The sequence below is a fragment of the Alteromonas sp. RKMC-009 genome, assembly GCF_003584565.2.
In the GTDB taxonomy this organism is placed as follows: domain Bacteria; phylum Pseudomonadota; class Gammaproteobacteria; order Enterobacterales; family Alteromonadaceae; genus Alteromonas.
Map to the genome: position 1 here is coordinate 3113122 of NZ_CP031010.1, position 57671 is coordinate 3170792.

Consider the following 57671-nt stretch of genomic DNA (forward strand, 5'->3'; position numbering starts at 1 on the left):
GCATCATGCAAAAGATGGCGGCCTTTCCGGCTCAAGCGATGAATTACACCGTCTGCTGGGAAGAGCGACGCCTTCTCTTATTGAAGTAATAAAGCAGTCACTATAACGTGTCACCAGCCGTCAGCACTATGCCAGATAGCGCTGACGGTGCGGTTGTCACGGGTAACGTGGTAGCGCCGGTACTGACCCGCGGTCGCGCAGGCATGGTTTGGCAGGATCCGGAGTTGACGGCCGAATCCGAAACCTTGATCCGGTACCGGTAAACCATCTTTATGCTCAATGATACCGTGTTCCTGGTTTGTCTGACTGACATACCAGCCATCCAGTATATTGCCCCCGGCATCAGCGACCAGACCATATCCGTGGGAGTCAGAGCCTTTATCTCTCGACAGTCCCATCCAGCCTGCGTCCACCAGTACCTGATTCTTCTTCATCTGATGACCAATGACTGTCGTCAACACACTCATTGCAATGTCAGATACTGAACAAACCCCCAGACCGGCCATCACCAGATCAAACGTTGCGTACACACCGGCGCGGATCTCGGTAACGCCTCCGGGCTTATAATCAGATAACGCGGTTGGCGTGGATCCCACAGAAATGATATCAGCAGGTAATCCCGCTGCTTTGAGTCTGTTCGCCGCCAGTACCGTACGATTGCATTCCTGTTCTGCCATGGCATATTGCGTTTCGGGCGTCTTACACCCGTAAGATGCACCTGCATGGGCCATCACGCCGGAAAAACGGATATGCGCAGTGTTGTGCAACTGCTCAGCCATAGAGATCAATTGCATGCTCTCAGGCCCGGCACCGGCACGGTGATCATCAACATCCAGTTCTATCATTACCCGCAGCGGCACAATGAAAGTTCGACGGGCTTTTACCAGCGCATCCACTGCCGCTTCATTATCAACGACAACAATCAGATCAACACCACGTTCCAGAAGCTCATTAACAGCAGAGAATTTATTCGGCGTTATACCCACCGCATACAGAATATCTTTGTAACCGGCCTGCGCAAAGTAACGGGCTTCTTCCAGTGTGGAAACAGTGACAGGCCCGGGCCGCGGTGCATAAATTTCCGCAGCTTCACGGCTCTTCAGTGTTTTAACATGAGGCCGCAGTGTCACGCCGTCCCGGCGACATTTCTCCTGCATGCGTTCGCTGTTCGCCCGCAACTTATTCTCGTCAATGAGGCAGACCGGGGTCACCAGAGCAGAAAAATCAGATAATAACTCAGACATAAACTAAATCAGGTAGTGGATCATAAACAGGTTCGAGCAGGCAAGAAACAGCATAGACAAAAACGTCAGGAGCATCCCTGATAAACGTTGCCAGCTTGTTCCTTCACTGTGACGCAAGCCGTAAGCATGGAGAATGCGGCCAAATAATATAGCGCAGCCACCCGCGTGCAATACCCAGTGCTGGGGATGTAAGCTCTCCAGGCACGCCAGCAGAATAAGAGTGATTGGCACATATTCGCTGAAATTGCCGTGTACACGAATGGCACGGGTAAGTTCATCATTGCCTCCGTCACCCACACCGATCCGGGCGCTGCGGCGAACATTAATAACGGCGAATGACAGGTAGATATAACACAAGGCTAACAGACTTGCGTAAAACGCAGTAATCGGGAAACTCATAATCGTCAGGTTTAATAATGGGTTATTGGTGTCTATTCTGGCAATTAAGCGGCACGCTGGCAAAGCCTTTTACCCGCTTTGACAGTGAAGGATAAAAAAAGGCCGCTTGATGCGGCCTTTAGTAAGAATTTTTAACCGAGAAGCTCAGCCAGCTCATTGCTGACCTGCTCTACCGGTTTGGTACCATCCAGCTTGTGGTACTGGCAGTTTCCGGCTTCAGCTTCTGCAGAGTAGTAGTTGACCAGAGGCTTAGTTTGCTCGTGGTACACGCCTAAACGCTTACGTACTGTCTCTTCTTTGTCGTCATCACGGATGATCAGTTCTTCACCGGTTTCATCATCTTTACCTTCCACTTTTGGTGGATTGTAAACAACGTGATAAACACGACCTGAGGCAGGGTGTACACGACGGCCGCCCATACGCTCAACGATAACATCATCAGGTACGTCAAACTCAATGCAATGATCTACAGATACGCCTGCTTCTTTCATTGCATCAGCCTGAGGAATGGTACGGGGAAAACCGTCAAGCAGGAAGCCTTGCTTGCAGTCGTCCTGGGCAATACGCTCTTTAACCAGACCAATAATGATGTCATCAGACACCAGTTTACCTTCGTCCATTACACGCTTGGCCGCAAGACCAAGTTCAGTGCCGGCCTTGATGGCCGAACGCAACATGTCACCAGTAGAGATTTGAGGAATACCGTATTTCCCCATCAGAAATTGTGCCTGAGTTCCCTTACCGGCGCCCGGTGCGCCCAGAAGAATGATTCGCATTTTGCGCTCTCCGCTTTATTTTCTCAACTGTTGGGCACTTTACACACTAAGCATCAGCGAAACAAGCCCATAGCAAGTACAGAGTCAGATTATACGACCTATGTCGCATGGTTTATGAACAATAGTCGTAAGGGCATTCGAAGGCGTGAAGACATACATTTCTTTAACAGCCTGTCATTAAAGGTTAAGCAGCAGGAACAGTGTATTGATTTGTAAAGAAATATCTCACCTAAATAAATTTAAGTGATAGTTAAAATAAAAACGGGCCATAAAGACCCGTTTTCATATGTTTACAGTCGGTGAACCGGCTTTATTTTGCCATACTCATTAACAGACTGTTTAAATTGCGTACAAAGCTGGACGGGTCTTTCAGACTGCCCTGCTCAGACAATGCTGCCTGATCGTACAATACGCCCACCCACTGATTAAACAGAGCTTCATCCTGTACATCAGCCAGCTTTTTCACTAACTGATGCTCAGGGTTCAGTTCGAAGTGGTATTTCACATCCGGTACTGTCTGACCGGCAGCCTGCATCAGCTTCATCATCTGCGTGGTCATGCCGTTTTCATCAGCCGTGATCACCGCAGGAGATTCTGTCAGACGGTGAGTAAATTTCACGTCGACAACTTTGTCACCTAATGCAGTTTTCGCACGCTCAAGCACACCTTCCACTTCTTTTTCTGCTTCTTCCTGCGCCTTTTTGGTTTCCTCGTCGTCAAGGTCACCTAAATCCAAATCACCTTTAGCAATAGACTGGAAAGACTTCTCATTGTACTCAGTCAGGTGAGACATTAACCATTCGTCAATGCGCTCGCCCATCAGCAACACTTCGATGCCTTTCTTGCGGAAAAACTCCAGGTGCGGGCTGGTTTTCGCAGCTTGCAGACTGTCAGCGGTGACAAAGTAAATTTTGTCCTGACCTTCCTTCATGCGACCAATGTAATCATCCAGAGACACAGTTTGCGCATCGGAATCACCATGTGTTGACGAGAAGCGAAGCAGACCGGCAATTTTATCTTTGTTGCTGAAGTCTTCGGCAGGACCTTCTTTCAGCACGTTACCAAATTCACCCCAGAATGAGTGATACTTTTCGCTGTCGTTCTTCGCCATTTTCTCCAGCATCTGCAATACGCGCTTAGTACAACCCTGACGCAACGTCTGGGTGACTTTGTTGTCCTGCAGAATTTCACGGGATACGTTCAGCGGCAGGTCGTTGGAATCAAGCAGACCTTTTACGAAACGCAGGTACGTTGGCATAAACTGTTCAGCGTCATCCATAATGAATACACGCTGGACATAAAGCTTCAGACCATGATTCTGATCACGGTTCCACATATCAAACGGCGCTTTAGAAGGAATGTAAAGTAAGCTGGTGTACTCACTCTTACCTTCTACTTTGTTGTGCGCCCATGCCAATGGATCAGCAAAGTCATGAGAAATGTGCTTATAGAATTCTTTATATTCTTCTTCAGAGATATCTGACTTATCCCGTGTCCACAATGCCGTCGCTTTGTTTACACTCTCCCATTCGCCGGGAACAGCCGGTGTTTTTTCACCGTCAGGACCTTCACTTTCAGGGATCTCATCTTTCCACATTTGCACCGGAATGCTGATGTGGTCGGAATATTTGCTGATGATTGAGCGCAGACGCCAGTTATCAACAAACTCTTTTTCTTCTTCACGGATGTGCAGAACAATTTCAGTGCCGCGGGCAGGTTTGCTAATTTCTGCTACAGTGAATTCACCTTCACCGTCAGAAATCCACTCAACGCCCTGACTGGCGTCGGTGCCGGCAGCACGGGTTCTTACTGTCACTTTATCAGCCACAATGAACGCTGAGTAAAAGCCCACACCAAACTGACCTATCAGTTGTGAGTCTTTTGCCGCATCACCGGAAAGCTTACTGAAGAAATCTTTGGTACCGGACTTTGCAATGGTACCCAGATTCGCAATAACTTCTTCTTTCGTCATACCAATGCCGTTATCAGCAATGGTAATGGTACCTGCATCAGCATCGGTACTGATCTTCACGTTCAGTTCGCCGTCGCCTTCGTACAGACTGTTATTTTCCAGTGCACGGAAGCGTAACTTATCGGCGGCATCTGCTGCGTTCGATACCAGTTCACGAAGGAAGATTTCTTTGTTGGAATACAAAGAATGAATCATCAGTTGCAGAAGCTGTTTTACTTCAGTCTGAAAACCATGTTTTTCTTGTTGGGCTGCTTCAGCCATAAACCAGAGTCTCCTAGCTATTTGAATCAATTTCAGTCTAGGAAGTAGGGTCGGGCCAGAATAATTTCAACCTGAAAAGTGGGGTTTTTATCAGATTTGATAAAATTGAGTGAAATGATGCTCTGCCAACGGTAATGACAGAGCAGAAAAATGCTGAAGCTTAAAGCGTGCGGCGACCGGAGAACGCGTGGGTCAGCGTGCTGCCGTCGATATATTCTAATTCGCCACCTACCGGCACACCATGCGCTATCCGGCTTGCCGTGATATCAAGCCCGTTACACATTTGCGCAATATAATGTGCCGTGGCTTCGCCCTCTACCGTAGGGTTAGTTGCCAGAATGACTTCAGATACCGGAGAGGCTTTAAGTCGCGTTTCCAGTTCGGTCAGCCCGATATCAGCCGGCCCGATGCCGTCGATGGGCGACAAATGTCCCATCAAGACAAAGTATGTGCCGGTAAATGTCATAGTTTGCTCGATGGCCAGCACATCCTGCGGACTTTCGACAATGCACAATACACCCGCTTCCTGACGTTTCGGCGAACGGCAGATTTCGCACACATCATCTTCGGTAAACGTGCGGCATTGCTGGCAATGCTGAATGTGCTCCATGGCATTATGCAGCACGGTGCCCAACTTCATGGCACCATCCCTGTTTCGTTCGAGCAGGTGAAACGCCATACGCTGGGCACTTTTATTGCCCACACCGGGCAAACAGGTGAGCGCTTCGATAAGCTCACCCAGAAGCGGACTGAATTTCATTGTTCAAAAATGATTATTGTATCTAGCTAACGTAATGACGTTCATATTAACGCGAATTTTAAGATGCCTCCATGACAAATTTTCTCAGCCGATAACTAAAAGGGATTTGTGACATAAAACACCTTAAAAATCATGAATCTTCGAGCAATATAAGTGGGTGAACAGTGCTATTTTTTATTCATAGCAAACTCAAAATTAAACTATCCGCCTATCAGATAGTAGGAAATTTTGTATAAATCAAGTGATGATTAGCGGTCAAGTTAATAATCTTTTACCTAAACCAAACTGAAAAACATCACTATACAAACTCCATTCCCCATTCACGTTCAAGTCAGGCTTGATGAACCAAATCTATTTTTTCACTTATCCTAATATATTATTCGTCGAATTTTATCTTTCTATCCCAGCGGACTTGTAATCGGACTTACCGTGTTATTTATATTTCTACAGCCACTCCAAGACTCAAAAAGATTATCCTTTTCAAGCCAAATAGTATCTGAAAAGCCTTTTAATGGAGAGCTTAATGCAATCCGAAACATTGGATAATTTGCTTCGATTACTCTACCGCAGAAAGTATCGTCGCCCACGCTAAGGCCTTTCCGCCACTTATTTAAACTAGAAAGAGCGATTCTACGTTTCTCGTTTTCTTCATTTCTGATACGTAGTTCAGCTTGCGCCACTAAGTCGCGTGCTTTCGGTACTAATTTGGCCTCATCGATATCCTTGTATCGTGAAATAAAATTATTGGCATCCCGAATAGTCACAATTTTACCGAACGCAATCTTTTCTTCTTTTTTGACAAGTGAGCGCCAACTGAGCCAGGCTTTTTCAACTAGGTCAGCTTCATCCAACCCTTCGTACTTCCGAATAAAATCCATCATCGAATTAGAGTTTTTTGCTAATGAATAAGATTTTTTTTGTTCCTGCACATAGATTTCTTTAGCCTGAGCTAATTTCCGGCTGTAATCAGCCAACAAGTTCTTTTCTGATTCGGAATAAAAGTAATCCATATTTGATTTAATTTCAGCTTCTACGATTTCGATATTTCCAAATGAAGGAATCTGAAAAGTAAATTTATCTACATTAATTAATTCGAAATGATGATATGTACTTATGATTGTAGACTTCTCATTTTTCAGTGTATTCCAGTCTTTATATAGTCTTTCGTTTTGTTGGCTTAAATTTTTATGTATCACACTAGCCTGAGATATGTAATCAATATAGTTGTCTAAAGATCCATGCTTTGCCTGAATTGCCACAACAGCTTGCTCGTAAAATAAATCATGATCGAATTCTACCCAATTATTACTCCACACTGATCCATGCCTAACCAAGTTTACTGATCCACCCAATATAGCCAGCGGAGTACCAACCAGAACTGCTGCCGGCCCTGCAATGACAGCAGTAGCGCCACCCAATGCAACATCAATGGCAGTAATTCCAGGCTTTTTGCCATCGGCTACCCTTTTTTCATAAGTATCACCATAATCGCTGTCGGTGCCATTAACCTTTAGAAATGGTGAATCGACCTCTTCATACTGCTCACACTCATTTTTTGAAAGACTACATTCAAAACGTGAAGACTTAAATGCTGGAAACAATGTTTTGCCATTAAAGCGCCAGCTTTCAGTATCGAACATACCATCTTGCTCAATTCTATCAGCCCTGAAGTTTGGGGCCAGGATAAAAGTATCTTGCTGCTTCAACAAAGTTCCGTCTAGCGAAATTAAATTCAACTTAGCTTGTAATTCTGCTGAAGCTTCTTCATTTATGGGAGGAGTTGCGCTGCAACCAGCAAGTACAGATAGCGCAAGAGCATTTACTAACAGTTGACGTTTCAAATTTAACATTCTCCATGTTTAAAACTTTTTCGTTAATATTGATGATACTGACTGTTTAGCGAGAGGAATTTGTAATTATCAAAAACGCGAAGCATTTATTTTAATAAATTCAAGAGATATAGAAAAATATCTTTAGAAAATTCTCAGACAAGACAAAAGGAGGCTTATATAAAAAATTTTTAGTTATTTATCAATTAATATCTAGTTACACACTCTCTTCGAGTAAAATCGATTAGTAAGTTAACATTACAACCAATATTAATCAATAACTTATATGGCATTATCTCATCTCAAGCTATCGCCATCTAACACTGGACAAAAAACACACTGACTCAAAGAAATTAATTTATGAAAAGGAAAAAAAGATGGGGGATAAACCAATAATATTTGTATCAGAAGCATCAACAATTGACAACAATTGATTCTTAATAATTGGCATGACCCATTGCTAAGAGAAAGTTAGTCACAGCCCTACTTAGCCTATTGAATTGGGAATCACGAAAACACAGATGCTACTTTCGATGCGAATCGGCTTTTACAGTAGGTTTTTTCGGTATTAACCTACTGAATGCATCTGGCTCAGGAAATAGAAGATATTAGCAATAATTAATGTATAAGCCGTTTCTGTTCAGCAGTAGTATTGTTTGAGCATTTATGTCATGCTCAGAATGCCTATACTGCTGGAGCAAACATTCAACCTAGTAATAGTTTGACAGCAACAGTGAGTAAAAGAGTCGAGAAGGGAAAACTATGACTTATTAGATCGACCACCTCATTTTTCCATTCAAAGCCGGACTATCAGATATGCACCTGCATAATGATATATTTAAATGTTATGAATTTCAGTGAGTTGACTTTAAAGGAGATTAAAATGTCAGAAATTCAAGAAGCAACCGTAGCACCACAATCTTTATCCGCAAAAGACGATGCTGCAAAAATAAATGCTCTTGTAGCTTACGGCCTTATGGTCGTAGGAATGTTTACAGGTATCTTTTGGATTGTAGGTGCGATGTGGGCAATTGTAAAAAAGGCTGAAGCTCAAGGCTCATTATTTGAGGATCATTATTCCAATATAATAAAAACTTTCTGGTGGGGACTTGGCCTTTCAATATTGGGTTTTATATTAGCATTTGTAGTAATAGGCTATTTCATATTGTTAGCTGTTTGGATTTGGTCGATTTATAGAATCATAAAAGGTTTAGCGAAGATCACTTCTAACAAAGCATACACCTCGTAACAGGACCAGTTAGCAAATGTGGATAGCTGCTGTTCCTCTGCTGGCAGCAAAAAACCACTTTTTCACTCACAGCCACAAAGTAAGCCTGTGTGCCACTACAGAAATAGTGATTTCAGCAACGTAAAAAAAGAAAATATTAACCTTTTCACATAAAAAAGCTCGGACAAATGCCGAGCTTTAATCGTTAATTTAAGTGTCCCCTATTTGGCCCCTAACTTTTAGCAAAGCTGGAGGCCAGTAAATATGGGGCTTTCAGCCTAAAACGGCATTTTGAAGCCGGGAGGTAATGGCATACCACCGGTTACGTCGCCCATTTTCTCTTTACTGGTTTCCTGTACACGACGCACAGCGTCGTTGCAGGCTGCAGCCACCAGATCTTCTATCATGTCTTTGTCGTCGTCCATCAGTGACTCATCAATGTCGACGCGGCGCACATTGTGATTACACGTCATGGTAACTTTCACCATGCCGGCACCGGCTTCACCGGTCACTTCAATTTTCGCCAGGTCTTCCTGTGCTTTTTGCATGCGCTCCTGCATCTGTTGCGCCTGCTTCATGATATTTCCCATTCCACCTTTAAACATGGTCGACTCTCTCACTATTTATTGATTGTGTGTCATTACCGGGGCTGAACAGTGTCTTCGAGCACTGTTGCAGCAAAAAGATCCCGTAATGTCGTAAATTTTTCATCGTTGCTAACCACCTGATGTGCATAAGCACGACGCATTTCATCGATACGTGCCTGCAACGTCAGCGGTGTTTGTGCTGGCTGTCCGTAAACAATGTTCACATTGACCGGATGCTCCAGCGCCTTAGATAACGCCTCATTCAGTTGTGCAACAGCATTGTCATTTATGAGATGGCTCTGACTCTCATCTAATTCAAGCGTCACATCCTGATCTTTTATCGAAAAAGCAGCATTTAATACGATTTGTTTAGTTAAACCGGCCAGTCCCAGTTCTGCAACCCGTTCGCTCCAGCTATCTATCTGACGGCCGAGTAATAATTTTGAGCCATCAGGTAAATAAGCTGGTAAAGCATCGCTATCGACACTTTGAACACGATTTATAGGTGCAGTGGCAACGGCATTATCAGAAGGCACGTCAGTTTGTTGATAGCCTTGAGCCTCATTTTCATTCTGTTGCGGGGTAACATTGCCGGTATAGTCATCTTCCTCAACAAAAGAAGCCACTCCGGCATCAGCCTGTACTTCAATTTCCTGAGCAAATGCCTCCTGCCCGGATGAAGGTTGTGAAGCCGCAGCATCACCAACTTCAGACTGACCATTATCAGCAAAGTCGTCAGTTTCAGGGGCCATCGTAGTTGAATGGTTTTCCCAGGGCGGCGACGAGGCATCATCCTCTGACGGTGCAGATGCCGCCGTTTCAGCAGGTTCATTGTCTGCCACAGGCGGGGCTGACGTTATACCCCGTTGACTCAGCTTGCGGACACGCTCACTGGTGTCACTCTGGTTCTCAGACTTTTTTGCGGGTGCTTCTGCAGCCTCCTTACGTCCAGTTTTTAATTGCTGGCGCAGGGCTAACATTTCTTCGATAGACGTCAATGAATCGGTACTACCGGCCTGAGTCACATTGTTTGACTGATGCCCGGGCGCGGCGTGTTCTGCCGGTACTTCATAATGCTCATCTTCGTAAGCAGCAGGCGGCATATCATCATAGTCCGCAGGAGGAATATCATCCCACTGAGGCGGACCATTCTGTGCTGAAGGCTCAGCCTGTTGCCCGGATTCAAGCAGTCGCGAAGATTCCGGCAGTACAGGTTCATCTTTTACAGGCTCCGGCTCAACAACAGGCGGTTCAGCGGGCACACGCTCAGAAGCAGGCTGGCGATATTCCGCCGCTGCTTTTTCAATTTCAGCCTGTTCAGCATTGAGCGCATGTAAATCTTCTGAAGTATCTGTATCTGCCGGCCCGGTAGTTGTTCCGGTACCTTCAGTAACAATTTTGTGCACCGCCGGTTGAGGGGCATGAGCGGCTTCGGGTTCCGCCGTTTCTTTTTCTTGCGCCGGCTGAAGAACCGGTGCAGCTTGCGTATCTGGCGCTGAGGCTACAGACGGAGCAGAAGAAACAGGTTGTGCAGACGCTTGCGACACCGGCGTTTCTGTACTGCCCTGCGCATCCACGATCAACTCAAGGTTGTCGTCACCGGACGGAACCGGTGCAAAAGACATCATTCGTAACAGTGTCATTTCCAGCGCTGAGCGACCATCTGCAGCATGGGGCAAATCTTTTCTGCCTTGCAAAGCAATCTGATAAAACAGCTGCACCTGCTCTGCCGGTAATGCTTTTGCCAATTGATATATCGCTTTGGCAGATGTCGTTTCCAGTTTGCAGGTTTCAGGCACCCACTGGGTTAAAGCTATCTGGTGTAACAAACTGGACAGTTCAGCCAGTACCTGACCGAAATCCGGCGCTTGCTCAGCCATTGATGCCACAATATCAAGCAGACCCGGAGCGTCCTTTTTCACCAGTGCGAAAAGCAGCTTCAGAATTTGATGTCTGTCCATCAAACCGAGCATGTCGGTGACGATGGCAGCCGCTACCTGATTATCGCCCTGTGCAATAGCCTGATCAGTCAGACTGAGCGCATCCCGCATACTGCCCTGGGCTGCACGGGCCAGTAACGCCAGTGCCGGTGCCTCAAAAGGAATGGATTCCTGCTGCAGTATGTGTGTCAGTTGCCCTGAAATTTGCTCACGGGACAGCGCTTTTAAATTAAATTGCAGGCAGCGCGACAGAATTGTAATGGGCAGCTTCTGCGGATCAGTGGTTGCCAGCAGAAACTTCACATGAGGTGGTGGCTCTTCAAGGGTTTTTAACAGCGCATTAAAACTGTGCTTAGACAGCATGTGTACTTCATCGATGAGGTACACTTTGTAGCGGCCACGGGTGGGCTTGTACTGCACGTTATCCAGCAGTTCGCGGGTATCTTCCACTTTGGTACGTGACGCCGCATCGATTTCGAGCAGGTCGACGTAATTGCCCTGCTCGATTTCACGACAGGTATCACAAACACCACATGGATTAGCGCCCTGACCTTCTTCGCAGTTTAAACTCTTTGAAAAGATACGTGCGATTGTGGTTTTACCGACCCCACGGGTACCGGTAAATAAATAAGCGTGATGTAAGCGGTCGTTATCTAATGCATTGGCGATGGCGGTAACAACATGTTCCTGACCAACGAGTTCACTAAACTTTCGTGGTCGCCACTTCCTTGCCAGAACCTGATAACTCATAAAACCGCTTGTTCCTTATTCACCATCAAAATCACAAATTGAATAGCATTCAATGTTCAGCGCCGCTAATTTCTCATAGCCGCCAAGGTCCGGCAGGCCGATAACAAAACCGGCATGTTCAACAATGCCACCTAATGAACGGATCAATTTTGCTGATGCGCCGATGGTACCGCCGGTTGCCAGCAGATCGTCAATCAACAGCACCCGCTCACCTTCTTTGATGGCATCTTTGTGGATCTCAAGTGTATCCATACCATACTCAAGTTCGTAGGATTCACTTACCACTTCTCTGGGTAATTTATTGGGTTTTCTCACCGGTACGAAACCCACACCCATTTCAAGGGCCAGCGGTGCACCAAACAAGAAACCACGGGCTTCAGTGCCGGCTACTTTATCAAACTGCATGCCCTGAAATTTCTCAAGCAACAACGTGATGCACGCAGTAAATGCTTTGTGATCTTCCAGCACGCTGGTGACATCACGGAACATGATGCCGGGTTTAGGGTAGTCGGGTACGGTTTTTATTACGGATTTTATATATTCAGCAGTCACTTCTTTGCCTTTTGATTACAGCCAGAAAGTGAACCAGCCAGCTATGATATGCAACAGAGGAAAAGCTACCAACGTGGCAACGATTGCCAGAAAGTACCACCAGTTAAACACTTCTTTAAACTCGCCGTTATCAGCCATAATCAATACCTGAAAGTTCTAAGTCAAAATGGTCGTAAATGTTAATCGAAACACAGTCTGAATGACAGTGCTATTCTCCATTATAGCGAATATTGTTAATAAGGTGAGGCAAGCGGTCAGGCTTTGACCACTATCCCCTTTTCTATAAGTGCGGAGAGTGCTTGCGGCAGATAATGTTCAACCGCTGCAACTTGTGTAGGAGGAATGACAGCTTTAAGCTGACTGATGATACCGGGAACGGGCAAAGCCTCTTCACTGATAATCGTCAGCAATAAAGCCGTTAAAGGCTCAGTAATCATGAACTGAACGTTATCACTTTTGTCACGGTACACCACGTAGTTATGTCGCTGCTCTGATACTTTTTCTGGCTGACATTCAACGCTGATTTGATGTACCGGATAATGGTAACTGGCAAGTGTTGCCAGGCCGGACAATGTATAACGCTCTGGTAAATCGCCTGAGCAGGCTTTAAGTGGCAGGTCTTCGTCGCGTACGCTGACATCAATTTCCAGCCATTCATAATGCGCGAGCTCATATAAAAAAGCCGGATAACCACGGGCTGAACAATCAAAGTGACTCAGAAAACGGACAAACTCACGGCTGATTTCAACAAAGTAAGGGGTCTCACAAACATGCTCACGCATGAATTCCCGTACGAGAATAAGCCACTGTTCTTCGCCCAGGACTTCTTTGACCACAGGAAACCCGCCGGCGATAAAATTTTTTATATTATTAAAAAATAGTGAGCGGTAGACAGACAACCTTTCTTCGCCGTCCTCTTCAAGGGTAACAAAGCCGGATTGAGGATCCCGCATGGCTTGTGCAAGTTCAGCCTGCCTTGCGCGGAAATCTGTCATCCCGCACATCCGGCTAGCTGGTTATCCTTAATTTCCTGCTCATTACATACCCGTTGCTGAATGGATTTAATCCGGCCAACCTCTTCCAGCAATTCACCTAACGGAGGAATATTAAAATCCCGTTCAAGCAACGTAGGGAAAACGCCGTGCTTCCGGTAGGCTTTTTCCAGCAACCCCCACACAGGTTCAATGACACTACTGCCATGGGTATCGACTTTAAGGTTATCACTCTCGTCGTAATGACCGGCGATATGACCATAAACAATACGCTTTGATGGCAGTGCATTGAGGAAATCAACGGCATCATACTTATGATTGATACTGTTTACGTAGAGGTTGTTTACATCAAGCAGCATCTGACAGTCAGACTCTTCCAGTATATAAAGAAGGAATTCCAGCTCTGTCATGTCCTGATCTGGTGCGAGGTAATAAGATACATTCTCCAGCACCAGCGGACGCTCTAAAATGTCCTGTACAATTTTGATTCTTTCCACAACATGTTTTGCAGCCTGCTCACAAAAAGGCATTGGCAGCAAATCATAGAGGTGTCCGTTACCGGAACAAAAACTCAGATGTTCACTGTACAAGCTGATGCTATATTCCTGCAGGAACGATTTGATTTGTTTAATAAACGGGATATCAAGAGGATCCGTACTGCCTACAGACAATGACAGTCCGTGAGTCGAAAAGGGGGCCTGCGATGTACAGGCCTGCAATTGCTTTTTGAACTTCCCGCCCATTGGGATCCAGTTCTCCGGCGCAACTTCCCAGAAATCGACACTGTCAGGAAGCTGTGGCAGTAAGTCAGGCAACATTTCACGCCGCAGACCCAACCCGGCACCGGATACAGACATCAGAACTCCAAATGACTAGTGACTTTGAACAAAGGTGTTACTTCAAAAACGAGTCAAGCACATGCCGGTTTACATACTCCCGCATTTGCCCTCACCACATTTACCTTCTTCAGCCGCTTTCTCTTTAACCTTGTCCTTCATTTTGTCAGCGCCGCACTTTCCTTCACCACACTTACCTTCTGTCGCAGCTTTGGCTTTATCCTTCATTTTATCGGCACCACACTTACCTTCACCGCATTTGCCTTCTGCTGCAGCTTTCGCTTTGTCTTTCATCTTGTCGGCGCCACACTTGCCCTCACCGCATTTACCCTCTGCTGCCGCTTTGGCTTTATCTTTCATTTTATCGGCACCACATTTGCCTTCACCGCATTTTCCTTCTGCCGCGATTTGCTTATATCCGGATTCCAGTGCATCCATTCCGAACGGATTTGCCATTGCAGACGATGTAAATGCGCCGGCACTTAACACTGCAGCACCGATGGTACCCGCAACCAGATTACGTTTAGCTTCTTTCATAAATACACTCCAGCACGATAACTTTTTAATTTACGTTCAAACGACCTCAGTGCATAAAGACCTGACGATGAGATGAAAAATTTCTTCTTAAAGCATTTTTTCATTATGCTTCATACATCTTCTGCTTTGTACCCTATACGAAAACCGCCCCAGTGTTTGCCGTTAACGTAAATCGGTGCAGACAGATCGTGCATCACTTCTCCGGTATCACGCTTGTAGGTTTGCAGAAGAAAACTCTCTGTATTCTTTCCGCAACGGGAACCGGTAGGATCATCGAAAATGCGTTTCGTCCGGCTCTTAGCCAGGTCAGTGTCGTAATCTCCGGTCATAGGTTTGCTGAATTTTTTATTGTGGGTCGGGAAGTATCCGTTAATATCCACCGCCCCGGCATAAATAATAAAGTTATTTTCCTCAAGGACAGGTTCCTGTACCGGAGGAAGCAAAACATCAGTAAATGAATCAAACCGTGTAGTGAATTTTTGCGGATTGGTCCCTTTCACCGGTTCATAGTGAAAGTTGAACAAATCTGATTCAGAGATTTTTCCACTGGTAATAGCCTCTTCGAACATTTGACCAATCTTTTGGGCGGACCTGGTGGCGATCCGTTGGACTTTTCCGTTACGGTCATTCACCCGCAATGCCTGTAATTGCCGGAAAATACCCTCAGTGTGATAACTAAGTGCCAGTACCTTCTCTGAAACATCTGTCAGATCGCCTTCAAGATGCTTGGTATTCTGATGTAACCTTTCAGCATTTACACTTATTCCTCTGTTGGTATTGCCGTGCACTTCTACCGTACTGGCGACCTGCCCCATTGAATTTGCCGCTTCTGTAGAAATAATGCTGGTTTCTTCAATCAGGGACGACATATAGTTCACTACGTCCGACATGGCGCCGTTGGCTGCTGAAACTTTTTCAATGGCGTCTACAGAAGTTTGACTGTAGCGATTGATTTCATTGAGTACATCGTCAATGCCCTGGGTAGCATTTGTTGTCTTTTGAGCGAGGTCGCGCACTTCATCGGCAACAACGGCAAATCCCCGTCCCTGCTCTCCGGCCCTTGCAGCTTCAATAGCAGCATTTAAAGCGAGCATATTAGTCTGATCGGCCAGTTGATTAATGGTAGTGGTGATGCCGCTGATGGAATCGGCCTTGCTCTTTAATGTGGCGAGCATATCTGCTGAGGCTTCAATTTCACTACGAAGCTGACTTTGTTGTTCAACCAACTGGCTCAGAGCCTGCTTACAATCCTGAGTTTTATCGTCTGCTGCCTGAATTTTTTGCTGAGCATCTGTAGAGAATCCCACAAGTTGAAGATTACCTTCTTCAAGGTGCTTAATACTGCCGGCGATTTCCTGAACACTATCGGCCTGCTCTTTAAATACTGCGGCAAGCTTATCCAGAAAGTGGGAAACCGTTGCTCCACCTATAGCGATCCGGCTGGCAGACTGGCTGATAGACTCACCTAATTTCGAGTCAGCATCGTCTTGCCCGTCGGTTCCGGCAACAACCGTGCTCTGCTGAGGAAATATCAGAGCAGGTATGAGTGTTACAAAGAACACGGCGACAGCCACCCACCAGAAGGCTATATCAAACAGACCACACACCGACACGGTTACCAGGGCCAGTAACCCGGAGATAATTGAATTTTTCACGCCTGCTTACTTCCTCATTGTTGTTATGGTTAAACTATAGCCCATTAAAACAATTTGTTAACATCAATATGGATAAGACAATAGTCGATTTGGATTCACGAAATGGGACTAATCAGAGATCTGTATTCCGCCAGCCGGATTTAATTACATTTGCTGAATATAAGAGATTTAAATGAAAACTATACTGGTGTATAAAAGTTTATGCTGAACCGGGCCGACCCGATTAGATAGTGTTTACGTAGTCACACCTTAAGGTCATTAACCTCTTACCTCCGGCGCAAATAGACGCCACAACTATGGAATACTTATAAGGAAGTTTATGAAAATTAAATCTCTTGTTGCTGCTTCTGTGTTTTCTGCCTTATGCCTTTCGACACCTGTACTGGCTAAACATGATAAAGACAGCTCTGACAACCGTGTAGTAAAAGGAACTTACACAATTACCAAGGGGACTGTTGAGACTTTTGATGTTTCTACAGACCTGGTAAAACTTGAACAACTTGGACAATTTGAGATAGTGCTGAAAAGCACTGACTGGAAATCCTTTTCAAAAGATGAACGCAAATCTATTAAGAAACGGGAAAAAGTTAAAGGTGTGCTGAAAGGCACTATCGATCTGACAAACTTCTTTACTGCCGGACCTGTAATTTCTCATGTCATGATTGACGATGACAGAACATTCTCACTTCATTCTGCATACGATGTGTTTATCCCGCTTCAGGGGGATTTATTCTGCTCGGGTGGTGAACCGATGTTCATAAAAGAATATGTGAATCTGGTGGGTGCAACCGGTGTATATGAGAACCTTCAGTCAGGAACGATTGTACTTGAGGGTACCGTAAATAATTGCCCTGGTTTTGCTGATTACGGAAAATATGATTTCGATATCGTGCCTGATGAAAGCGTACTCATATTTGAATAGTCATACATTCAATGAGACAAGCCCGCATCTGCGGGCTTTTTACTCCCCGCTTTACAGTGAATACAGGCATCTATTAAGGAATATTCTATGTTTGAAGCGAGCACTTTAATAAAAAGAAGCATAGTGGGATTCTGAACAGAGAACAGAAACGAAAAAAGCCCGCTCAGATGAGCGGGCTTCTTCGTAATTGGGAGCCTGACGGTGTGCTACTCTCACATGGGGAGACCCCACACTACCATCGCCGCTAACGCGTTTCACTTCTGAGTTCGGAATGGATTCAGGTGGTACCACGTCGCTATTGCCGTCAGGCATAAACTTTTGTCTTAATGATGTTTACACATCACTAAGATAACAATTCTGGAAAGCTTGATATCTTCATCAATCAGAGTAACGCTACTCTAACTCATTAATTAGTCAGTCTTTAACTCACAACTTCTAAGTAAAAGCTACTTAGGCGTTGTATGGTTAAGCCTCACGGGCAATTAGTACAGGTTAGCTTAATGCCTTGCAACACTTCCACATCCTGCCTATCAACGTTGTAGTCTTCAACAACCCTTCAGAGAGGTTAAACCTCAGGGATGACTCATCTCGGGGCTCGCTTCCCGCTTAGATGCTTTCAGCGGTTATCGATTCCGAACGTAGCTACCGGGCAATGCCTTTGGCAAAACAACCCGAACACCAGCGGTTCGTCCACTCCGGTCCTCTCGTACTAGGAGCAGCTCCCCTCAATCATCCAACGCCCACACCAGATAGGGACCGAACTGTCTCACGACGTTCTAAACCCAGCTCGCGTACCACTTTAAATGGCGAACAGCCATACCCTTGGGACCGACTTCAGCCCCAGGATGTGATGAGCCGACATCGAGGTGCCAAACACCGCCGTCGATATGAACTCTTGGGCGGTATCAGCCTGTTATCCCCGGAGTACCTTTTATCCGTTGAGCGATGGCCCTTCCATACAGAACCACCGGATCACTATGACCTACTTTCGTACCTGCTCGACGTGTCTGTCTCGCAGTTAAGCTAGCTTATGCCATTGCACTAACCTCACGATGTCCGACCGTGATTAGCTAACCTTCGTGCTCCTCCGTTACTATTTGGGAGGAGACCGCCCCAGTCAAACTACCCACCAGACACTGTCCGCATTCCCGATAAGGGAACAACGTTAGAACATCAAACATACCAGGGTGGTATTTCAAGGACGGCTCCGTATGAACTGGCGTCCATACTTCAAAGCCTCCCACCTATCCTACACAAGTAGGTTCAATGTTCAGTGCCAAGCTGTAGTAAAGGTTCACGGGGTCTTTCCGTCTAGGTGCGGGTACACAGCATCTTCACTGCGATTTCAATTTCACTGAGTCTCGGGTGGAGACAGCGTGGCCATGGTTACACCATTCGTGCAGGTCGGAACTTACCCGACAAGGAATTTCGCTACCTTAGGACCGTTATAGTTACGGCCGCCGTTTACCGGGGCTTCGATCAAGAGCTTCGCTTACGCTAACCCCATCAATTAACCTTCCGGCACCGGGCAGGTGTCACACCCTATACGTCATCTTACGATTTAGCAGAGTGCTGTGTTTTTAATAAACAGTCCCAGCCACCTGGTCACTGCGGCCCCCGTGTGCTCAGAGAGCAAGTCTCATCACACGCAGGGGCGTACCTTCTCCCGAAGTTACGGTACAATTTTGCCGAGTTCCTTCACCCGAGTTCTCTCAAGCGCCTTAGTGTTCTCTACCTGACCACCTGTGTCGGTTTGGGGTACGGTTCACATAATCATAAGTTTAGAAGCTTTTCCTGGAAGCAGGGCATCAACAACTTCACTCCCTTGGGAGCTCGTCTCGTGTCTCAGAATTATAAAACCGGATTTACCTAATCTTACTTCCTACACACTTTCACCTGGGCAACCAACGCCAGGATTGTCTAGCCTTCTCCGTCCCTCCGTCACTGATTATATAAGTACGGGAATATTAACCCGTTTCCCATCGACTACGCATTTCTGCCTCGCCTTAGGGGCCGACTTACCCTGCCCTGATTAGCATGGGACAGGAAACCTTGGTCTTCCGGCGTGGGGGTTTTTCACCCCCATTATCGTTACTCATGTCAGCATTCGCACTTCTGATACCTCCAGCAAACTTCACAGTTCACCTTCAGCGGCTTACAGAACGCTCCCCTACCCAAAGTACAAGTACTTTGCCGCAGCTTCGGTATATTGCTTAGCCCCGTTACATCTTCCGCGCAGGCCGACTCGACTAGTGAGCTATTACGCTTTCTTTAAAGGGTGGCTGCTTCTAAGCCAACCTCCTAGCTGTCTTAGCCTTCCCACATCGTTTCCCACTTAGCAATATTTTGGGACCTTAGCTGGCGGTCTGGGTTGTTTCCCTCTTCACGACGGACGTTAGCACCCGCCGTGTGTCTCCCGGATAGTTCTCTTTGGTATTCGGAGTTTGCAAAGGGTTGGTAAGTCGGGATGACCCCCTAGCCTTAACAGTGCTCTACCCCCAAAGGAATTCGTCCGAGGCTCTACCTAAATAGATTTCGGGGAGAACCAGCTATCTCCCGGTTTGATTGGCCTTTCACCCCCAGCCACAAGTCATCCCCGCCTTTTTCAACAGGCGTGGGTTCGGTCCTCCAGTTGATGTTACTCAACCTTCAACCTGCCCATGGCTAGATCACCGGGTTTCGGGTCTATACCTGGCAACTCAACGCGCAGTTAACACTCGCTTTCGCTACGGCTCCCCTATACGGTTAACCTTGCTACCAAATATAAGTCGCTGACCCATTATACAAAAGGTACGCAGTCACCCCGAAGGGCTCCCACTGCTTGTACGTATACGGTTTCAGGTTCTGTTTCACTCCCCTCACAGGGGTTCTTTTCGCCTTTCCCTCACGGTACTGGTTCACTATCGGTCAGTAAGGAGTATTTAGCCTTGGAGGATGGTCCCCCCATCTTCAGTCAGGATAACACGTGTCCCGACCTACTTAATATGTGCTAACTGTCACTTCGTGTACGGGACTATCACCCTGTTCCGTTAAACTTTCCAGAATATTCCACTATGACAACTAACATCGGCTGGTCCCCTTTCGCTCGCCGCTACTAAGGGAATCTCGGTTGATTTCTTTTCCTCCGGGTACTTAGATGTTTCAGTTCCCCGGGTTTGCCTCGTTAACCTATGTATTCAGTTAACGATACCCGCAAGCGGGTGGGTTTCCCCATTCGGACATCGATGGCTCAAATGCGTTTTGTCAGCTCGCCACCGCTTTTCGCAGACTTACACGTCCTTCATCGCCTCTTACTGCCAAGGCATCCACCGTATACGCTTAGTCACTTAACCATACAACCCTAAATAGCTTCCGCTTAAGAACCTGTGCTGCGCGACTCTTCCTCGCTCGCTCGGTTATATACTACTTGTATACGCCCTCGCTCACTCGTCGTATTCGCTTGCCCAGAACCTTAATCGTCGCTATTTCCTCTTCTCAACATGAGTAGTGAGAGAGTGAATAGCTATTACAGGATTATCCAAGAGTTGCGACAACTCAAAAGGATGGATTTTCCTGCGCCTGCCTCCGCCTTTTTATCCGGAGTCAGGTGTGCACTTAAGCACTGTTGTATGCATGACTGTCTAATCAATTACGTTGCAGCTTACGCTGCGCCGTTGTCAGATAGAGTAGCTTTTGAAAGAACATCTTTCGATATTCTCAGTTACTCAATTTGATTGATTACTAATATCAGCTTTCCAAATTGTTAAAGAACAGGTTTAGAGTAAAAAACCCTAATCAATAGTCGCTGTAAAAGCGGATATTCATTAGGATTTGATTCCATTCTGACCAAGTGATTACTTAATACATCCAATCTTTTTCAGGCAAGGAAGATGAAACCGTCGTGTGCCCCGGCACATAAGGTTTTATCTGACGCCGCATGAGAAAGATTTGGTAGGCTTGGGCAGACTTGAACTGCCGACCTCACCCTTATCAGGGGTGCGCTCTAACCAGCTGAGCTACAAGCCTATTGGTGGAGCTAAGCAGGATCGAACTGCTGACCTCCTGAATGCAAATCAGGCGCTCTCCCAGCTGAGCTATAGCCCCATAAGACTTGGTCGTTCTTCATTAATAACAAAACAATCTGTGTGAACACTGCGCTAAAAGGCAATAAACGATTTTTAAGGTAAGGAGGTGATCCAACCCCAGGTTCCCCTAGGGTTACCTTGTTACGACTTCACCCCAGTCATGAAACACAAAGTGGTAATCGTCCTCCCGAAGGTTAGACTAACTACTTCTTTTGCATCCCACTCCCATGGTGTGACGGGCGGTGTGTACAAGGCCCGGGAACGTATTCACCGCAGTATGCTGACCTGCGATTACTAGCGATTCCGACTTCATGGAGTCGAGTTGCAGACTCCAATCCGGACTACGACAAGCTTTAAGGGGTCCGCTCCACATCACTGTCTTGCTTCCCTCTGTACTTGCCATTGTAGCACGTGTGTAGCCCTACACGTAAGGGCCATGATGACTTGACGTCGTCCCCACCTTCCTCCGGTTTGTCACCGGCAGTCTCCTTAGAGTGCCCAACCAAATGCTGGCAACTAAGGACAAGGGTTGCGCTCGTTGCGGGACTTAACCCAACATCTCACGACACGAGCTGACGACAGCCATGCAGCACCTGTGTCAGAGTTCCCGAAGGCACTAATCCATCTCTGGAAAATTCTCTGCATGTCAAGTGTAGGTAAGGTTCTTCGCGTTGCTTCGAATTAAACCACATGCTCCACCGCTTGTGCGGGCCCCCGTCAATTCATTTGAGTTTTAACCTTGCGGCCGTACTCCCCAGGCGGTCTACTTAGCGCGTTAGCTTCGCTACGCACGAATTAAATTCACACACAGCTAGTAGACAGCGTTTACGGTGTGGACTACCAGGGTATCTAATCCTGTTCGCTACCCACACTTTCGGACATGAGCGTCAGTCTTTGGCCAGGGAGTCGCCTTCGCCACTGATGTTCCTCCAGATATCTACGCATTTCACCGCTACACCTGGAATTCCACTCCCCTCTCCAAGACTCTAGTCTGCCAGTTCTAAATGACCATCCCAGGTTGAGCCCGGGGCTTTCACATCTAGCTTAACAAACCGCCTGCGTCCGCTTTACGCCCAGTAATTCCGATTAACGCTCGCACCCTCCGTATTACCGCGGCTGCTGGCACGGAGTTAGCCGGTGCTTCTTCTGTTGTTAACGTCACAGCTGGCAGGTATTAACTACCAACCTTTCCTCACAACTGAAAGTGCTTTACAACCCGAAGGCCTTCTTCACACACGCGGCATGGCTGCATCAGGGTTTCCCCCATTGTGCAATATTCCCCACTGCTGCCTCCCGTAGGAGTCTGGGCCGTGTCTCAGTCCCAGTGTGGCTGATCTTCCTCTCAGAACAGCTAGAGATCGTCGCCTTGGTGAGCCTTTACCTCACCAACTAGCTAATCTCACTTGGGCCTCTCTTCAGGTAGGAGCCTAAGCCCCCTTTGGTCCGTAGACGTTATGCGGTATTAGCAGTCGTTTCCAACTGTTATCCCCCTCCCAAAGGCAAGTTCCCAAGCATTACTCACCCGTCCGCCACTCGTCAGCAAATAGCAAGCTATTTCTGTTACCGTTCGACTTGCATGTGTTAGGCCTGCCGCCAGCGTTCAATCTGAGCCATGATCAAACTCTTCAATTAAATATATCGAAAAACTTTTATGAATCGTCGGTTGACACTCTTAACGAGTGCCCACACAGATTGTCTTGTTATAAATTTTTAAAGAACAATTGCTTAAGCCTTGCTGTTAGCCGTCTCAAGCGGGATGCGTATATTACTCCGCATCATTTTTTTGTCAATCATTTTTTTGAAGTATTTTCTTCTCAAAACGCTTTCCAAAAACTCGTTTCCGGTGCTTTGTTTCAGCTCCCTGAACCGAGGACGCGCATTCTACTCACATGCCCCTTCACGTCAACCCTTAATTAGCGTAAAAAGTAAAAAAGCGACCTGAACGGTCGCTTTTTAAACATATTGATAATTAAATGAACAAACATCTTAATTTCGTCTGTTCTGATATCTCTTTTCTACATTAATTCAGGTAACCGGTGCTATGACTTATGCTCTGGTTCATCATCACCAACGGTTTTTTCATCTGCCTTATCATCATCAACAGTAAAATCCGCATCCTTCTCTTCATGGTCCCCCACTACATCCTGAAGTGTTACCTTGTCAACGGTACGGAATGTATTAATGGGCCCGGCAAGAGCATAAAGGGCAAAGACAAGGAAAAGCACTAATGCAGGCTCTGTCGCCACAATTACAAACACAAGCATAATAATAAGAAGCGCAACAAAAGGAACTTTGCCGTTCCAGTTCACTTCTTTGAAAGAGTTATATTTAAAATTACTCACCATAAGTAAGCCGGCAGCACCGGTTATCAGTGCTACAACAAAACCATAGTCGTTGCCATTCACATCATATTCAACGCCTACCCAGACCAACCCGGATACAACGGCTGCAGCAGCCGGACTTGCCAACCCCTGAAAGAATCGTTTGTCAGCAATACCCACCTGCGTATTGAACCGAGCCAGACGCAACGCTGCACCAGCTACATATATAAAGGCAGCGAGCCATCCCAGCTTACCTAATTCACTTAAACCCCAGTTGTAAGCAACCAGCGCCGGAGCAACACCAAAAGAAACCATGTCGGCCATTGAGTCGTATTCAGCACCAAACGCACTTTGTGTGTTGGTGATCCTTGCAGCCCTTCCATCGAGTCCATCAAATATCATTGCAACGAAAACGGCAACCGCAGCAGCTTCGAAACTGCCGTTCATAGACGCGACTACGGCATAGAAACCCGAGAACAACCCTGCGGTGGTAAGTAAATTAGGCAACAGGTAGATGCCTTTCCTTTTTGTGTCCGTCATAAAACCTCAAGTTAATTAATACTGACCAATCCATTATTTCATACATACCCGCACTACGCACGGTTCAAATATACCAGAGAATGCCTATTACTTAGTATGAGCTGACATACCTCAATTTAATTTACAAGATCTTTGAGTAACATATTGAATTATAATAAATAAAATCACTTTAACTACTTTTGTATCATGTCAGTATTTTTTACGTAGGAATTTTTAAACCTAAATCCAACATCAAATTTCCCTATAAAAATCAATACAATAAAAAATGGCACGGTAAGTGCTTAGATCGGATTGAGGTATGAAATCGAGGTATAAAAGGGGTTTTTAATATGAAGATAAGTAAGATCGCGTCAGTGACGACACTCGTCCTTGCAAGCGCTATTACTGCACCTGCTATGGCAACTGGCTATAAAGGCAATTGGCATAACGGCTGTGGCAATGATGGCAACACAGGTGATGGCTGTAATGCAGCTGACTATTTCGCAGATGACTTGATGTACAGTCTGGCCAGTGATGGTATCAGCAATGCAGTAGTTGATGGTGTAACCATCAACGCTTCTGCTTACTCTGATACAGCAGCTTCGACTAAATATTCTTCTGGTAACTATGTTTACAAAGACGAAAATGTTGAAGCAGCCACACTTCAAAACTATGGCGATGGCTATGGTGTAATCAATGCAGACGAAGGAACATCGTCTCCGGCACACTCTGCTGATAACCAGGAAATCATTAAGTCGTATTGGTGGAGCAGTACGAAATATGTGGAAACAGATTTTGACTACGTACTGATCTCCTTCGACGAAGAAGTAAATGTTACCGGTGCAACATTTAGTTGGCTGTGGAAGGAAACAGATACACAGGTTTCTGTTGCAGCACTTAGCGATACATCTATGCTTACTTCAGGGGTAAATACTTGGGGCGACATAGCAGGTGATGCGCTGGCAGTTGGTTCATTTGATGTTCTTAACTGTGACGATACTGATTTAGCAGAAATCAGCGGTCTGGATAATGTTTATTCTCAATACTGGATTATCGGAGCGTATAACACAGTCTTCGGCGACATCGGTTACGATATGTTCGATGACGGTTTCAAGTTAGCCAGCGTAGGCTTTAATAAAAAGCCTGGTGAAGAGCCACCAACAACGCAGGTAACTGAACCTGGTACATTCGCAATGTTGTTCATGGGCGGTGCCCTGGCAATGTGGCGCAGAAGACGTAGTGCTTAATCAATTTGATTAAGCCTTAACAGGCATTACCCGTATAAGGTGGCTTAATGCCACCTTTTTTGTTCGGCAAATTCAGGTGAATTATGAAAAATCAACGGATGTTAGCTTCACGCGTGCGCAGCGCGCTTTTCGGTCTGGCCGGACTGAGCCTTATTGGATCAGCCCATGCTACAACCTTTGAAGATTATGAACAGGCACTGGAAGCCTACAATGCAAAACGATATGAAGAATCGTTTGTTCACCTGAAAAATAGTCTGCAAAAAGATCCTGATAACCTGACTGCCAAGATATTAATGGGTCGCCTGCTTCTGCAAAACGGTTATGTGCGTGCTGCTGAACTGGAGTTTCAGGAAGCCATCGACATGGGCGCTGACCTGAATCTGGTTGCAGAACCGCTGGGAACGGCCTGGTTGTTTATGAACCGCTTCCGCGACATTCTTGATTTCCAGGAATACAAGCGTCTGGGCTCTAAACAAAAATCAAGCTGGCTACAGATCCGGGCAACAGCCTGTACCAAACTTGACGATGATGTCTGCGCTGAACAAGCTTATCAGGACATGCTTGCAATGCCCTATAATAAGGACAACGCGCTGAACGGACTTGCAGCAATTGCAATGCGGGCCGGTGATACAGATACCGCTGAAGACTTTCTCGCACAATCCCGCGAAATTGATGATAACAGTGCCATTCTGTGGCGCCTGACAGGTCAGCTCAGCTACCGTCAGGGCGACGTTGATACCGCTATCAAAGATTTTAAACGTGCACTTGAAATAAATTCAGACGATCCCATTGCTCTGCGTAATCTGGTTAATATCTACATTGCCAGAGATGACTTTGAAAGCGCCCGTGCCTATGTGGATGAAATCATGTCCCGTACTCCGGACGATCCACTGGCTATTCTGCTTAACAACTGGTTGATGACACAGGAACAGACGGTCACATCAAACAGTACTGAAATTCAGAAACTGAGTAATACACTTTCCGAGTTGTCGCCGGACGTAGTTGAATCCCAACCGCTGCTTATTTATATCAGCGGCCTTACTGCCTATTTTAATGGCAACATCGAAAAAGCGGTTGGCGATTTCGAACGTTACCTGGGTAAGGTGCCTGATGACTTGCAGGCGATAAAATTACTGGCCAAAGCATATATTTCTACCCAGCGCCCTAAACTGGCGTTAACACTGTTGGAGAAAAAGCAGTCATTGTTGATGCAGGATTTAAATGCAGCCCTTCTGCTGGGTGATTTGCTGATAGATCAGAACAAAAGCTTCCGGGCAGACAGTCTTGTTCGCGCATTGGAAGAAGAATTTCCTAATACCCTGCAATTGCAACTATTTAAAATTAAGCTGATGACAGTACGGGGAATGGAAGAACAGGCACTGGCACTGCTTGATAAAAATTATCCTGCCCAGCAGCTTAATCCGACTTTCCTGTTTACCTACGCATCTATGAAAATGCGATTCGGCATGTACGATGACGCTCATAATGCGGTAGATGCGCTCATCGACATTTTTCCGGACAAAGCCGATGTTTATAATCTAAAAGCTACTTTATTTATACAACAGGAAGAATTTGCCAAAGCCCGTAACTTGCTGGATAAAGCCCTGAGTATCAATGAGAGCAGTTTTTCAGCCAGATTCAACCTTGCAGCTCTGGATGCTAAGACGGGTAACCTGCCTGCATCGCTGGAACTCCTCGATGCGTTACTGGCACAAGTTCCCCGTCATGTTCCTTCGCAACTGTTGAAAGCACAAAACCTGCTAAGACTTAAAGATATTGATAATGCGGTACTGATATACAAAGATGTGCTTACCTTGCATCCTAACAATCAGGAGGCGCGGGTAAAACTGGTTCAGGTTGCCGCAGCTAAAGGCGATATGAGTGGTGCACTTTATCAGTTAGACAAACTCCTTAAAGAGGATTTTGACAATCCTGCATACTTGCTGCAGAAAGCCGACATTCTGATCGGTATGGACAGAGCTGACGAAGCCGAACAGGCCATTGTGCTTGCCAGGGACGTTATCCAGACTAATTCAAAATATCTGGAGCGTTATGGCAATATCCTGATTAAGCTTGGACGTCCTGATGAAGCACTGGCTGCATTCACAACTGCCAGAGAAATCTCTCCTTACGATAATGATCTTGCCCTGCATACGGCTAAGCTGCAGATCGCAATGGGTAAAGTATCTGACGCGGCGAACACTATTGCTTCACGTATTGAGAAAAACCAGAATAACGCGGACTTCTGGTATGTGGCCGGCCTGCTTGCAGAAAGCCGCAACAGTTTTGATAAAGCTGCACAGGCGTATGGCCGTTCACTGACTATCGCACCTGTTTATGCTCAGCCCCTTCTGGCGGCTTATAAAATGGCTGAGCGGGGCAACAACCCTGAAGGTTTTGTATCGATTGCCAGAAAATTAATGAAAGAGCAGCCAGAATACCTGTTACCGGCTAATTTACTTGCTCAGTATTTCTATAATGCCGGGGAATTTGAGAAGTCGATACCTGTATATATTGAGCTGGCTAAATTACCCAATGTACTGAACAAACCGAAAGTACTGAACCGTCTGGCAGAAATGTCAGCTCAGACAAATACCATTCAGGCCAGTCAGTGGATTAAAGAGGCATTTCAGTTGAATGCCAGCGATCCGGAAATACTTGACACTTATGGCTGGGTACTGGCTAACGAAGGAAAATATGCTGAAAGTCTGGAAATGTTGAGACGGGCGTTCAGTCGTCAGGCGACTAACCCGAAACTCCGCTTCCATCTCGGGTACACGCTGGTGAAGATGGGACGCGAAGCTGAAGCGCAGGAACACCTTGAACTGGCTGCCAATTCCGAATTGGAATACAACGGCAAGACACTGGCAGTCCGACTACTTAACGGTATATGACACACTGCATCTAAGTCTGAAACAATCAGGCCGCACTGAAACCTGTTTTCCGTGCGGCTTTTTTTGTTCTTATATCCTGTACAGCACACCCGCGCTCTGTATTCATCCTGTCCCCTTTGTATAAAGACACATACTTCATAAAGGACCCGCCCAAACTACAATACAAGCCTGTAGTCCGTTCAGCTTATGAGTTGCCTTCCGGCGTCACGTAAGAGATTTCTGCTGCAACCCTCCGGGAGTAAAACAGTAAGAAAGACGGTTAATTTTGCTCAAAGTGAAGACAGTGATTCATTGTCCCCACGTAAGGTTTTATTTATGAAGTTTAATAAAATTATGAGTGTCACCACACTGGTTGCGTCAGGGATATTCATCGTACCTGCACAGGCTACCAGTTGGAGCACTAAGTGTGGCGATAGTCACACCGGCTGCTCAGCCAGTGACTACTTTGCTGAAGATTTGCGTTACATGATTGCCAACGATGGTATCACCAGCGCCGTTGTCGATGGCGTGACAATCAGTACGACAGCGTATTCGGATACGGGAGGCCAGGGCTTTTCTTCCCGTAATTACGATTACACCTACAGCCAGTCCAACGGCAAACATTACCTCAGCGATGACATTGTAGAAACAGCCAGCCTGATTAATTATGGCGAGGGTTACGGTATCATCAATAAAGATGTGACTAACACGCCGTTTACCAGTGACACCCGCAGTGGCGAATATGGTGTCCCCCAGCATGCCGCTGACAATATTAATCTGGACTGGTATGCCAGCGGTTATCACATAATTGAAACCGATTACGACTTTTATCTTATCTCCTTTGATGAAGAAGTTAATGTAACCGGAGCAACATTCAGCTGGCTCTGGAACAGCGGTGATACGCAGGTATCAGTAGCAGCTTTAAACGACACCTCTATGCTGACGTCCGGTGCAAACACCTGGGCAGATATAGCCGAAGAGGCGCTGGCAGTGGGTTCGTATGACGTACTCAATTGCGAAGACACTAATCTGGCGATGGTGGATATGGATACAACCTATTCCCAATACTGGCTGATTGGAGCGTATAACCTCGTGTTCGGAGATATTGGCGGAACCTTGTATGACGATGCCTTTAAACTGGCTTCTATCGGTTTTTCTAAAAAAGAAATGCCACAAACCGATGTACCTGAACCCGGCACTTTGGCGCTGTTCCTGATGGGTGGCTCACTGGCATTCTGGAGACGCAAACAACAAAAGTCCTTTGTGACACAATGAACTCAGTTCACTAATGAATAAAAAAGACCCCTCTGCCAGGCAGAGGGGTCATTCATTTTGTCCGGACATCTTATTTCCAAACCAGAGACGGAATGGCTTACATCACGATAAGGTGATCGTCCTTTACATCAATACGAATTGTTGATTCAGGCAACAACACACCGGATAACAGCTGCTGCGCCAGCGGGTTTTCGATTTGTGTCTGAATAGCCCGCTTCAGTGGACGGGCACCAAACACCGGATCAAAACCTGCGTCAGCCAGCTTATCCATGGCCGCACCGGACAACTCCAGTTTGTAACCTTTTTCAGATAAACGCTGACGTAGTGATGCCAGCTGTATTTTAGCAATGGATTTGATTTGCTCTTTACCCAGCGGATGAAATACCACCAGATCATCCACACGGTTAATAAACTCGGGCCTGAAGTGCTGCCCCACCACGCCCATCACACGTTGCTTCATTTCATCGTACTGACTGTCATCGTGAGTGTCCTGAATCACATCGGAACCCAGGTTTGATGTCATGATCACAACGGTATTTTTGAAGTCTACCGTACGCCCCTGCCCGTCTGTCAGACGACCATCGTCCAGTACCTGCAACAGAATATTAAACACATCAGGATGGGCCTTTTCGACTTCATCCAGCAGGATCACAGAATACGGTTTACGCCGCACAGCCTCAGTGAGATACCCCCCTTCTTCGTAACCAACATAACCCGGAGGCGCCCCTACCAAACGGGACACTGAATGCTTCTCCATGAACTCAGACATGTCGATACGTACCAGTGCGTCTTCCGTGTCAAACAGGAAACCGGCCAGTGCCTTCGACAGTTCGGTTTTGCCTACCCCGGTAGGCCCCAAAAACAGAAACGAACCAATGGGTCGGTTTGGATCTGCCAGGCCAGCCCGTGAGCGTCTGATAGCGTTGGACACAGCATTTACCGCTTCCGCCTGCCCCACTACCCGCTTATGAAGTACATCTTCCATTCTGAGTAGTTTTTCCCGTTCACCCTCAAGCATTTTGGATACGGGAATACCTGTCCAGCGGGACAGCACATCTGCAATTTCAGCGTCGGTAACCTTATTTTTCAATAAGAAGGTTTCTTTTGTTTCGTTCTCCGCCGCTTTTTCCAGTTTCATTTCCAGCTCAGGAATACGACCGTACTGCAGCTCTGACATACGATTCAGATCTGACGCCCGGCGGGCGATTTCCAAATCGAGTTTCGCCTGCTCCAGTTCAGACTTGATGGTTTGCGTGCCCTGCATCGCATCCTTTTCTTCGCGCCAGATTTTGTCCAGACCGGACAATTTGTTTTCAGCCTGTTCACGCTCCAGCTCGATCATCTCAAGGCGCTTGTGGCTGGCATCGTCTGTTTCTTTTGCCAGTGCCTGCTCTTCCAGTTTTAACTGGATGATGCGGCGCTCAAGCCTGTCCATATCTTCAGGCTTGGAATCAATTTGCAGACGAATGCTGGAAGCCGCTTCATCAATAAGATCGATAGCTTTATCAGGCAACTGACGGTCACTGATATAACGGTGTGACAATGTAGCCGCCGCGACAATGGCCGGGTCGGTGATATCTACCGAGTGGTGAAGCTCATAACGTTCTTTCAAACCACGTAAAATGGCGATGGTATCTTCCACACTCGGCTCATCCACCAGCACTTTCTGGAAGCGACGTTCAAGAGCGGCGTCTTTCTCGATATACTGACGGTATTCGTCCAGCGTGGTTGCGCCCACACAATGCAGTTCACCGCGAGCGAGAGCTGGCTTAAGCATATTACCGGCATCCATCGCGCCGTCGCCTTTACCGGCGCCGACCATGGTATGGAGCTCATCAATGAACAGAATGACACGGCCTTCTTCTTTGGCCAGTTCATTGAGTACCGCTTTCAGCCGTTCTTCAAATTCACCACGGTACTTCGCACCGGCCACTAACGCGCCCATGTCGAGGGACAGTACCCGCTTATCCTTCAGCCCTTCCGGTACTTCACCATTAATAATACGCTGGGCAAGTCCTTCAACAATGGCGGTTTTACCTACACCGGGTTCACCAATTAACACAGGGTTATTCTTAGTCCGGCGTTGCAATACCTGTACGGTGCGGCGGATTTCGTCATCACGGCCTATCACCGGGTCCAGCTTGCCCTGCTCTGCCCGTTCAGTCAGATCAGTGGTATATTTTTCCAGCGCCTGACGCACATCTTCAGCGTTAGGATCTGTCACTTTCTGACCGCCACGCATTTTATCAATGGCCGTTTCGATTTGATCCTTTGTCACATTCAGACTTTTCAGCAAATCACCTAATTTGCCTTTGTCCTGAAGCGCTGCCAGCACAAAAATTTCAGATGTGATGTATTCATCTTTGCGCTGCTGGGCAATCTTGTCGCAAAGGTTCAGCAAAATGCCGCTGTCCTTGCTTAACTGTACATCGCCACCGATGCCGTCAACCCGTGGAAGCCGCTCGATCGCTTCAGCCAGAGAAGAGCGTAATGCATTCACATTTACGTGGGCTTGATCGAGTAACGGACGTACAGAGCCGCCCTGTTGATTCAGCATGGCTGTCATCAGGTGCACGGGCTCAATAAACTGATGATCCCGACCCAGTGCCAGAGACTGTGCGTCGGAAATCGCTAATTGAAATTTACTGGTAAATCTATCTAATCGCATGAAAAATCCCCTGCAATAACGTTGCTAATTTTATGGGTATTAATCTGCTGTGATTCAAGTTATCTGATTAAAAAATAACTCAAGACCAGGTTAATTTGTTGATTAACATCAATGTTGGGATCTGCCCGGCTCACAAAACACATGTTACCGGGTGACTGATTGAAAAGACTTAACGCAAACCTATAACAGACACGATGCGGCCGGTTTGCCCCCTGCCTTCATGCGTTGCCCGACGGTGTGAATAAAATTGGCGGGGATCGGAATAGGTACAGAGACCCGATTGCGTCACGTTTTTTATGCCTGCATCGTTTAATTGCTTAAGTGCAATCAGTGGTAAATCAAGCAGACATTTATCGCTGCCGTCTATTTTCTCAATCGCTTCAGGGTAACGGGCAAAGCGGCCGGCCAGAGAACCGGGAACTTCATAGCAAGATCGACTGATAGCCGGCCCGATCCAGGCCATTAAATTATCTGCGGGTGATTTCATCGCGCTGACGGTGTGTCTGATAATCTCCTTTTCCAGTCCCTGCCAGCCTGCGTGAATTGCAGCCACTTCCGTACCGGCAAGATTACACAGAAGAACCGGCACGCAGTCTGCTGTCATAATGGCGCAGGTGCGTGCCGGGGTCCGGCTGATACAGGCATCGGCCTGCAACGGCGACGCCGGTAAAGGGCCGGTCACGTCTGCACCGAAGGTAACGCAGTGTTCTCCATGTACCTGATCCAACCAGACAATCGAGGCATGGCCGGGTAATAACGCACGGTTACCGGCCACTAATTGCGAAGCGTCACCCACGTGGTCACCGGTGTTTAAACCGGCGTAGTTCCCGCTGCTGAGTCCGCCGTCGCGGCAACTGGTATAAGCAAACACTTTGTCCGGCGCCGGCCATGCCGGCTGGATCAGGGATATCACTTATACGTCATCCATACCTTTGATTTTGGTGTCTTCACGCACAGTGGCGATCAGTTGCACCATGTCATCAGGTAGCGGCGCCTGCCAGGTCATCCATTCATCAGTTTCAGGGTGGAACAGAGACAATTGCGCAGCATGCAAGGCCTGGCGGGGGAAAGCACGTAACGCTTCAACACACGCCTCTGTAGCGCCTTTTGGCAAACGGGTTCTGCCGCCATAGGCAGTATCACCCACCAGCGGGTGCTTGAGGTGTGCCATGTGCACGCGGATCTGGTGTGTACGGCCAGTTTCCAGTTTCAGGCGCAGGTGCGTATGTGCACGGAACTTTTCGATAACCCGATAGTGAGTAACTGCCGGCTTACCGGTTTCACGAACGGCCATGAGTGTACGCTTAGTTGCATGACGGCCGATAGGCGCATCGACGATACCACCGGCGACCATAGTGCCGTATGCCAGTGCTTCATACTCCCTGCTCATCACCCGGTCCTGAAGTTGATTGACCAGATGGGTTTGCGCCGGAACGGTTTTCGCCACCACCATCAAACCCGTAGTATCTTTATCCAGACGATGCACAATGCCAGCCCGTGGCACCACTTCAATACCCGGTACATGGGCCAGCAACGCATTCAGCAAAGTGCCGTCCTGATTACCTGCCCCCGGGTGAACCACCAGATCAGCAGGCTTATTGAGAATTAAAATCGAATCATCTTCGTAGACAATGTTCAGGTCGATTTTCTGTGGCAGGCTGGCGGTCTGCACTTCCATTTCAGCCGTGACCTGTACATATTCATCACCCAGCATTTTTTGCCGGGGAGTGGTCAAAACATCGCCATCCACAGTGACATTCCCTTCCAGAATCCAATTTTTTAACTTTGAACGGGAATATTCAGGGAACAAATCAGCCAAAACCTGATCTAACCTCTGACCAAAATGGTGTGGCCCGGTGTTTGCCTCAAGCTTGACGGTGTTTACAGGCTGGGTCATATAACTCTTTCGCTGTTACAAAAAAGCGCATTATACCAATCTTTACGTTAGTTAAACGGAAAGTTTCCGGTTTTTATGTGGAGTTTGCGTGTTTGAGTGCGCTAGAATGCCGCTATAATGAAAATGCAGTTAAACGTATCAGTCGGTTAAGCAGGAATAGACAACAGATATGAAATCAATTCGATTAGTGATGCCCCTTGTTGTTGGTGTCATGATTAGCGTAACGGGCTGCAGCTCGTCTGACGATTCAGAACAACGCGCGGCGCTGGCGAATATGGGTTCCCAGCAAATGTATGATAATGCCAAACGTAATATGCAGAACGGAAATTTCGGTGCTGCGTCTACCGCACTCAGTGAGCTGGATTCACGCTATCCGTTTGGTCCGTTGTCCAATCAGGTACAACTTGACCTGATCTACAGTTACTATAAATCAGGTAAAATTGACGAAACGCTGGCGACCATCGACCGCTTCATCCGCTTAAACCCGAACCACTCAGACGTGGATTATGCGTTCTACATGCGCGGACTGACCAACATGGAAGCCGATGCAAACATGTTTCAGCAACTGATGCAGATTGACCGCTCGGACCGTGATCCCAGTAAATCGCGTGAAGCTTTCACAGATTTCAGACGTCTGATCCAGCAATACCCTGACAGTAAATATGCTGCTGATGCTAAAAAGCGCATGGTGTTTATCAAAGAAAGGCTGGCGAAGTATGAAATTGCCATCGCCCGCTTTTATATGCGCCGGGAAGCTTTTGTCGCGGCGGCAAATCGCGGACGCTACGTACTGGAAAACTACTCGAATACAGACCAGGTGCAGGAAGCGCTGGAAATCATGGTATCAAGCTATGACCAGTTAGGTCTGACTGAGCTGAAAGAAAATGCTATGAAAACACTGCGTCTGAATTTTCCGGACAGTGATTTCATCAGTTAATCAGATATAAACAAAAAAGCGCTTCGGCGCTTTTTTTGTGTCTCGAGCATGCTCACAGAGCCGCTCAGCTAAGCGAGGGAGGCTTATCTGAAGAAAAGATGACTGAACGGATTCAACAGTCTGGCGATACCTGATGTGAAATGCAGCGGTTCGTCCAGTAAGGTAAATACCAGACATCCACTGATGTGATCCGAATAAGGGGCATGGGTATCTTTGCCATCCATCACCAAAAAGTCTCCGGTACGGTAATGGTGCTTGCCGTCATGAAATTCACCGTCCAGTACCAGCGTATACTCTACACCCCGGTGTGTATGCTCCGGTACACTGCCTCCCCGCCCCATGTAAATAAAGTTGGCGACACCGGCATATCCGAGATCGACCGGGGCCTGCCAAAGTTTACCAACAAGCCCTGACCACGAACCCGTTTTGTGGATAACCCGCTGTAACGTCGGCGGAAGTTCGAAAGTCTGACCATCCAGTTCAATGGTTTTCTCTCCACGTCCCCGTTTAGCAGTGATAGAGCTTACAGAGGCGGCCTTTGTTGCCGGCTTTGCCGTAGCAGGGAGTTGGGTAATGTCAGCGAGCATGGCGCTGTAACTTTCCAGTTGCTCGTCTTGAGACAGTGAGGAAAAATCAAATACCTCTGCAGCAAACCGTGAAGTTTCTTCTGACGCTATTTTTCTGCATCTGGGACACAGATCGCAATGCGCCGAGACAATGAATGACTCGGCGGGGGATAAACTACCTTGAACAAATTGTGAAAGCTGGTTTTGTTCCGGATGGTGATTAATCATGATCCTGTAGCATGCCTTTCAGGCGTTGCAGTGCAAGTCGGGTACGGGATTTAACAGTACCCAACGGAATATGCAGTTCATCTGCAACTTCCTGTTGAGATTTACCATCAATGTAGATGGCTTCAATAACAGATTTTTGTTTTTTCGGTAACTCTTCAAACATATACCCGATTTGTTCAAGGGTAATCTGTTCGTCCAACGACTGTTCGTTCACGTCTGGTGTCTGCTCACAAAGAACCGGCCACAAGTCGTCAGAACACACGTCTTCTTTTCTGTTCTGTAATTTCCGTAACATATCAAAACGGATGTTACGGGCAATCGTAAAAATCCAGGTTGAAGGACTTCCCTTCTCTGCATTAAACAGATGTGCCTTTTGCCATACGTTGGACATGGTATCCTGGACCATTTCCATGGCTAAAGCTTCATTACCCATCTGCTTTAACGCATAAGAACGTAAACGCGGAGCAAAATATCCAAACACCCTTGCAAACGATGCTTTGCAGCGTTGTTCGGCAACTTTAACAATATAGTCTGACATTTCTGCCGCACAATCTTTCGGCTTAATTACACTGTTACTTTGTTCCACTGGGATTCCAACTAACATAAGTATTTGTCCATATCCTATCAAGTTAATAGTTGCTACAGACGAGTGTTTCAAGCAGATTACAGAATTGTAATGGTTTCATGCCCCAACCATGTAAAGTTTACACGGTGATTTACTGCACAAGTGCCTTTAAGTAATCCAGTAACTTATGGCAATCGCGTTGAGCAAGAAAATACTGTTTCTGTTTAGCGTCTACGGGCAATAATTCGAGCCAGCGGTACATTACCCAAATGGGATTCCGGAACTCCGGAACATCATATAACTGGCCTACCTCAGCGTAGCGCTCAAAAATCTCCTGCAAACGTTCGTCTATAGGTGAAATTTGTTGAGAAGTAATATCACAGTGCCAGTCTGGTAGTGGCTGACAGTGTCCTGTACGCAGCCCGTCGGGCTCAGTCTTCACATTACTTATCTCTACACAGTTAACACCAGCAACCTTTATGCCAAGCAACCCGTCATCGAGCATATCGAAGTCGATAACAGTCGCTGCAGTGCCCACAGGATAGAAGTGTGTGTTGGCTTCCTTTTCACCCTGTGTGTTGAGCATACAAACCACCAGTTGACCATTACCGGCACATACCTCTTTAACCATGCGCACGTAGCGTGGTTCAAAGATTCTGAGTGCCATCCGGCCACCGGGAAGAAGGTGTGCTGACAAGGGAAATAAAGGGAGATTTTGAGCCGCCATAAATACAGTATTTTCATTATTCACTGAGCTTAACTACGGCGAAAAATAAATTTGGATCGGAGTATTTACACGCTTTAATAATTCGTCTGCCGGCCTGATTCTGATCCGCGACTAAGTAAAATTGGTATACATTCAGGACGATTTTACATACTTCATTACTCAGTCAGTAAATATTGCATCATGAGCATCATTGAACGGTTTTGTGAATTTTATTCTGAATTACATAAGGTCAACCCTGACGACCTTGATAGCATTTATACAGCTGACATCGAGTTCATAGACCCTATCACCACTCATCACGGGCTGGATAATGTGATTGCGTATTTCAGTAAGTTGCTGAATGAAACCCAATCATGCCGGTTCGATATTCACGAAACCCTGCTGTCTCAGAAAGATAACACCAGCGCATATACTGTTATCTGGACAATGCATTTAGTGCTGGCGCAACCTGCGAAAACTATCACGCTGGATGGTGTCAGTATTGTAACGGTTCGTGATGACAAAATTTTCTACCACCGTGATTATTACGACATGGGAGAAATGGTTTATGAACACATTCCGCTTCTCCGCTGGATTATCAAAAAAATAAAGGCAAGGTTAGCTTCATGAAAACAATGTTGGTTACCGGGGCTACGTCAGGCATAGGAAAAGCTTTCACGCTGCATGCCGCCCGTCAGGGATATCATGTTATTGCTTGTGGCAGAAATGAGGAAGCGCTGGCGGAGCTGGCATCTGAATCCAATATCACCACCGCAAAATTTGATTTAACAGACCCGGAAGCTACACGCACCGCCATCGCGCCGCTGCAATTTGATATCGCAGTACTCAATGCCGGCAATTGTGAATATGTAGACGTAGATAAATTCGAACCTGACATGTTCAGACGGGTGTTTGAGATCAACTTTTTCGGGATTATTCACAGTGTCGACGCATTATTGCCTAAACTTAAAAAAGGCGATCAGCTGGTAATCGTAGACAGTATGGCCAGGCTCATTCCGTTTACCCGCACAGAAGCTTACGGAGCAAGCAAAGCGGCTGTGCATTATTTTACTAAGAGTCTGGATGTGGATCTGGCAGAAAAAGGCATCATAGTTCAGTCGGTGTCTCCGGGCTTTGTGGAAACCCCGCTGACAGATAAAAATGACTTCGATATGCCTATGAAAATAACGGCAGAAGAAGCGGCAAAAGCGATGCTGGACGGCATTGAAAAACAAAAGAAGAGTCTGTTCTTCCCTACAGGGTTTGGCTGGATTATGCGCACGCTGCATAACCTGCCTGCAGGCATACAGAGGTGGCTGTCTCTGAAAATGAGACAACAGCAGTAAGGTACGAGAATAATGCAACGGCGAATTGCGATTATCGGAACAGGGATTTCCGGACTTACGTGCGGATATTTATTGCACAAAGAACATCAGATCACTGTGTACGACGCCAACGATTATATTGGCGGACACACGGCAACAAAATTAATAGACGTAAAAGGCAGACAGTGGCCCGTGGATACGGGCTTCATCGTTTTCAATGGCTGGACTTACCCCCGCTTTATAAAATTAATGGACAAATTGGGGGTCCGGCGGCAGCCCACGGAGATGAGCTTCTCCGTCCGCAGCGAAAAAACCGGCCTTGAGTATAACGGAAACAACCTGAATACTCTGTTTGCACAACGACGTAACCTCTTCAGACCACGGTTCTGGCGGATCGTACGTGATATTTTGGCATTCAACAAAGCCTGCAAAGAACGCGCTGCGGAAAATCAACAAAGTGATTTCGACATCACACTTTTCGACTATATCAAGTCTCTCGGGCTCAGTGACGAATTCGCTAATTACTATATTTTGCCAATGTGTGCGGCAATATGGTCTGCCAGTCTGGAGCAAACGAAGCAATTTCCCCTGGCCTTCTTCCTGCAGTTCTTCAATAACCATGGTCTGCTTAACGTCACTAACCGCCCCCAGTGGTACACCCTGATAGACGGTTCTCACAGCTATATTCCTAAGCTGACAAAAGGGTTTGCAGACAATATAAAGTTGTCGACACCGGTTTCACGGGTAGAAAAAAACGGTAACGGCTGGCAGGTAACGGCAGGTGGTCAGGAACCTGAGCAATATGATGAGGTTATCTTCGCCTGCCACTCAGATCAGGCGCTGGCCATGCTGGCTGAGCCTACGCCCTCACAATCCGCCATTCTCAGTGCGATCCCTTATGCTAAAAATGAAGTCGTGCTGCACATGGATACCACTCAGCTACCCGAAAGAAAGCTGGCATGGGCAAGCTGGAACTACCGCCTGAAAGAAACACCTGAAGAAAATCATGCCCCGGCAGCTGTTACCTATAATATGAACATATTGCAGCGTTTCGACACCGCACCGGTGACCTTTTGCGTCACGCTCAATAATACTGCTGCCATTGATCCGGCAAAAATTCTGCGACGCTACGATTACGCTCATCCTCAATACAGTGCGCCCATGGTCGCAGCCCAGCAGCGGCGCGGCGAAATCTGCGGGAAAGACGGTCTGCATTTTTGCGGCGCTTACTGGTACAACGGATTTCACGAAGATGGCGTCAGAAGCGCTCTGGATGTGTGCGAACGCTTCGGAGCAACTTTGTGAGTCAGCAAGACATTTCTCAGACAGAAAGCGGCATCTACCTGGGCAAAACGTTCCACCAGCGGTTCAGGCCGGTGGAACACAAGTTTGAATACGATATCGCTTTGTTCTGGCTGAAACTGTCGGAAGCAGACAGTCTCGGTGAATCACTTAAGTGGTTTTCCGTACACAGCAGAAATTTCACCCGCTTCTACCGCCCCGATTATTGCGGCGACGCCAGCGTGCCCCTTGAAACTGCGGTAAAGTCTAAAATGACGTCACTGAACAAGGGAGCTGAACTCGACGGTGATGTTTACTTTCTCGGCCAGTTGCGCACCCTTGGCATGTACTTCAGTCCGGTAAATTTCTATTTTTTACGGCACCCTGCCTCAGGCATCTATACTCACATGATGGCTGAAGTCAGCAATACACCCTGGAATGAAAGACATTATTATCTGGTCGATATGGCCAGCCAACAGGATACGGAAAAAGCATTCCATGTGTCGCCATTCAACCCGCTGGAGATGACCTATAAATGGCAGATAACGCCGCCGTGTGAGCGCTTTTCCTTATCCCTGGCCTGTCACACGGAGAAAAAGGATTTTGTAGCCGGCGTAAACATGACAAGAATTTCACTTAATAATGAGAATCTGCGCTCTACACTGAGACGTATACCCAGTATGACAATAAAAACCGTAGCCGGTATCTATTGGCAGGCACTGAAATTATTTATCAAGCGCGCGCCAATTTACGATCACCCTAAAAGTCAGGAACCGAGATAATGTCACACGGCGAATCCACTTTTATATTTCAGCAGGAAGCCAGCAGTATTGACCGCGCTTGCAGAAGTGCATTTTTTAAAGTGTTGTCACTGTTACCCGAAGGTCACATGACAATCAAAGAACATGGCACTACCGTAGCCCAATTTGGCGATCCGGAAAGTGAGCTTAAGGCTGATGTAAACATACTCAACGTAAAAGCTTACCGTCATTTGCTGTTTGGCGGCAGTGTGGCATCAGGTGAAACTTACACTGACGGATTATGGACCAGCCCGGACCTGACTTCTGTGATCAGAGTGTTCGCCCGTAACTTACCCGTACTGGACAAGTGGGAAGAGAAATTCCGTCTGCTGGTGCTCCCTCTCCAGAAGGTACAGCATTTCTTACGCCGTAATACCGAAAGTCAGGCGAAGAAAAATATTGAAGCCCATTATGATTTAGGCAACAAGCTATACACGCGGTTCCTTGATCAGACCATGATGTACTCTTCGGCTATTTATCCGGATCCTAATGCTTCGCTGAGCGATGCCCAGACTCACAAACTGAAAACAATCTGTGACAAATTACAGTTGAAACCGTCAGATCACCTGATGGAAATCGGCACCGGCTGGGGCGGCCTGGCTGTTTATGCAGCAAAGCACTATGGCTGCAAAGTCACCACCACAACCATCTCTGAAGAGCAACATGCTTACGCTGCAGCCTGGATAGAAAGAGAAAATCTGAGTGACAGAATCACCCTGCTAAAACAGGATTACCGGACCCTTGAAGGCCAGTATGACAAACTGGTGTCCATCGAGATGATTGAAGCTGTAGGTAAACGTTACCTGGGCAACTTTTTTGATAAATGTGCCTCCCTACTGAAAGACGATGGTTTGATGTTATTGCAGTCTATTGTCATTGATGACCGTCGTTACGACAGCTACAGCAAAAGTGTGGATTTTATTCAGAAATATATTTTCCCGGGCGGGTTTCTGCCCTCGCAGCTGGTTATCAACGACTACCTCAAACGTTTCAGTGATTTATCTGTAAGAGATTTACAGGATATCGGGCTGGATTATGCCAGGACGCTGGATGACTGGTACAAAGCTTTCATCAATGCCAAAGAGCCGCTGATGCAGGATGGTTATGACGAGCGCTTCATGCGCATGTGGACTTACTATCTTAAATATTGCGAAGGCGGATTTCTGGAACGGACTATCTCCACAGTTCAGCTGGTCCTGTCAAAACCTCACTTCAGAGACACAATACAACGGGGAGCGTAGCGCTTCAGCGCTGCGCCCTTCTCCCGCCCTGCTATTCTTCCAGTACCGAAATAGGTTCAGACAATAACGGTTTGCCCTGATTGATGTTAATTTCTACCCGGCGGTTGCGGGCACGGTCGTCAGCAGTGGCTGCGTTTTCAACCAGAGGTTTGGTGTCAGCCAGACCGGTCACGGACATGCGTGACTCATCAAATCCCGGCGCTTTGCGGATCTCTTCCGCCACGGCCACAGCGCGTTGTGCTGACAAATCCCAGTTAGAGCGGTACAACTCATTGGCAATATGCTGGCCGTCACTGTGTCCTGATATTTCTATTTCACCGGGCATTTCTGCGAGTAAAGTGCCAATTTTTCTCAACACGGGCTTAAACTGAGGCTGCAAAAATGCCGAACCTGCGGAAAATGAACCGTTTTCTCTGATCCGGATTGTCAGTTGCTGACCCAAAGACTCCATTTCAATAGAGCCGTCCGCCACTTCTTTTTGCAGTTGTTCAGCCACCTTCTTCATCATTTCGTTGTCCTGCTCTTTGTCAGAGCTTTGTGATGATGAAGCCGCAGAGTCTGATGCAGTTTGCTGAGCCTGACCACCACGCTGGGACCCGCGCTGTGTTTGCCGGCCACCGGATGAGTCCTCATCGCCTGCCTGAAACTCCAGCGTTGGCTGAGTCATATCGATGGTTTGCTGCTGAATGGTTTCAATAGGCGTCGGATCCGGACGGCCCGGGCGAAACTCCATCGCGATAACACTGGTTCCTTTGGGAATGTCTTTAACTTCAATTTTATTCTGCACGCCGAAGGCAAACTTCATAGAGCCGGCGATTTGCTTAAATTTCAGTACATCCATTTCCGAGAAAGACAGCAGCAGAACGAAGAAGCACATCAACAGTGACATCAGGTCAGCGAACGTCCCCATCCACGCCGGCAGGCCGGGAGGGGGACATTTAGGGCATTCATCTGACATAGCAGATTACTCCTCGTCCCCGCCGCCACGTTTGCCGGCAGCGATGTAGTTTTTCAAAATTCCCTCAATGACTTTCGGGTTCTGACCGTCAGCAATACCGACGATACCGTCAAGGACCAGAGACTGATTAAGTTTCTCTTCCTCTTTACGGTTTTCCAGTTTAGCGGCAATCGGCAAACAGATAACGTTTGCCAGGAAGGCACCGTAAAGCGTTGTTAAAAGTGCTACCGCCATGGCAGGACCGATTGATTTTGGGTCATCCATGTTTGATAGCATGGCAACCAGACCAACCAGTGTACCGATCATCCCCATCGCCGGCGCAACATCGGCCAGACCTTTAAAAATAGAACCACCGAACTCATGGCGCTCAGTGGTCATCTGAATATCTTTTTTCAGCGTTTCTCTGACCACTTCAATGTCGTGGCCATCTACCAGCATATCTACGCCCTTTTGCATAAAGGCATTATCGATTTCGGCTTCTTCCAGTGCGAGAAACCCGCCTTTACGGGCCGCATCTGCCATTTCAACGATTTTTTCAATCAGCACTTCCGGCGGATCGATTTTGAACATGAATGCTTTGCCGGCCACTTTACCGGCACCGAAAAACTGACCCAGCGTAAACTGAGACATCACTACGAAGATAGAACCACAGAATACAATGAGCACTGAGGCAACATCGACGAACATGCCCAAATCCCCACCCAGGATCATGGCCATGACAATAAAGCCGATACCACCTAACATGCCTATGACGGTTGCTAAATCCACTTATTGCTCCTCAAAAAACTCTCTTATCGCGATGCCATTAACTCTATCGGCCGGTATTATGAATTCTATAATCAAAATACAAGATTACCAGATGAATGCTGATTATTAGGTATCGTCAATAAAACCAGAGAGATACCCGCCGTTTGACCACACAGGAACAGGACAAACCAATTGACCCCGCGTGCCTGCCCGGTTAATGTGCGCGATTATCATTAAAACTGCACCGGATATCCGACGTGACCACAGAAAAAACGCCATCTGCGCCCTCTTTTGAAGCATCACTGGCAGAACTTGAAGCCATCGTGACGGAAATGGAATCGGGAGAATTGCCGCTGAATGAAGCTTTAGAAAAATTCGAACGTGGCGTAAAATTATCCCGTCTGAGTCAACAGGCTCTCGCGCAGGCAGAACAGAAAGTCAAAATATTGCTCGCTGAGCAAGGTGAACAAACGCTGGTTGATTTCACCCCTTCTGAAGACTGATAAAATCTGGCGGAGAGACCGCTCCGCTCCACCTTGTTATACAGGTAATTCATGACAAATATTGACAGCTTACGTCAGAAGATTAAGCACGACACTGACGAAAGCTTGCTGCGCCTCGTTGCCGCACTTCCTGATCACGCACCACAACTTCGCGCAGCCATGGAATATGCGCTCCTTGCCGGTGGCAAACGTATGCGTCCGTTACTGGTACATATCATCGGTAACACACTGGATATTCCCGGTCAGGATCAGGCCGCAGTGAGCATGGCGATAGAATGCATTCATGCTTATTCTCTGGCTCATGACGACCTGCCGGCAATGGACGATGACGATCTTCGCCGCGGAAAGCCCACCTGTCACATTCAGTTTGATGAGGCGACGGCTATCCTTGCCGGAGATGCCTTGCAAACCCTGGCGTTCAGTATTCTTGCTGATGCTCCCATGAGCGACTTCGCCAATGGTCAGCGCGCAAAACTGGTCAGTATTCTTGCCAGAGCCTCTGGATACGCCGGCATGTGCGGTGGCCAGGCGATAGACCTTGCAGCTACCGGTTCCACGATAGACATTGCGTCCCTTACCCGCCTGCATCGCCTTAAAACCGGCGCATTGCTGCAGGCCTGCGCGGAAATGATTACGGTACTTTGCAGTGATCTTAAACCGGAGCACCGGGAAGCACTGACGGGTTACGCGGGAGACATGGGACTGGCCTTTCAAATTCAGGATGACATTCTGGATGTGGAAGGTGATGCCGAAGTCACCGGCAAACCGCAGGGTTCCGATATTGAACTTGGCAAAAATACGTTTCCGGCATTACTGGGAATGGCACAGGCGAAGGCTGAATTAAACCGTCTTCATGCCAGTGCCCTTCAAGCTTTAGACAGTTTGCCCTACAATACCGGATTGCTGTCTGAGTTTACGGACCTGATGGTAAAACGGACATACTGATTTATGCTAAACAACATAATGAAACGATAACAATGAGTTTAGAATTAACGCACTATCCTGTTCTGGCACAGGCACTGACGCCGGATGAACTCAGAAAGCTGCCACAGGAAAAACTCCGTGAACTGGCTGATGAGTTGCGACAGTTTTTACTGGCTTCAGTTAGTCAGACCAGTGGCCATTTTGCTTCCGGCCTTGGCACAGTAGAACTGACCGTGGCTTTACACTATGTGTATAACACCCCATTCGACCGTTTATTGTGGGATGTTGGCCATCAGGCTTACCCGCATAAAATTTTGACCGGCCGTGCCGGCCGCATGTCGACGATCCGACAAAAAAATGGTCTGCACCCGTTCCCGTGGCCCCCGGAAAGTGAGTACGACACCTTTGCTGTCGGTCACTCGTCTACATCCATCAGCGCCGCACTGGGTATGGCTGTCGCAGCAGATAAAGAAGGCAAAGACCGTAAAGTGGTTGCTGTTATCGGCGACGGTGCGATGACAGCAGGTATGGCGTTTGAAGCGTTGAACCATGCCGGGGACATAAACAAAGACCTGGTGGTGGTACTTAACGACAATGAGATGTCTATCTCGGAAAATGTCGGTGCACTGAACAGTCACCTGGCCCGTCTGCTTACCGGTAACTTTTTCAATAAAATCCGCGATGGCGGTAAAAAGCTGCTGAGTAATGTTCCGCCGATTAAAGAGTTTGCCAGCCGTGCAGAAGAGCACATCAAAGGCATGGTAGTGCCGGGCACTATTTTTGAAGAGCTCGGGTTTAATTACATTGGTCCCATTGACGGCCATGATGTTAATGGCATGGTCGATACCCTGCGCAACATGCGTCAGTTCTCAGGCCCGCACATCCTGCACGTAGTTACACGAAAAGGGAAAGGCTACCCGGTAGCGGAACAGGATCCGATAAAATTCCACGCTGTTCCAAAATTTAATCCGGAAGATAACGCCCTGCCTAAATCTGCACCTTCAGCCCCCACGTTTTCGGCCATTTTCGGCCAGTGGTTGTGCGATATGGCGGCTCAGGATCCCAAACTCATGGCTATTACCCCTGCCATGCGTGAAGGATCTGGCATGGTGAAGTTTTCCCAGCAGTTCCCTGAACAATATTTTGATGTGGCCATAGCAGAACAGCACGCTGTGACCTTCGGTGCCGGTCTTGCCAAAGAAGGGTATAACGCCGTTGTTGCCATTTACTCTACCTTTTTGCAAAGGGCTTACGATCAGTTGATCCATGACGTGGCGCTGCAAGACTTACCTGTGCTGTTTGCCATCGACCGCGCCGGTGTGGTTGGTGCCGACGGTCCAACTCACCAGGGCGTATTTGATATAGCGTTTTTACGCTGTATTCCTAACATGATCATTATGACCCCTGCTGATGAAGATGAATGTCGTCAGATGCTTTATACCGGTCATAAGGCGCAGAAGCCTGCTGCTGTGCGTTATCCACGTGGTGCGGGGAAAGGCATCACGCCGCAGCAAAGCATGACTGAAATCCCGTTAGGCCAGTCACGTACGCTTCGTAAAGGTAACAAGCTTGCTATTTTGAATTTCGGTACATTGCTACCATATGCAGAGGAAGCTGCTGAATCTCTCGATGCCACAGTGGTTGATATGCGCTTTGTTAAACCTCTGGATACTGCGGTTATTGATGAAATCTGCAAGGAGCACGAAGGTATCGTGACCCTGGAAGATGGCTGTATCATGGGCGGTGCCGGTTCTGCAGTAACAGAATATCTGCAATCTGCGAAGCAAAGAATGCACACACTCCATCTTGGTCTCCCTGACAGCTTCATTTTGCAGGGTACCCAGCAGGAAATGTATGCTGAACATGGTCTCGACACCGCCGGTATTATCCGTCAGGTGCAGGCGTATTTTGGCGACTGAGAAAGGTTACTGTAAAAGATAAACGAAAAAGCCGTTCTGCTTCACACAGAACGGCTTTTTTATTCGATAAGTCCGTGAGGTTAACCTATGGCGGGAACCAGCCATATGAGACCATGCAGGCACACACAAGCCATGATCCCCGCAAGAATATCATCCAGCATGATGCCAAGTCCCCCGTGAACCGTTTTATCAACCGGTCCGATAGGCCAGGGCTTCAAAATGTCAAAAATGCGGAATAACACGAAACCGGCTATAAGCGTAGACATACTCAGCGGAACAAACAGAAAAGTGAGAAGCATACCGGCCACTTCATCCCAGACAATGGAGCCGTGATCATGAACGCCCATATCTGTGGCAGTTTTACCGCAAAAGTACACGCCGGCGATGCTGCTCAATATCGTCGCCGTTATATAAATAACGTTACCGGCCGGCGCAAGGAGCAGAATTAAGGGAATCGCTGCCAGAGAACCAAACGTCCCCGGCATCAACGGGATCAGACCGGAGCCAAAGCCCAGTGCACAAAAATGCACCGGATTTTTCATTGATACTCTGGCACGGTACTCAGGTTGCATTAAAAATCGTGCTCGTAGCCCGCAACGTCTTTCAGTTGATACGGCTCGTCATACAATTTTAAGTCTGTTTTGCCTGCCTGCCCCGTTACCTGACCGATACAGGTAGCCTTTACACCTGTGCTGGCCAGAGACGTTTCCAGATTGCCACGCTGCTCTTCGTTTACAGTGAACACCAGTTCATAATCATCACCGGCAGTCAGCGCATATCGGTAGGCATCCTGTGCACCCACACAATTGAACAAGGCCGAAGACACGGGTAAGCGGTCTACGTGCAAAGTTGCACCGCAATTTGATGCTTTCAGAATGTGATTTAAATCAGCCAGCAGGCCGTCTGACACATCAATACAGGAAGAGGCAATGCGTCGCAGTGCCGCTCCGACAGCTACACGCGGAGTGGGATACAAATGACGTTTAACCAGAAACTCCCTGTCTTCCTCTTTGGCTTCACGTGACCCTTTGAGAATATCCAGACCCGCGCCGGCATCACCGGTAGTGCCGGTAACATATATCCAGTCGCCGGGTCTCGCCGTGCTGCGCTTCAATGCAGCTTCAGGAGGAATGAAACCCTGTGCAGTGATAGTCATCGCCAGAGGACCGCGTACCGTATCACCGCCAATGAGCTGCACAGAATAGTATCTGGTGAGCTCATACAGGCCACTGGCAAATTCTTCCATCCAGGCTTCGTCCACATGAGACATAGACAGGGAAAGAGAAATCCAGGCTGGCTCTGCACCCATTGCGGCGAGATCGCTGAGATTAACAGCAACTGCTTTATAGGCTACGGATCTGGCAGGCGCATCTTTAAGGAAATGCACGCCGGACACCAGTGTATCAGTGGTAATGGCGAGCTGCTGATTTGCAGGAACAGACGTAACAGCACAGTCATCACCGATGCCGACGATTACGTCTTTTCGTTGATGGCCGCCATTTGCAAAGTAACGGCCAATAAGATCAAATTCTTTCACGTTTTACCGGTTAATTCAGTGTCGTCGTGTCATTACGTACAGGTACGTAAATAGATCGCTGTTAACGCTCGTGCTGACGTAACGTCTTCACCGCTTTATCTAACGCACCATTGATAAACTTATGGCTTTCTTCGGCACCAAAAGATTTAGCAAGTTCAATGGCTTCGTTAATAATTACGCGATAAGGCACGTCCATGCGCTCAGTTAATTCATAGGTAGCAATACGCAGAATCGCTTTTTCGATAGGATCCAGTTCTTCCGGTAAACGGCCAAGGTATGGCTTAATTTTTACGTCTAATGCTTCTGCATTTTCCGCAACACCGCGCAACATGGCCTGGAAATACACCATGTCGACTTTCTGCATATCGTTACTGGTCGCAAGTGATAACTCCACCTGGGCGATATCGTTCTTGCTCATTTGCCATGAATAAACACCCTGAAGGGCAAGTTCTCTGGCTTTATGACGTGCGGATACTTTCACGTAACCCCCGGTTAAAGATCGTTAAGCGCTGAAACAACGTTCACCATCTCAAGGGCACCCAGTGCAGCTTCTGCACCTTTGTTCCCCGCTTTGGTACCGGAACGCTCAATAGCCTGTTCGATAGAATCTGTAGTGATAACACCGAAAGAGACCGGAATACCATACTCCAGTGATACCTGCGCCAGACCTTTGTTACACTCACCGGCAACAAAATCAAAGTGAGGCGTACCACCGCGGATCACCGCACCCAAAGCGATAATCGCATCGAACTGGCCTTTTTCTGCCAGTTTTTTTGCTGCTACAGGTAATTCATATGCACCCGGCACGCGAACCAGTGTGATGTCATTGTCGCTGACTTCACCGTGACGCTCTAACGTATCCAGCGCACCTTCAAGCAAGCTTTCTACAACAAAACTGTTGAAACGTGACACAACAATCGCGAATTTCTTGCCTGTCGCGCGAATATTACCTTCAATTACCTGCATGGTATTCCACCCCTATGAAAAAACGGCGCGCAGTATAGCATAACTGCGCGCAAACTAAATCGAATGTTCACGAATTACACGGGAACTAATTATGAATGTATTCCACCACATCCAGTCCGAAGCCGGACAACGCGTGGTATTTGACCGGCTTGCTGAGCAAACGCATTTTTTTGACGCCCATAGTCGCCAGAATCTGACTGCCAACACCTACTGTACGTGACGAACCGGTCCAGGTTTTTCCTTCAGGCTTTTCACCGCGGTCTTCTGCAGCAAATTGTCTGACCTGCCCTTCCAGGTCTTCTTCTTTACCCAGCACCACCAGCACACCACCTTCGTCTGCAATGCGCTTCATGGCATCAGGTAAGGTCATGGTGCGGTTTATCGCGCGGGTAGAACCCAGTAAATCGCTCAGAGTATTATGCAAGTGAACACGCACAAGTGTAGGTGTTTCCGGGTCAATGTCACCTTTCTTCAGCGCAAAGTGAATCTGATTATCGATAACATCTTTAAAGGTATGCAGTTCAAACTCACCATATTCCGTAGGCAGGCTGCACTGGGCAACTTTCTCTATAGTGGTTTCGTTCAGATTGCGATATTCAATCAGATCCGCAATTGTGCCGATTTTTATATCGTATTTTTCGGCGAATTTTTCGAGCTCAGGACGACGGGCCATGGTGCCGTCTTCATTGAGGATCTCGACAATAACAGCAGCTGGCTCACAGCCACCAAGACGGGCAAGATCGACGCTTGCTTCGGTATGACCTGCACGGTTCAGCACACCGCCTTCTTTAGCAATTAACGGAAAAATGTGGCCCGGCTGCACAATGTCAGTTGCTTTAGCATCTTTACCTACCGCGGCCAGAATCGTGGTCGCGCGGTCTGCAGCAGAAATACCGGTGGTTACGCCACGGGCTGCTTCAATGGAAACGGTAAAGGCGGTATGAAATTGTGCGCCGTTTTTATCTACCATCAGCGGTAAATTCAAACGTTCACAGCGCTCCTGCGTCATGGGCAGGCATACCAGGCCGCGGGCATGAGTAACCATAAAGTTAATCGCTTCCGGCGTCACATGCTCAGCGGCCATGATGATATCGCCTTCATTCTCGCGATCTTCATCGTCCATCAGGATAACCATTTTACCCTGACGGATATCTTCAATTATTTCAGCTGTGGTGTTGAGTGCCATAATTTCACTTATGTAGGGTTATTTTCTAAGAAAACCATTTTCGGCCAGGAAGGCCATACTAATGTCTTTTTTGGTGGTCTTTTCTGCTGCCTTGTCACCCATCATCAGGCGTTCCAGATAGCGGGCAACCACGTCTACTTCCAGATTGACCCGGCTGCCGGCTTTATACGTGCCGATCACCGTTTCCTGAAGGGTGTGAGGGATGATCCACAACATTAATTCATTGCCATCCACCTCATTCACAGTCAGGCTGACGCCGTCCACCGTGATACTGCCTTTATGGGCAATATACTTTGCTAACTCAGTGGGGGCAGAAATCCAGATTTCAATGTAAGTGCTGTGTTTAACAATCTTTTTTACTTCACCAACGCCGTCCACATGGCCGGATACAATATGACCACCGAAGCGATCTGTGGGGCGCATGGCTTTTTCCAGATTCACGGTACTGCCGGGTTTATAATTGGCAAAACCGGTGTAACGGATGGTTTCGGCTGACACGTCAGCACAATAATAATCTGTACCGAAGTCGGTTACTGTGAGACAGACACCGTTTGTGGCAATACTGTCGCCAAGGGCCACATCAGACATATCCAGCTTTTCTGACGACACAGTCAGCTTGATGTCTTCGCCCCGGTGATCAAGAGACTGAATCGTCCCCAGGGCCTGAATAATTCCGGTAAACATCGTATACCCTCTACAAAAGCGTTACTTAATTATATCGTATGACAAGCGGATATCAGGGCCGGTTTGCCGTACGTCAGTCAGTGACAGTACCGGCGTTTCATCCAGCGACACAAATTCATCCAGCGTGAGCATGCTTTGTGCTTTGTCACCTAACAGTTTGGACGCCTGATACACCACAAGCCGGTCAACTTCACCGGCAGTAAACAATGCACCGGCAAGACCCGGGCCGGCTTCCACCCACACATCATTAATTTGTCTTTCTCCCAGCTTCTCCATGAGCTGAGACAGGTCTATGTAATTGCCACGCATAGATACGGCCAGTGCCGGGACACTGGTTTGCGGCGCAACTGGCTGACCGGTTACCCGCAGGGTTTTATGTCCGTCTGTGAATAATTGCAAATCGTCCGGCAACCGGTTGTGGCTGTCTATCACGACCCTGAGCGGCTGCCTTACCGGCGAGACAGGGTAATCAGAAAAGTTGGCTTCATTTTCCCTGACCAGCAAAGACGGATTGTCGGCCAGTGCAGTGCCACTGCCGGTTAAAATGGCACAACTGGCAGCACGGTGTAATTGCACATCGCGGCGGGATTCAGCACTGGTGATCCACTGGCTGACGCCGTTAGACAAGGCTATTTTGCCATCAAGACTGATACCCAGTTTCACCGTTACCCGCGGTTTGCCTGATATCATGCGTTTGATAAATCCGGGGTTCAATGCTGCCGATTCGGCCGCCAGAACATCAGACACCACATCAATGCCGGCATCCTGAAGTTTTTTTATACCCCGGCCGCTCACCTGAGGGTTCGGATCAGTCATGGCGATAACCACCCGGCTGACACCAGCCTCCACTAACGCATCGGCGCAGGGAGGTGTTCGCCCGAAGTGACTGCAGGGCTCAAGTGTGACATAAGCCGTACCGCCACGGGCCTTATCGCCTGCTTCACGAAGAGCATGCACTTCCGCATGGGGTGTGCCGGCCTGTATATGGTAACCCTGTCCAGCTAAGTCGCCGTTACTGTCGAGAATAATACAACCGACACGGGGATTCGGAGATGTGGTGAACTGACCCTGCGTGGCCAGTCTGATGGCTTTCGCCATCCAGGCGTAGTCCTGAGAAATGGAAACAACTGACGTGGTTTTCATGGCGGTTATCAGTCTCCTAAACGGGCAATTTCCTCACCAAACTCACGAATATCTTCAAATGAACGGTACACTGACGCAAACCGCACATATGCGACTTTGTCGAGCACCTTCAGTGCATCCATAATCAGATTACCGAGGAATTCACTGGAAACTTCCCGTTCACCGGTAGCACGCAATGCAGACTTCAGCGACAAAATCACTTCTTCCACTTTCTCCGTGCTCACAGGGCGCTTTTCCAGTGCCCGCTGCAACCCGGCGCGTAGCTTATCTTCATTGAACGGCTCTCTGGAACCATCCCGTTTAATGACTCTCGGCATCACTAATTCAGCACTTTCAAAGGTAGTAAAGCGCTCGTGACAGATAACACATTCGCGACGGCGACGTACCTGATGCCCTTCTGCCACCAGACGGGAATCGATAACTTTGGTTTCCTGTGCCGAACAAAACGGGCAAAACATAGCAGGTCCTTTTAACAACAAAGCCGCCAGGCAGCACAGGCTGCTCTGACGGCATCAACTCTTACTGACTAAGAGCGGGAAATTTCATACTGATAAAGCGGCTTACCCGTAAACCGGGAATGCTTTACACAGTTCTACAACTTCACCTTTAACACGCTCAACAACACTTTCATCACCCATGTTGTCCAGAATGTCGCAGATCCAGGTCGCAACCTGTTTCGCCTGCTCTTCTTTGAAGCCACGACGGGTAATCGCCGGACTACCGATACGCAGACCACTGGTCACGAACGGTGAACGCGGATCTTTTGGTACAGAGTTTTTGTTTACTGTGATATTCGCACGGCCAAGCGCGGCATCAGCGTCTTTACCTGTGATATCTTTCTTAATCAGATCCAGCAGGAACAGGTGGTTTTCAGTACCGCCTGACACTACGTCGTAACCACGCTCCAGTACCACTTCAACCATGGCTTTTGCGTTTTTCACAACTTGCTGCTGATATTCTTTAAATTCAGGCTGAAGGGCTTCTTTGAACGCTACCGCTTTAGCTGCAATAACGTGACACAGAGGACCACCCTGGTTGCCCGGGAATACTGAGCTGTTCAGCTTCTTGTAGATCTCTTCGTCGCCACAGGCAGACAGGATCAGACCACTACGTGGACCCGCAAGGGTTTTGTGAGTCGTGGTAGTCACTACGTGTGCGTGAGCCAGCGGGCTCGGATATACACCGGCAGCAATCAGACCGGCAACGTGTGCCATGTCGACCAGCAGGTACGCACCTATTTTGTCTGCGATCTCACGGAAACGGGCCCAGTCAACCACTTTTGAATAGGCAGAGAAACCACCGATAATCATCTTAGGCTTGTGCTCTAAGGCCAGTGCTTCAACCTGCTCGTAATCGATTTCGCCGGTTTCTTCATTCAGACCATACTGTACCGCATTGTAGGTTTTACCTGAGAAGTTTACGTGAGAACCGTGAGTTAAGTGACCGCCTTCAGACAGACTCATACCCAGAACAGTATCACCGGCATTAATTAGAGCCATAAACGCAGCAGCGTTGGCCTGAGAGCCTGCGTGGGGCTGAACGTTGGCGTACTCAGCACCAAACAGTTGCTTAGCACGGTCAATCGCCAGTTGCTCTACCACGTCTACATGCTCACAACCACCATAGTAACGCTTACCGGGATAACCTTCTGCGTACTTATTCGTTAACTGAGAGCCTTGCGCCTCCATGACACGTGGACTGCAATAGTTTTCTGATGCGATGAGCTCAATGTGATGCTCCTGACGCTCAGCTTCTTTGGCCATGGCATCTGCCAGTTCCGGATCGTAATCCGCAATAGTCATATCGCGAGGTAACATGAAGGCTCCTTACTCTGCGTTTTATGGACAGCTAAAAAATGAGGGGCATATTTTAGTCATTTTAAGCCGCATGTATACTGCTTTATGCCCGTTTCGTTTATATCCGCAGCGGCAGCATTTCTTAACACTGCCCTGTCGCTTATACGCCGCGGCCTGCGGCCATATATAACGTTTAATTACAATTCAGAAAGATTTAACCTTTTTCCAGCGCTTTCACACGGTTAAAGAGATCATCGATCTGACGGGTCCGTACAGTCACTTTACGCCAGTCGCGGTTTTTCATGGCCGGCTGACCGGATGAATAAACGCCGGACTCGGTAATATCCTGCACAATCATGGTATAACCGGTTACCTGCACATTATCGCAAATGCTGATATGTCCATTCACACCACAGCCTCCGCCAAGTATGACGTATTTGCCGATATGACAACTGCCTGCAATGCCTGTAGCGCCGCAAATACAGGAGTGATCACCAATGATACAGTTGTGTCCTACCTGTACCTGGTTATCGATAATCACATTCTTACCGATGATGGTATCTTCCATAGCGCCACGGTCGATGCTGCTTGAAGCACCAATTTGGGAATCATCACCAATCTGCACACTGCCGGTTTGCGGAATGGGCAGCCATGTTCCTTGGTCGTTTGCGTATCCAAAACCTGCCGCACCAATAACGGTCTGGCTGTGAATAGTCACCCGCTTACCAATCACAATATCGTGATACACGGTGACGTTGGGATAAATTGTCGAACCCTCACCAATTTTCGTGCCTTTACCAATCACGGTATTTGCGCCGATTCTAGCGTTATCACCCAGCATGACATTATCTTCAATAATGACATTGTGACCCAGCGACACATTGGTTCCCAGCGTGGCAGAAGAAGCCACAACGGCTGTTTCAGCGATACCGGATGCCACCTCAGGTGTGGTGTCGAACAACTGGGCTATGCGGGCAAAGGCTGCGTGGGGATTACTGTGAACCAGCGCAGGAACCGGGCAGTCGTCCAGCATTTTCTCATTCAGAATCACCGCTCCGGCGGCCGTATCAGCCAGTTGCGACTTGTATTTTACGTTGGTCAGAAATGAAATCTGGTGGCCTTTCGACCCGGCCAGAGTGCCCACACCACTCAGCTTTGTTTCGTTGATACGGGTTTCATCACCCGCCACACTGCCACCCACGTGGTCCGCCAGCTCAGTTAAAGTGTATGTGCGTTTTGCGTGTGCCGTCATAGCTTAACCTGTTAGTCAATTTCCTGTGTGTATGGTAATGCAAAATCGCGGATTCGTCCTGACCCTCACCATTAATTTCCTGCCATCCGCCATGTAAACGTTCAAAATTAACCCATTATTGAAAATCACTGCTGGCTTTACTGGTCAGATTGAGGACAAAGCGAGTACAATAGATGGCATATCATTTACTTATATTGAAGCAAGGACACTGTTCGGAACATGTCATCACAATACGTATATTCCATGCACAGGGTTGGCAAAATTGTGCCACCCAACCGTCATATTTTAAAAGATATCTCTCTGAGCTTTTTCCCTGGCGCCAAAATCGGCGTACTGGGTCTCAACGGTGCGGGTAAATCTACCCTGCTCCGCATCATGGCCGGCGTGGACACCGAAATAGAAGGTGAAGCCCGCCCGCAACCGGGTATCAACATTGGTTACCTGCCACAGGAACCTAAACTGGACGAGTCCAAAGACGTTCGCGGCAACATCGAAGAAGCGGTTGCTGACGTAAAACACGCCCTTACCCGTCTTGATGAAGTGTATGCCGCCTACGCCGAAGCAGACGCCGATTTTGATGCGCTGGCAAAGGAACAGGGTGAACTGGAAGCGATTATTCAGGCGAAGGATGGTCATAACCTGGACAACGCCCTGGAACGTGCTGCGGATGCCCTGCGTCTGCCGCCATGGGACGCCGATGTTTCCAAACTGTCCGGTGGTGAACGCCGCCGTGTAGCACTATGCCGCCTGCTGCTTGAGAAGCCGGATATGCTGCTGCTTGACGAACCGACTAACCACTTAGACGCAGAATCTGTTGCCTGGCTGGAACGCTTCCTTCACGACTATGAAGGTACCGTAGTAGCCATTACCCACGACCGTTATTTCCTTGATAACGTTGCCGGCTGGATCCTGGAACTCGACCGTGGCCACGGTATTCCGTGGGAAGGTAACTATTCTTCCTGGCTGGAACAGAAAGAAGCCCGTCTTGCCCAGGAAGAACGCACTGAAAATGCCCGCGTGAAATCTATGAAGCAGGAACTGGAGTGGGTGCGCTCGAACCCGAAAGGCCGTCACGCCAAATCTAAAGCACGTATGGCCCGCTTTGAAGAAATGTCCACGTCTGATTACCAGAAGCGTAACGAAACCAATGAGCTGTTCATTCCACCGGGTGAGCGCCTGGGCGATAAAGTCATTGAAGTAAAACACCTTAAAAAAGCTTACGGTGACCGTGTACTTATCGATGATATGGACTTCGTGGTACCGAAAGGCGCTATCGTCGGTATTATCGGTCCTAACGGTGCCGGTAAATCTACCCTGTTCAAAATGATTTCAGGGCAGGAGCAGCCGGACGAAGGTGAAGTGGTTATTGGTGATACCGTTCATCTGGCCAGTGTGGAGCAGTTCCGTGACCACATGAATGACAAGAATACCGTGTGGAAAGAAATCTCTGACGATTCTGACATTATCCGCATCGGTAACTTTGAAATTAACAGCCGCGCTTACTGCAGCCGCTTTAACTTCCGTGGCAGCGACCAGCAAAAATTCATCGGCGATCTGTCCGGTGGTGAGCGCAACCGTGTTCACCTGGCCAAATTGCTGAAAGCCGGCGGCAACGTGTTGCTGCTCGATGAACCGACCAACGATTTGGACGTTGAAACCCTGCGGGCACTGGAAAATGCCTTATTGGAATTCCCCGGCTGTGCCATGGTTATCTCGCACGATCGCTGGTTCCTCGACCGCGTAGCCACGCATATCATTGACTACCGCGATGAAGGTAAAGTTAACTTCTTTGAAGGTAACTACACCGACTACGAAACCTGGCTGAAAGAAAACTTCGGACAGGATGTGGTAGAGCCGCACCGCCTGAAATATAAGCGTATGGCGAAGAAGTAATACACAGGCCCCGCATTTGCGGGGCTTTTACTATCTGGTTGATTAATTTTCCGGCTTTCGCAGGATTAATTTGAACGATCAGGTTGACCTTACCCCGTTGTTTACACTAATAATTAAGGGGTAAGTTATCAGGAAGAACAATTGTGGATAAACGACAGTTTCAGCGTGTAGATTTAAAGGTACCGGGAGAGCTCAGTCTCCACGGTAACAGCATACCTGTTACTGTTGAGGATGTATCACTGCAGGGCCTGCGCCTCAGCGCTGCAGAAGCCATGCTGGACATGTTGCCCTTCGACAGTCACGACCCTTACACTGTGATGTTTAAAGCAAATCCCGACAGTCCGTTAATGACACTGTATCTGATCCAGCTTTACCGCCAGTCTCCGCAAAAAGCCGGCGTCATTTATATC

General features: G+C 47.7%; 50 protein-coding genes, 2 tRNA genes and 3 rRNA genes (2 of these 55 only partly in view). 17 read left to right on the top strand and 38 right to left on the bottom strand.

Features of this window, described 5'->3' with window-relative positions:
* Positions 1-106 carry the end of an SDR family oxidoreductase gene (locus DS731_RS13830; protein ID WP_119501888.1) on the top strand. 746 nt of this gene lie to the left of the window's left edge, so the window shows 106 of its 852 coding nt (coding positions 747-852); its start codon lies off the left edge, out of view; the stop codon is at positions 104-106.
* A gap of 4 nt (positions 107-110) precedes the next feature.
* Here DS731_RS13830 and DS731_RS13835 read toward each other — a convergent pair whose 3' ends face one another.
* The 6 genes from DS731_RS13835 to DS731_RS13860 form a co-directional block, all read right to left on the bottom strand.
* On the bottom strand, positions 111-1244 hold the full coding sequence (locus tag DS731_RS13835) for an alanine racemase (protein ID WP_119501889.1): 1134 nt from the start codon (positions 1242-1244) through the stop codon (positions 111-113).
* A gap of 3 nt (positions 1245-1247) precedes the next feature.
* The gene (locus DS731_RS13840) at positions 1248-1643 is read right to left on the bottom strand and encodes an MAPEG family protein (protein WP_119501890.1); all 396 of its coding nucleotides are present in this window, start codon (positions 1641-1643) and stop codon (positions 1248-1250) included.
* 131 nt (positions 1644-1774) lie between these two features.
* The gene (gene adk / locus DS731_RS13845) at positions 1775-2419 is read right to left on the bottom strand and encodes an adenylate kinase (RefSeq protein WP_119501891.1); all 645 of its coding nucleotides are present in this window, start codon (positions 2417-2419) and stop codon (positions 1775-1777) included.
* A 310-nt stretch (positions 2420-2729) separates the two neighbouring features.
* Positions 2730-4652: a molecular chaperone HtpG gene (htpG, locus tag DS731_RS13850; protein ID WP_119501892.1), complete on the bottom strand. Its 1923-nt coding sequence runs from the start codon at positions 4650-4652 to the stop codon at positions 2730-2732.
* Between the two features lie 160 nt (positions 4653-4812).
* Positions 4813-5412, bottom strand: coding sequence for a recombination mediator RecR (gene recR, locus DS731_RS13855; protein ID WP_119501893.1), 600 nt, complete (start codon positions 5410-5412; stop codon positions 4813-4815).
* A 398-nt stretch (positions 5413-5810) separates the two neighbouring features.
* Entirely contained in the window at positions 5811-7253 is a 1443-nt protein-coding gene (locus DS731_RS13860; RefSeq protein WP_150154291.1) for a hypothetical protein, read from the bottom strand.
* Between the two features lie 871 nt (positions 7254-8124).
* Between DS731_RS13860 and DS731_RS13865 the strand changes: the two genes are divergently transcribed.
* Positions 8125-8490 carry a DUF4870 family protein gene (locus DS731_RS13865; RefSeq protein WP_119503425.1) on the top strand — a complete coding sequence of 122 codons (366 nt, stop codon included), beginning with the start codon at positions 8125-8127 and terminating at the stop codon, positions 8488-8490.
* Between the two features lie 257 nt (positions 8491-8747).
* Here the strand turns inward: DS731_RS13865 and DS731_RS13870 are convergent, their stop codons facing one another.
* From DS731_RS13870 to DS731_RS13900, 8 genes are all read right to left on the bottom strand, one after another.
* Positions 8748-9074 carry a YbaB/EbfC family nucleoid-associated protein gene (locus tag DS731_RS13870; protein ID WP_119501895.1) on the bottom strand — a complete coding sequence of 109 codons (327 nt, stop codon included), beginning with the start codon at positions 9072-9074 and terminating at the stop codon, positions 8748-8750.
* A 35-nt stretch (positions 9075-9109) separates the two neighbouring features.
* Entirely contained in the window at positions 9110-11746 is a 2637-nt protein-coding gene (gene dnaX, locus DS731_RS13875; RefSeq protein WP_119501896.1) for a DNA polymerase III subunit gamma/tau, read from the bottom strand.
* 15 nt (positions 11747-11761) lie between these two features.
* The gene (apt, locus tag DS731_RS13880; RefSeq protein WP_119501897.1) at positions 11762-12298 is read right to left on the bottom strand and encodes an adenine phosphoribosyltransferase; all 537 of its coding nucleotides are present in this window, start codon (positions 12296-12298) and stop codon (positions 11762-11764) included.
* 15 nt (positions 12299-12313) lie between these two features.
* Positions 12314-12436 (bottom strand): hypothetical protein, encoded by a 123-nt coding sequence (locus DS731_RS22365; RefSeq protein WP_269748644.1) that lies wholly within the window; start codon positions 12434-12436, stop codon positions 12314-12316.
* Between the two features lie 116 nt (positions 12437-12552).
* Entirely contained in the window at positions 12553-13293 is a 741-nt protein-coding gene (locus DS731_RS13885) for an HvfC family RiPP maturation protein (protein WP_161599159.1), read from the bottom strand.
* Positions 13290-14147 (bottom strand): HvfB family MNIO-type RiPP peptide maturase, encoded by an 858-nt coding sequence (locus DS731_RS13890; RefSeq protein ID WP_202980663.1) that lies wholly within the window; start codon positions 14145-14147, stop codon positions 13290-13292. Before DS731_RS13890 ends, DS731_RS13885 begins: the two co-directional genes overlap by 4 nt.
* 69 nt (positions 14148-14216) lie before the next feature.
* The gene (locus tag DS731_RS13895; protein ID WP_119501900.1) at positions 14217-14663 is read right to left on the bottom strand and encodes an HvfA family oxazolone/thioamide-modified RiPP metallophore; all 447 of its coding nucleotides are present in this window, start codon (positions 14661-14663) and stop codon (positions 14217-14219) included.
* Positions 14664-14773: 110 nt separating this feature from the next.
* Positions 14774-16318: a methyl-accepting chemotaxis protein gene (locus tag DS731_RS13900; RefSeq protein WP_119501901.1), complete on the bottom strand. Its 1545-nt coding sequence runs from the start codon at positions 16316-16318 to the stop codon at positions 14774-14776.
* A 319-nt stretch (positions 16319-16637) separates the two neighbouring features.
* Between DS731_RS13900 and DS731_RS13905 the strand changes: the two genes are divergently transcribed.
* The gene (locus DS731_RS13905) at positions 16638-17240 is read left to right on the top strand and encodes a hypothetical protein (protein WP_119501902.1); all 603 of its coding nucleotides are present in this window, start codon (positions 16638-16640) and stop codon (positions 17238-17240) included.
* Between the two features lie 193 nt (positions 17241-17433).
* On the opposite strand, the gene rrf is transcribed toward DS731_RS13905, so the two are convergent.
* The 6 genes from rrf to pssA form a co-directional block, all read right to left on the bottom strand.
* A 5S ribosomal RNA gene (rrf, locus tag DS731_RS13910) occupies positions 17434-17549 on the bottom strand.
* A 152-nt stretch (positions 17550-17701) separates the two neighbouring features.
* Positions 17702-20572 (bottom strand): 23S ribosomal RNA (locus DS731_RS13915).
* A 596-nt stretch (positions 20573-21168) separates the two neighbouring features.
* Positions 21169-21245 (bottom strand) — tRNA-Ile (locus DS731_RS13920).
* Between the two features lie 2 nt (positions 21246-21247).
* Positions 21248-21323: transfer RNA gene (locus tag DS731_RS13925), tRNA-Ala, on the bottom strand.
* A gap of 80 nt (positions 21324-21403) precedes the next feature.
* A 16S ribosomal RNA gene (locus DS731_RS13930) occupies positions 21404-22936 on the bottom strand.
* Together the 16S, 23S and 5S rRNA genes with 2 tRNA genes alongside form the textbook arrangement of a ribosomal RNA operon.
* A gap of 407 nt (positions 22937-23343) precedes the next feature.
* Positions 23344-24165, bottom strand: coding sequence for a CDP-diacylglycerol--serine O-phosphatidyltransferase (gene pssA, locus DS731_RS13935; protein WP_119501903.1), 822 nt, complete (start codon positions 24163-24165; stop codon positions 23344-23346).
* 353 nt (positions 24166-24518) lie between these two features.
* Between pssA and xdp1 (DS731_RS13940) the strand changes: the two genes are divergently transcribed.
* The 3 genes from xdp1 (DS731_RS13940) to xdp1 (DS731_RS13950) all read left to right on the top strand — a co-directional run bounded on the left by xdp1 (DS731_RS13940) (position 24519) and on the right by xdp1 (DS731_RS13950) (position 29539).
* Positions 24519-25391, top strand: coding sequence for an exosortase-dependent surface protein XDP1 (gene xdp1, locus DS731_RS13940; RefSeq protein WP_232373370.1), 873 nt, complete (start codon positions 24519-24521; stop codon positions 25389-25391).
* Between the two features lie 83 nt (positions 25392-25474).
* Positions 25475-28285: a tetratricopeptide repeat protein gene (locus tag DS731_RS13945; RefSeq protein WP_119501905.1), complete on the top strand. Its 2811-nt coding sequence runs from the start codon at positions 25475-25477 to the stop codon at positions 28283-28285.
* A 315-nt stretch (positions 28286-28600) separates the two neighbouring features.
* On the top strand, positions 28601-29539 hold the full coding sequence (gene xdp1, locus DS731_RS13950) for an exosortase-dependent surface protein XDP1 (protein WP_161599160.1): 939 nt from the start codon (positions 28601-28603) through the stop codon (positions 29537-29539).
* Between the two features lie 97 nt (positions 29540-29636).
* Here the strand turns inward: xdp1 (DS731_RS13950) and clpB are convergent, their stop codons facing one another.
* The 3 genes from clpB to rluD all read right to left on the bottom strand — a co-directional run bounded on the left by clpB (position 29637) and on the right by rluD (position 34104).
* Positions 29637-32207, bottom strand: coding sequence for an ATP-dependent chaperone ClpB (gene clpB / locus DS731_RS13955; RefSeq protein ID WP_119501907.1), 2571 nt, complete (start codon positions 32205-32207; stop codon positions 29637-29639).
* A 169-nt stretch (positions 32208-32376) separates the two neighbouring features.
* Complete coding sequence (gene pgeF / locus DS731_RS13960; RefSeq protein WP_232373371.1) at positions 32377-33120, bottom strand: peptidoglycan editing factor PgeF; 744 nt, start codon at positions 33118-33120, stop codon at positions 32377-32379.
* Positions 33121-34104 carry a 23S rRNA pseudouridine(1911/1915/1917) synthase RluD gene (rluD, locus tag DS731_RS13965; protein WP_119501908.1) on the bottom strand — a complete coding sequence of 328 codons (984 nt, stop codon included), beginning with the start codon at positions 34102-34104 and terminating at the stop codon, positions 33121-33123.
* 169 nt (positions 34105-34273) lie between these two features.
* Between rluD and DS731_RS13970 the strand changes: the two genes are divergently transcribed.
* Positions 34274-35041 carry an outer membrane protein assembly factor BamD gene (locus tag DS731_RS13970; RefSeq protein WP_119501909.1) on the top strand — a complete coding sequence of 256 codons (768 nt, stop codon included), beginning with the start codon at positions 34274-34276 and terminating at the stop codon, positions 35039-35041.
* A gap of 83 nt (positions 35042-35124) precedes the next feature.
* On the opposite strand, the gene DS731_RS13975 is transcribed toward DS731_RS13970, so the two are convergent.
* The 3 genes from DS731_RS13975 to DS731_RS13985 all read right to left on the bottom strand — a co-directional run bounded on the left by DS731_RS13975 (position 35125) and on the right by DS731_RS13985 (position 37067).
* Positions 35125-35835: a ChrR family anti-sigma-E factor gene (locus DS731_RS13975; protein ID WP_119501910.1), complete on the bottom strand. Its 711-nt coding sequence runs from the start codon at positions 35833-35835 to the stop codon at positions 35125-35127.
* Positions 35828-36439, bottom strand: a complete 612-nt coding sequence (locus DS731_RS13980; protein ID WP_119501911.1) for a sigma-70 family RNA polymerase sigma factor — start codon at positions 36437-36439, stop codon at positions 35828-35830. Before DS731_RS13980 ends, DS731_RS13975 begins: the two co-directional genes overlap by 8 nt.
* 112 nt (positions 36440-36551) lie before the next feature.
* Entirely contained in the window at positions 36552-37067 is a 516-nt protein-coding gene (locus DS731_RS13985) for an LON peptidase substrate-binding domain-containing protein (RefSeq protein WP_232373372.1), read from the bottom strand.
* Positions 37068-37307: 240 nt separating this feature from the next.
* On the opposite strand from DS731_RS13985, the gene DS731_RS13990 reads away from it, so the two are divergent.
* Genes DS731_RS13990 through DS731_RS14010 form a run of 5 tightly spaced genes read left to right on the top strand, consistent with a single transcriptional unit; the run spans position 37308 to position 41753 of the window.
* Positions 37308-37736, top strand: a complete 429-nt coding sequence (locus DS731_RS13990) for a nuclear transport factor 2 family protein (RefSeq protein WP_119501912.1) — start codon at positions 37308-37310, stop codon at positions 37734-37736.
* Positions 37733-38452 (top strand): SDR family NAD(P)-dependent oxidoreductase, encoded by a 720-nt coding sequence (locus tag DS731_RS13995; RefSeq protein WP_119501913.1) that lies wholly within the window; start codon positions 37733-37735, stop codon positions 38450-38452. Before DS731_RS13990 ends, DS731_RS13995 begins: the two co-directional genes overlap by 4 nt.
* A 12-nt stretch (positions 38453-38464) precedes the next feature.
* Complete coding sequence (locus DS731_RS14000) at positions 38465-39736, top strand: NAD(P)/FAD-dependent oxidoreductase (RefSeq protein WP_119501914.1); 1272 nt, start codon at positions 38465-38467, stop codon at positions 39734-39736.
* Entirely contained in the window at positions 39733-40494 is a 762-nt protein-coding gene (locus DS731_RS14005; RefSeq protein ID WP_119501915.1) for a DUF1365 domain-containing protein, read from the top strand. Before DS731_RS14000 ends, DS731_RS14005 begins: the two co-directional genes overlap by 4 nt.
* A complete protein-coding gene (locus DS731_RS14010) occupies positions 40494-41753 on the top strand; it encodes an SAM-dependent methyltransferase (protein WP_119501916.1) in 1260 nt (419 codons plus the stop codon). Before DS731_RS14005 ends, DS731_RS14010 begins: the two co-directional genes overlap by 1 nt.
* A gap of 31 nt (positions 41754-41784) precedes the next feature.
* Here the strand turns inward: DS731_RS14010 and DS731_RS14015 are convergent, their stop codons facing one another.
* Both DS731_RS14015 and pomA read right to left on the bottom strand, forming a co-directional pair.
* Complete coding sequence (locus DS731_RS14015; protein ID WP_119501917.1) at positions 41785-42711, bottom strand: flagellar motor protein MotB; 927 nt, start codon at positions 42709-42711, stop codon at positions 41785-41787.
* A gap of 6 nt (positions 42712-42717) precedes the next feature.
* Complete coding sequence (gene pomA, locus DS731_RS14020) at positions 42718-43479, bottom strand: flagellar motor protein PomA (protein WP_119501918.1); 762 nt, start codon at positions 43477-43479, stop codon at positions 42718-42720.
* A 236-nt stretch (positions 43480-43715) separates the two neighbouring features.
* Here pomA and xseB point away from each other — a divergent pair, with 236 nt between their 5' ends.
* The 3 genes from xseB to dxs are packed head-to-tail and all read left to right on the top strand — an operon-like array spanning position 43716 to position 46804.
* Positions 43716-43961 carry an exodeoxyribonuclease VII small subunit gene (gene xseB, locus DS731_RS14025; RefSeq protein WP_119501919.1) on the top strand — a complete coding sequence of 82 codons (246 nt, stop codon included), beginning with the start codon at positions 43716-43718 and terminating at the stop codon, positions 43959-43961.
* Positions 43962-44012: 51 nt separating this feature from the next.
* Positions 44013-44906, top strand: a complete 894-nt coding sequence (locus tag DS731_RS14030; protein ID WP_119501920.1) for a farnesyl diphosphate synthase — start codon at positions 44013-44015, stop codon at positions 44904-44906.
* 32 nt (positions 44907-44938) lie between these two features.
* Complete coding sequence (gene dxs, locus DS731_RS14035) at positions 44939-46804, top strand: 1-deoxy-D-xylulose-5-phosphate synthase (RefSeq protein WP_119501921.1); 1866 nt, start codon at positions 44939-44941, stop codon at positions 46802-46804.
* Between the two features lie 80 nt (positions 46805-46884).
* Here the strand turns inward: dxs and DS731_RS14040 are convergent, their stop codons facing one another.
* The 10 genes from DS731_RS14040 to lpxD all read right to left on the bottom strand — a co-directional run bounded on the left by DS731_RS14040 (position 46885) and on the right by lpxD (position 55368).
* Positions 46885-47376, bottom strand: coding sequence for a phosphatidylglycerophosphatase A family protein (locus DS731_RS14040; RefSeq protein WP_119501922.1), 492 nt, complete (start codon positions 47374-47376; stop codon positions 46885-46887).
* On the bottom strand, positions 47376-48341 hold the full coding sequence (thiL, locus tag DS731_RS14045; RefSeq protein WP_119501923.1) for a thiamine-phosphate kinase: 966 nt from the start codon (positions 48339-48341) through the stop codon (positions 47376-47378). Before thiL ends, DS731_RS14040 begins: the two co-directional genes overlap by 1 nt.
* A gap of 61 nt (positions 48342-48402) precedes the next feature.
* Positions 48403-48822, bottom strand: coding sequence for a transcription antitermination factor NusB (nusB, locus tag DS731_RS14050; protein WP_119501924.1), 420 nt, complete (start codon positions 48820-48822; stop codon positions 48403-48405).
* A gap of 11 nt (positions 48823-48833) precedes the next feature.
* Positions 48834-49307, bottom strand: coding sequence for a 6,7-dimethyl-8-ribityllumazine synthase (ribH, locus tag DS731_RS14055; protein ID WP_119501925.1), 474 nt, complete (start codon positions 49305-49307; stop codon positions 48834-48836).
* Between the two features lie 85 nt (positions 49308-49392).
* Positions 49393-50493, bottom strand: coding sequence for a bifunctional 3,4-dihydroxy-2-butanone-4-phosphate synthase/GTP cyclohydrolase II (gene ribBA, locus DS731_RS14060; RefSeq protein ID WP_119501926.1), 1101 nt, complete (start codon positions 50491-50493; stop codon positions 49393-49395).
* 18 nt (positions 50494-50511) lie between these two features.
* The gene (locus DS731_RS14065; protein WP_119501927.1) at positions 50512-51177 is read right to left on the bottom strand and encodes a riboflavin synthase; all 666 of its coding nucleotides are present in this window, start codon (positions 51175-51177) and stop codon (positions 50512-50514) included.
* Positions 51178-51198: 21 nt separating this feature from the next.
* Entirely contained in the window at positions 51199-52320 is a 1122-nt protein-coding gene (ribD, locus tag DS731_RS14070; protein WP_119501928.1) for a bifunctional diaminohydroxyphosphoribosylaminopyrimidine deaminase/5-amino-6-(5-phosphoribosylamino)uracil reductase RibD, read from the bottom strand.
* A gap of 8 nt (positions 52321-52328) precedes the next feature.
* Positions 52329-52778: a transcriptional regulator NrdR gene (gene nrdR, locus DS731_RS14075; RefSeq protein ID WP_119501929.1), complete on the bottom strand. Its 450-nt coding sequence runs from the start codon at positions 52776-52778 to the stop codon at positions 52329-52331.
* 102 nt (positions 52779-52880) lie between these two features.
* Positions 52881-54137 (bottom strand): serine hydroxymethyltransferase, encoded by a 1257-nt coding sequence (glyA, locus tag DS731_RS14080; RefSeq protein WP_119501930.1) that lies wholly within the window; start codon positions 54135-54137, stop codon positions 52881-52883.
* A 193-nt stretch (positions 54138-54330) separates the two neighbouring features.
* The gene (gene lpxD, locus DS731_RS14085) at positions 54331-55368 is read right to left on the bottom strand and encodes a UDP-3-O-(3-hydroxymyristoyl)glucosamine N-acyltransferase (RefSeq protein WP_119501931.1); all 1038 of its coding nucleotides are present in this window, start codon (positions 55366-55368) and stop codon (positions 54331-54333) included.
* A 219-nt stretch (positions 55369-55587) separates the two neighbouring features.
* Here lpxD and ettA point away from each other — a divergent pair, with 219 nt between their 5' ends.
* Both ettA and DS731_RS14095 read left to right on the top strand, forming a co-directional pair.
* On the top strand, positions 55588-57261 hold the full coding sequence (ettA, locus tag DS731_RS14090) for an energy-dependent translational throttle protein EttA (RefSeq protein ID WP_119501932.1): 1674 nt from the start codon (positions 55588-55590) through the stop codon (positions 57259-57261).
* A 143-nt stretch (positions 57262-57404) separates the two neighbouring features.
* Positions 57405-57671 carry the 5' portion of a PilZ domain-containing protein gene (locus tag DS731_RS14095; RefSeq protein WP_232373373.1) on the top strand. 135 nt of this gene lie beyond the right edge of the window, so the window shows 267 of its 402 coding nt (coding positions 1-267); it begins with the start codon at positions 57405-57407; its stop codon lies beyond the right edge, outside the window.

What these genes read in the sequence shown, in the direction of transcription:
- DS731_RS13835 (WP_119501889.1), bottom strand. Translation starts at nt 1,244, where the DNA reads ATGTCTGAGTTATTATCTGATTTTTCTGCTCTGGTGACCCCGGTCTGC.
- DS731_RS13840 (WP_119501890.1), bottom strand. Translation starts at nt 1,643, where the DNA reads ATGAGTTTCCCGATTACTGCGTTTTACGCAAGTCTGTTAGCCTTGTGT.
- adk (WP_119501891.1), bottom strand. Translation starts at nt 2,419, where the DNA reads ATGCGAATCATTCTTCTGGGCGCACCGGGCGCCGGTAAGGGAACTCAG.
- htpG (WP_119501892.1), bottom strand. Translation starts at nt 4,652, where the DNA reads ATGGCTGAAGCAGCCCAACAAGAAAAACATGGTTTTCAGACTGAAGTA.
- recR (WP_119501893.1), bottom strand. Translation starts at nt 5,412, where the DNA reads ATGAAATTCAGTCCGCTTCTGGGTGAGCTTATCGAAGCGCTCACCTGT.
- DS731_RS13865 (WP_119503425.1), top strand. Translation starts at nt 8,125, where the DNA reads ATGTCAGAAATTCAAGAAGCAACCGTAGCACCACAATCTTTATCCGCA.
- DS731_RS13870 (WP_119501895.1), bottom strand. Translation starts at nt 9,074, where the DNA reads ATGTTTAAAGGTGGAATGGGAAATATCATGAAGCAGGCGCAACAGATG.
- dnaX (WP_119501896.1), bottom strand. Translation starts at nt 11,746, where the DNA reads ATGAGTTATCAGGTTCTGGCAAGGAAGTGGCGACCACGAAAGTTTAGT.
- DS731_RS22365 (WP_269748644.1), bottom strand. Translation starts at nt 12,436, where the DNA reads ATGGCTGATAACGGCGAGTTTAAAGAAGTGTTTAACTGGTGGTACTTT.
- DS731_RS13885 (WP_161599159.1), bottom strand. Translation starts at nt 13,293, where the DNA reads ATGACAGATTTCCGCGCAAGGCAGGCTGAACTTGCACAAGCCATGCGG.
- DS731_RS13890 (WP_202980663.1), bottom strand. Translation starts at nt 14,147, where the DNA reads ATGTCTGTATCCGGTGCCGGGTTGGGTCTGCGGCGTGAAATGTTGCCT.
- DS731_RS13895 (WP_119501900.1), bottom strand. Translation starts at nt 14,663, where the DNA reads ATGAAAGAAGCTAAACGTAATCTGGTTGCGGGTACCATCGGTGCTGCA.
- DS731_RS13905 (WP_119501902.1), top strand. Translation starts at nt 16,638, where the DNA reads ATGAAAATTAAATCTCTTGTTGCTGCTTCTGTGTTTTCTGCCTTATGC.
- pssA (WP_119501903.1), bottom strand. Translation starts at nt 24,165, where the DNA reads ATGACGGACACAAAAAGGAAAGGCATCTACCTGTTGCCTAATTTACTT.
- DS731_RS13945 (WP_119501905.1), top strand. Translation starts at nt 25,475, where the DNA reads ATGAAAAATCAACGGATGTTAGCTTCACGCGTGCGCAGCGCGCTTTTC.
- xdp1 (WP_161599160.1), top strand. Translation starts at nt 28,601, where the DNA reads ATGAAGTTTAATAAAATTATGAGTGTCACCACACTGGTTGCGTCAGGG.
- clpB (WP_119501907.1), bottom strand. Translation starts at nt 32,207, where the DNA reads ATGCGATTAGATAGATTTACCAGTAAATTTCAATTAGCGATTTCCGAC.
- rluD (WP_119501908.1), bottom strand. Translation starts at nt 34,104, where the DNA reads ATGACCCAGCCTGTAAACACCGTCAAGCTTGAGGCAAACACCGGGCCA.
- DS731_RS13970 (WP_119501909.1), top strand. Translation starts at nt 34,274, where the DNA reads ATGAAATCAATTCGATTAGTGATGCCCCTTGTTGTTGGTGTCATGATT.
- DS731_RS13975 (WP_119501910.1), bottom strand. Translation starts at nt 35,835, where the DNA reads ATGATTAATCACCATCCGGAACAAAACCAGCTTTCACAATTTGTTCAA.
- DS731_RS13980 (WP_119501911.1), bottom strand. Translation starts at nt 36,439, where the DNA reads ATGTTAGTTGGAATCCCAGTGGAACAAAGTAACAGTGTAATTAAGCCG.
- DS731_RS13985 (WP_232373372.1), bottom strand. Translation starts at nt 37,067, where the DNA reads ATGGCACTCAGAATCTTTGAACCACGCTACGTGCGCATGGTTAAAGAG.
- DS731_RS13990 (WP_119501912.1), top strand. Translation starts at nt 37,308, where the DNA reads ATGAGCATCATTGAACGGTTTTGTGAATTTTATTCTGAATTACATAAG.
- DS731_RS13995 (WP_119501913.1), top strand. Translation starts at nt 37,733, where the DNA reads ATGAAAACAATGTTGGTTACCGGGGCTACGTCAGGCATAGGAAAAGCT.
- DS731_RS14000 (WP_119501914.1), top strand. Translation starts at nt 38,465, where the DNA reads ATGCAACGGCGAATTGCGATTATCGGAACAGGGATTTCCGGACTTACG.
- DS731_RS14010 (WP_119501916.1), top strand. Translation starts at nt 40,494, where the DNA reads ATGTCACACGGCGAATCCACTTTTATATTTCAGCAGGAAGCCAGCAGT.
- DS731_RS14015 (WP_119501917.1), bottom strand. Translation starts at nt 42,711, where the DNA reads ATGTCAGATGAATGCCCTAAATGTCCCCCTCCCGGCCTGCCGGCGTGG.
- DS731_RS14030 (WP_119501920.1), top strand. Translation starts at nt 44,013, where the DNA reads ATGACAAATATTGACAGCTTACGTCAGAAGATTAAGCACGACACTGAC.
- dxs (WP_119501921.1), top strand. Translation starts at nt 44,939, where the DNA reads ATGAGTTTAGAATTAACGCACTATCCTGTTCTGGCACAGGCACTGACG.
- DS731_RS14040 (WP_119501922.1), bottom strand. Translation starts at nt 47,376, where the DNA reads ATGCAACCTGAGTACCGTGCCAGAGTATCAATGAAAAATCCGGTGCAT.
- ribH (WP_119501925.1), bottom strand. Translation starts at nt 49,307, where the DNA reads ATGCAGGTAATTGAAGGTAATATTCGCGCGACAGGCAAGAAATTCGCG.
- ribBA (WP_119501926.1), bottom strand. Translation starts at nt 50,493, where the DNA reads ATGGCACTCAACACCACAGCTGAAATAATTGAAGATATCCGTCAGGGT.
- DS731_RS14065 (WP_119501927.1), bottom strand. Translation starts at nt 51,177, where the DNA reads ATGTTTACCGGAATTATTCAGGCCCTGGGGACGATTCAGTCTCTTGAT.
- ribD (WP_119501928.1), bottom strand. Translation starts at nt 52,320, where the DNA reads ATGAAAACCACGTCAGTTGTTTCCATTTCTCAGGACTACGCCTGGATG.
- nrdR (WP_119501929.1), bottom strand. Translation starts at nt 52,778, where the DNA reads ATGTTTTGCCCGTTTTGTTCGGCACAGGAAACCAAAGTTATCGATTCC.
- glyA (WP_119501930.1), bottom strand. Translation starts at nt 54,137, where the DNA reads ATGTTACCTCGCGATATGACTATTGCGGATTACGATCCGGAACTGGCA.
- lpxD (WP_119501931.1), bottom strand. Translation starts at nt 55,368, where the DNA reads ATGACGGCACACGCAAAACGCACATACACTTTAACTGAGCTGGCGGAC.
- ettA (WP_119501932.1), top strand. Translation starts at nt 55,588, where the DNA reads ATGTCATCACAATACGTATATTCCATGCACAGGGTTGGCAAAATTGTG.